Raw genomic sequence first — 52,992 nt, forward strand, 5'->3', positions numbered from 1 at the left:
TACGAACGCTTCCCAATGCTTATGTTCGTCAAAAAATATCCGATGTAAGATGTCCTGTTTCATATCACTAATTTATCAATATTTTGAATGTGGGGGAACTCCAAAAATTTATACTTTCTATTATCTTAAGAAAAGCTTCTATTCGAAGCCCTTTCGATGAAGATACATTCGTGTTTAATTTGTAGCTTTTCTTGCAATATCAGATTTCTTCAGCTCCGCTGAAAACTTATTAAATCTGATTTTATACGCAAAAAAGCCCAGTCAGCCAGCCGTAAACCGACCGATGACTAAGCTTCCTTACGCTTACGCTATATAGCCTTTCTTCAATTCCTTATTGCCTGGATAAATCCTTCCACTTGTTCTGTAATCTGCCTAGCCCTATATCTGCTGCAATAGCAAGAAGCGCCGCAGGAATCGCTCCAGCATAAATCCGAACCGGATTTCGCAGGTTAATTCCTGAGTAAATCTCCCTCCCCAGCCCATCGCCTCCAATTAAAGGAGCCATAGTAGCGACACCAATAGCTATAACTGCCGCCACACGTAATCCTGCTAGAAGAAATGGAACAGACAACGGTAATTGAACCTTCCACAAAAGCTGAACCGGGTTCATTCCCATTCCTTTACCGGCATCCGTAATACTTCGGTCAACCTGCGTCAAGCCGACATATGTGTTCCGTATAATAGGAAGTAAAGAATATAGAAACAGTCCGACGACTACCGTATAAAAGCCTAACCCGAACACTATCATCAAAATAGCCAATAAAGCTATGCTTGGAAACACCTGTATCACGTTGGCGGCCGGCAAAATGATGGAACTCCATCTCTTATTTCTGGCGCTTATAATTCCAAGAGGTACGCCGATGATGAGAGCCAGACCAATTCCGCAAAGCACCATAAGTATATGCTGCAACGTTAGCTCCAGCAATTGTCCGCTATGATCGGATACATAGGTGATCAGCTGCATCAAAAGGTTGGGATTTGTCGTTTCCATCTTACACCCCCTCTAATTTTACTTTAGTAGACCCGTTTTCTTCAAAAATTCAACCGCTACATCCTTTTCGTTCCGCTTCTTCACATCGACCTCGTAGTTTAAGCCTACCATGGTTTCCGCATTTATCTTGCCGACCAGCAGTTGAATTACATCATTGAGCTCTGGATGCTTCTGCAGCGTTTCTTTTCTTACAACCGCTGAAGCGTCATAAGGAGGGAAAAACTGCTTGTCATCCTTCAACGTCTTTAACTCAAACTGCTTTATTCTAGCGTCAGTGGAGTAAGCGAGCACTATGTCCACCTTTTTATTCGATACCGCTTCATATACTAATCCGATTTCCATCGGAAGGGTTTGCCCAAAGGAAAGACCGCCGTAATGCTTCATAAAAGCTTTGTAGCCGTCATTATCACGTTCCAGCCAAGTTGTGTCCACACCGATTTTCATATCCTTGGCTTTATCTGTCAGATCGGATATGTTCTCTAATTTATACTGATCAGCGAGCTCCTTGCGTACCGTAAATGCATAGGTGTTCTCAAAGCCGTAAGGATCAAACCATTTGAAATCCATACTCTTATCAAAACCTGCTTGCGCTTGCTGCAGTACTTTAGCACGGTCCTTCGTTTGTTCAATCTCGAAGTACCCATTAAAAATTTCACCTGAATATAAGGTTGCTATATCAAGCTCTTTGCTCTTCATTGCTTGAATGATGACAGGACTTGCTGCCAAATCAGGGACTACTTGTACTTTCAACTCAGTCCGTTCTTCCACCAACGCTTTGTACATTTCCGCTATAATTTTAGGCTCTGTATAGGTTTGAGCACCAATTTTGATCGTATCGCCTTTACCTTTACTGCATCCTGCTAATAACACCGACATCGACAACACCAGTATTCCAATCGTTCCTGTGATTCCTCTAATCATGAACTCCTCCTATAAGATCCGTATATTTTAAACTGTTGAAGGTAAAGCTGAATTCAGGCGCTTCCTTTTCTGACCGATTCTCTCCATGAAGCCAAGTAGATAGTCTGCCAATAAAGCGAGCACTATTGCGGCAATCGCTCCTGTAAAAATCAATTCCTGCTTGTTAACGCCAATTCCCGAAAAAATCAGTACTCCGAGTCCACCGCCGCCAATAAGTGAAGCTAGAGTCGTCCAGCTGATGATATAGACCGTTGTCATTCGGATACCCGATAAAATAAAGGGCAGTGCTATCGGCAGCTGAATGAATGCTATCCTTTGAAAAGATCCATAGCCCATACCTTTAGCAGCCTCCAGAATGCTCTGATCAGCAGATTCAAATCCGGCATAAGTATTTCTTAATAAAGGCAGCAGGGCATACAGAAACAGCGCAAAGATTGCGGGCTTCATGCCTACCCCCATAATCGGGATCAACAAAGCTAGCAGAGCCAGGCTTGGAATCGTTTGAAACAAATTGGCCAGGCCGAATACGCAAGATTTAACAAACCGATTTTGGGTATTGGCCAAAGCAACTCCTAATGGAATCGCAACCAAGCCACCCAGAATGACAGCAATAGCCGAAATCCACAAATGCTCTAAAGCTGCCGCCCCAATATCCGGATACCGATCCTTCAAAAACTCAGCGTAGCTTGCCCACCAAGATTTACCCGACATCTGCGGCACCCCCCGTATTAATGGACATGGATGTATACAAATCAGCCATATGCCTGACAACGGTACCTCTCGTAATCAGACCAATAAAGCGATTTCCTTCACCTAATACAGGAATATTCGACAGCTGATGCTTATTCATCAATTGAAGCGCCAATATTAACGGAGTCCCTGTTGATACCGAATGCTCCACAGGCCTCATCACATCTGCAACCGTCTGTCCTTCCCCGTCATATTGATCGAGAACCCGGTACACCGAGACGACACCTTTCAAAATGCTCTGAGCATCTACGATAAACAGTGAATCGACCCTGCGTTTTTCCATGATTTGAATAGCTTCAGCGAGTCCCCTTGTTGGCAGCGCCGTAGCCGGACTTTCCACCATAACATCATCCACCCTCGGCATTTCTTCTGGAAGCATGCCTTGCTGCAGCCGTTTTTGACCGATAAAGCTTTTGACAAAATCATCTGCTGGATGTCTTAATATTTGCTCCGGTTTCCCCTGTTGGACCACATGCCCATCCTTCATAAGGACAATCGTATCCGCGATTCGGATCGCTTCATCCATGTCATGGGTAACAAAAATAATCGTTTTCTTCAACTCCTGCTGCAATCGGACGAGCTCATCCTGCAGCTGCTCACGGCTAATGGGATCTAGTGCGCTAAAAGGCTCATCCATCAGGATGATTTCGGGATCAGCAGCCATAGCACGGATTACGCCGACACGCTGCTGTTGACCTCCGCTAAGCTCGGAAGGATACCTGGATCCGAATACTTCAGGGGGCATATTAACTAAACGAAGAAGTTCATCAACCCTTGCCTCTGTTCGGGACTTATCCCACTTCAATAAGGAGGGAACGACAGCCACATTTTTCGCTATCGTCATATGGGGGAATAAACCGATGTTTTGTATGACATAACCAATCTTCCTTCGCAGTTCTACCGGGTTCATTTCCATAATGCTTTGGCCTTCGATGAGGATAGTCCCGTCTGTAGGTTCAATCAATCGGTTGACCAGCTTCATGGTTGTCGTTTTTCCGCAGCCGCTGGGTCCAATAAGTACAGTGATCTCTCCTTTCTTAAAATGTAAGTTCACATTGTTCAAAGCCTTAAAACCATCGTCATAGACTTTGTTAACTCCCGTCATTTGAATCATGAGGAGCACTCACCTTTCTTTCTGTTGGGATGTTTCAATCATTTGTACGAACGGTTTCCTTATCACATCCTTAATTAGAATTTACTGCAGCTCTGCGTAGTACTGGTAAGAGGTAAGGAATGATTTATGTCCTGCCCAACGCTTAAGAAGCAGAATTGGCGTGCCTTGGACAGCCAGTCTGCGGCAGTACGTATTCCGTAAATCATGACAGCTTACTTCAAAGCCGAGCCTCTCTGAATAACCTTCTATGACAAATTGAACGGCGCGCGGCTGCATAGAGCCTGAACGCTCCGTGACAAACAGCAATGTGCTATTGTTATAAGTTTCTTTGTTAGCCAGTCTTCGCTGCTCTATCCATTCCATCAAGCGAACCCGTGTCTGCTCCTGGATAGGGACCCGTCTTATTTCCTCGCCTTTTTGATAAACAACCAATTCATCCTCTAACACGGATTGAATCTGCAGTTCCGATACTTCTTCCAACCGGAGTCCTGCAAACAGAAGTACATGAATTAACGCGAGATTGCGGCTTCGTTTGAATGGATTTCTCTCCTGCTCAGCTAATTCCAGTAAACGTGCCTCTTCTACATCGGATAACCATTTGGGAAGCTCACTCTTTTTCGGAGTGAAATAGCGGGCGCTCGCCGCTGGATTCTCCTTTACCAAGCCCTGTTCTCCAGCCCATTTAAAAAAGGAAGCCAGAATCGAAACGTATTTGTTAATGGTAGATAGCCGTTTTCCTTGAATATAGAGCTCATCCCGGCTCGCGAATATATCCTCTTGAACGACTGAGGTTATTGATTTATTCGTTCGCTGCAGCCAATTAATAAAATGGCTGATTTCAATAGAATACAGCTTTACCGTGCTTTCCTCCTTGCCTTTTTCACGAAGATATTGCGTAAATGGCTTAATCCACTGCTCCGAATGTTGCTTTTTCTCGCCTTCCATGGTTGTTCTTATCTCCGTTAATCAGTATGGTTGTTATTATTTTATGATGTATATAATTTTATGATGTATTAAATTCTATGATGAATAGTTTAGCATATACCTGTTTATGTATCCAATGCGGTATACTTCCATATTCCGAGATTAATCAGACCCTAATTGGCTCAAGACTGAGAAATACTTGCTTATTCTCCCCTTTCCAGACAATTACTATCAGTGTTTAGGCAAAAATGACTCCAGTCATGATGACTAGAGCCTTGTCTTTTTGCACCTATTCACAATTGAGTTTGTCGCAGTAATAGCCATTTCCTGCTCGTTAATGTGAAGTCTGTATATTCCCTAATGCTATCCCAGGGTGTTATGATCTTGTTATCGCATTTAAGCAAGAGGAGAATTCAGCATGAAGAATAAAGGAATTATTATGGTTTTAAGTGCTGCCACCTGTTGGGGTTTATCGGGTATCGCGGCGCAGCTATTTTTCCACCATTTCATATCAACGCCAGGCATGCTAGTCGCTATTCGTTTATTATCGGCTGGCATTATAATGATCCTGCTGCAGTGCCTACTTAAAGGAACCTCGAACGCTTTTTCTATATGGTCTGATAAAAAGGACAGGTTCACTTTGCTAATATTCGGAATAATCGGGATGCTGGGCGTTCAATATACCTTTTTCGCAGCCATTCACTATGGAAATGCGGCTACTGCCACCTTGCTGCAATATCTTGGGCCTGTATTTATCATTGTCTTTGTATCGTTGCGCTTGAAGAAGATGCCTGGCGTTAAAGAGCTTGCGGCTTTCCTATTAGCGCTGGCAGGTATATTCTTCATGACTACAAGCGGCTCTCTCCATTCACTATCCATTACGATTGAAGCGTTAGTATGGGGAATTCTATCCGCATTAGCCGCGGCATTTTATACGCTGTACCCTAGAAAGTTGCTCGCCACGTGGGGAGCGGTTCCTGTTGTTGGCTGGAGCATGATTATTGGAGGCATTGGATTAAGCCTGTTTAATCCTCCCTGGACTTTTGATTGGAATCAGGGTTCCTTATTCTTATATTCTCTGCTCCTGTTTATTGTAATAATCGGGACTATCATCCCATTCTATTTGTTCTTGGATAGCCTGCGATTTGTTACTGCTGCCCGGGCGAGTATCCTAAGCAGTGCAGAGCCGTTAACCGCCGTGCTTGTGGGCACCCTATTCTTGCATACACCTATGGATACCGTCCAGCTCCTGGGCAGTCTAGGCATCATTATCGCAGTCATCCTGTTAACGTTTCAGCCGGTACCTAAGGGAAGTGATAACAAGAAGCGAGCTGTTTCCAGGTAAAATATAACGAATACGCTGTTATTTAGCTATGGACTCCTGTTTGTTAACCGTATGCCGGCTTTTTTGAAAAAGCGGGACCAGAAGCAGCACACCCACCAACAACAATAATCCACTGAGGACATAAACCGTAAGCAAGGAAAAAGCATCCTTTAAATAGCCTGAGAAAGACATTCCGATTACCATCAGTCCCATAAATATCGGTGTAATGACCCCTCCAACCCTGCCAACAAACGCAGCTTCTGTATTTCTCATAATAAGAGTTTGAATGCCAATATGAACGCAAGGATTAAATAATCCATTCAGCACCTGCAAAATAAACGTTAGCGTAATACTCGTTGACCAGCCAACCCCAACCGTGCAAAAGGCACTGACAAGTAAGCCCGTCGCAAGCAAGGCTTGCGGCTTCACCTTCTTGGCAATCCCCATAACGATGCCCCCACCGATGAACATAGCCGCGCCATTAGCCATCAGAAGCCATTGCAGAAACTGCTTATCCTGTCCCAGATTTTCAATAACAATAAACAACGCTAAGGGTTGGATTAAACCAACTCCAAGCCCCGCAGCGGCAAAGATAATCCCCAATGTTCGGAGTACACGGTTGGCCCATAGATACCGAATCCCATCTATCAACTCTTGTTTAAAACTGTGAGCCGGTGCGATGTTTGACGCTTTAGCGTCTTGAGGAAGCAGCATTAGTACCATTGCAGATCCAAAGAACATCACTCCCGTTATGACTAATGAGATTTCAATCCCATACTGTTGATATACAACAGTACCCAGCATCGGTCCGATGACCATAAATACAGCGATCAAGGATTGAAACATAGCCATGACTCCTTGCAGTTTCTCATCGGGCACATGCTGCTTGAACAGCTTCATAGCCGATGGCTGCGAGAACTGTGACAGAATAGCGGAAATCAGCGTGCCCATTAGTAAGGAATACCAGGATCCATACATAAGAGAAATCAATACTATAAAGACCGATAAGGCCGATAGCAGATCACACCAAACCATCGTACGTTTCGGCCTCCATCGATCAGCGAATGTCCCCCCGATAAGGCCAAAAATAAAGATCGGTGCAAATTCCGCGACTGAAATGAGCGACACATATTGCGGGTCGTTGTTCGTCAAATCAGTCACGTACAAAAGGATTGCAAAGTTTCTTACCCAAATCCCCAGCTGTAAAAGCACACGGGATAGGATGATGATTCTAACATAGCGATTATTCAACAAAATAATAACTTCCTTTCATGGTATTAGAGTAAACCGCCTCATACAGCGGATTACCTCATTTCATTTTTTTGATATCCTCGGTCTCCACTTCATTTAGCTTTTTGTCTATTTACGTCACCCACTCTATATTTTATAGATATAGTTACATTATGTTTATCAATATATAGATATTTTATTTATTTGTCTACATTAAATCAAGTTCATTTATTTTCCACATCACATTATGTAACGTTAGAACACAAAAAAGAAGGCAAGAAACTCCGAGAGATTCCCCAGAAGTTTCTTGCCCTTATTCCATTTAATTCTTTGGATTCATATTTAAAATTCTATAGAGGAGCACGGCTGCCTCCGCTCTTGATGCGCTGTTATGCGGGTTCAGATGGGGACCCTCTCCTTCCACGATGCCTGCATGGACCATGAAAGCAATACTTTCAGCAGCATATGGAGCAATATCCGCTTTATCTGCAAATGAGTCCAAAGCTTTATTATTGGCATCCGTATTCTCTTTGCCAACTAGCTTCAACGCCCTTGCGCAAATAACCATAAAGTCTTGTCTAGAGATTTCTTCCTTAGGGTTAAAGTTCTGCACTCCCGTTCCTTCCACGACCCCCAGCTGTTTTGCGATCCCAATCGCGTTGTAATAATAATCGGATTTGGATACATCGCCAAAATTGGAATCGAAAGAAGCTTTTAAACCCAAAGCTCTGACGATCAGCAGTAAAGCATCCGCCCGAGTAACTTGCGCCTCTGGTGAAAACTTCTGAGCCGCGGTTCCCTCGATTATTCCTTTGGAGGCCAGCGATTCAATCGCTTCACGAGCCCAAGAATAAGTTCGAATATCCTCAAATGTTACAGCTGACGGACGATTTGTTTCTGGTTTCGTTTCTTGCCGTACATCCGGGCTATTCACCGTTGGTACTGGCGCTGGGTTTCCGGTGTCGATTGCTGCTTGATTTGATGATGATTTCGATGAAGAGCCGGAAGCATGATCCCTTGTCACTACCAATTTATATAAGGTCACACTATTCCCATCCTCCGCCGTTACTGCAATCGTAAATAAATTATCCCCAATGGCTAAATTGAGCGTATTCGAGCTCCCTGATGATATAACCTGATCGTTCAAGGTCATTTTTTTATAATTTAATGACGCTGCTGTTGGTAGTAAAGTGATGCTGCTTACATTAAACCTGACCCTTGCCGTATAGTTCGTCACATCCGATGCAAACCCCGGAGAAAGATCGGCTGAACCTATCATGAGCTTGCCTAACCTGGAATCATTAGAAGTCTCAGGTGGTGTAACCGGTTTAGGAGCTCTAGTAATGATCACTGTATAAACAGTTTCTGCCAAGCCATCCTCTGCGGTAATAGAGATTTTGAATACATTCTCCCCGACAATCAAAGGTTTGACAACTGGGATACCGGATGGCATCTCCTGCTCGTTCACCTTAATTATCCGATATAACGGTGAATTAGCTGTCGGTGTAAGCTGGATGCTTTCAAATCCATGGTCCACGGAAACATTATACTCTTTCACATCTGGACTAAAGCTGAGTGGCAGCGAGCCTGAATTCAGAGTTAAATTGTTTAATGTCGAATCCGTGCTTGCTGGAGTTACAACGACGGTCACCGTATAGTTGGCCTCAGAGCCATCTGCTGCAATAACGGTATAAATCACAGGATTGGTAAAATTATTAACCGTTACTCCACTTGCTTGTAATTGACCATTCGCTTTCAATCCGCTTCCGGTAATCTGGAAAGATGCGGTTAACTGTGTTACATCTGTGCCGTAAGGAACCGTGAGATTAACGGTTTTGGCAGCTTCATTGATGGTTCCAGTGCTGTTCGGTTTCGTAAAAGCAAACTGCGACAACACTTTCTCGTTACTAAGAGCAACACGAGTATTTAATGTGTACGTCTCATAGTAACCGTTGCTCGCGTAGACGGAAACCGAAACCGGCTGCATCTGCGTAGGACTTAACGAGCTGAAGGTGTAAGTATTTCCACTGCTGAGCGGCACTCCGTTAAACTTAACGGTTTGGCCGTTTGTTACATAAGTGATTGCCTGGGTCAGGCTCGACCCGTAAGGCAAGCTAACCGTTGCCGAGTAAGCAGCATCGCTCACGGTTGCGGCTCTGCCTCCTATGCTCAAGGACGGAAGGGCGCTCAGCACCGATGTCTTGAGCGTATATTTCTGGATGCGTCCGCTCTCCGCATATACAGCTACCGTAACCGGCTGCCATTGGCTCCGTGAGATGGGGGTAAACATCAACGAATCGCCGCTGTTCAACGCATTTCCGTTTATTTTTACAGAGGCGCCTGTTGTAGTAAACGCAATCGGCTGATTGAGCGGCGCACCATAAGGCAAGGTTACATTGGCTGACAAGGTCGGGAGCGTTATAACAGAAGATGCGCCTCCAACTTGCAAGGTCGATAAGCCAGCCTGGTCATTAATTAAAGAAATAATAGTCACATTGTCCATGTACATTTTTCCACCTGAGCCTGCAGCAACAGATACGGATTGAATTGAGCTTGATGCACTTAAAAAAGCGATCTCTGCGGCTCCCAAAACATCATCTATATAGAAATCACTAGTTCCTTTGTTAGTATCGGACACAACCGTAATCGCATACCACTGGTTAGCGTTATAATTGGTCACAAGTGGAGCATAAGTTCCATCCAGCTTCTGATAGCTGATATTCCCGGAATTCGTATAAATGCGAGCAACTGCGCCTGCCGGGCCGTTCAATGCTACTCCGGCATTATCCGATTTGGCTGGAAGCATCATTTTAAACTTCTCGATCACAATATTCGATTGCGGAGTAAATGTCTTAACAGCTGTCATTCCGCCAGCAGCGCTCGCGGCATCCACCAGCATGCTTGGGTCAGCAGCTGAAGGAATAGCTTGCACCTTAATGCTTCCTCCACTACCGGCCACGTTCCATCCAGTTGGAGAACTTCCCGCAGTTTGCGTTGTAAAAGTCTCGTCCAGCTTCAAAGGCCCTTCCACATCGTCAATATACATCGTACCTGCTCCTGAGGCCCCGGTGCTTGCCGTAAAGGCGCCGACATATGCGGAGCTTGTTCGAAACGGAATCCCTCCTGGCGTAGTTAACAAGACATCATTGACGTAAATTTGAGCCAAGCCTGTAGTTGTATCTGCAACCAGCTTGACTGTATACCAGGTTTTGGGGCTGTATGAAGTAGTGCTTGCTACATTAGCCGCCCCGTTCTTGTACCCCAGCTTACCTGTCATAGTCATGAAGGTCACAATAGGGTTGCCTGCCGTATCCGCCAGCCCTAAATTGGCATATTCAATGTTCGCATCCTGCATGAATTTGGCTTTGACGATGATGATACCGCTTTGTGGAGTTATGCTTTTCGAAATGGTGACAGAGTTTGGAGTTACCGATGATGTATTAATCGTATCAACCATTTTGATAACCTTGCTGGTGCCCACAGAAGGCATCTGCACGGATGAGGATAGAGCCCCATTACTTCCCGAATAATCTGCGCTAAAAACCCAATCTACAGGCTTCGAGCCAATTGCGGCAGTATTAAAATTATCATTTAACAAAGAGGTCTGAGGGAAATCCACCTGCAGCATATAATTCGTCTCTCGGCCATCCGCCCCTGTAACGATAATAGGTACTGGAATTGCGGCATTAGTGCCTGGAGGGAGCGTAAAGCTGTAGCTGTCTCCGTTAAGAAGCGGAGTCCCATTGATCTTGAAATTGGCTACATTCGATATAAATCCTATGGACTGCGTCAGCGAAGAACCAGGAGGCATACTGACGGAGAGCGTTGTCCGATCGCTGCTGAAATTGGCAAATGTGCCGCCAATGGTAACCGTACTTAGGATCGGCGTACCATCGTCGGTTAGAGCAAGCTTGGTTTTAAACGTCTTGCCTTTGGAGCCTGACACATTCACGGCCAGCTTGATGGTAGGACTTGTTTGCATTACCGTTACCCCATTGTCTGCGGATATGGTACGGAAAGCGGACCGGTTAATCTCTACATTAATCGTTCCTGTGTTCAACTGCGTAGGATCACTTACCGCCACTTCCAGCTGGTTATTGGATTCAAGCACCATAACTGACGCCTTCTTGTTGCTGGAAATAAAATCAACCCCATCGAGCTTTACTGCATAAGACTTATCGTTCCAGAAATTGGCACCGGCTGCGCCGGTTTTTATTTCCTGCACCGCTTGTGCATCCGGAGAGTTTTCCAGTACCTTGATGTCCGGATTTTGCGCATATCTCGTTACTTCATCACTTGTTTTATTAGGCAAAATAACATATTGATAGCTTGCATCTATCGGATTGCTTCCGTGATTCATCGTTAACGTCACAAAGTTCTTGGTAACATCCTCGGTATCAATAAATTTGGCATAGCTGTTGGATTGAACCCATTGGTCCGTTCTTGCTTCACGAAGGCCGCTAACGGCAGTTGGCATTGGAAAATAATACCCCACATCTGAACCCGGAACGTTTCCTTCCAAAGATATCGTACTTACGCTGGACATCGTTTCGTTCCAGCCCAAATCGCCAGGCTTGACGGTTCCGTTCACAGTCAGCTTATTGTCGGCGCTATCTTTAATCTTCCGGTTGTCGATGGTAGTCTCGATCGTCCGATTGTCCGTGCTGTTGATTGCGGAGCCCAGCGCCACGATTTCATCATCGAACATAAACCATGATTTCTTGGCCTTCAGTGTACTGCTCCATGCAGCAAGCTGCATACCGGACAGGCCGTACAAATCAGCAGCTTCTGCACCACCGAACGTACTTCCGACGCTTGTTCCGCCAACCCAGGACTGTCCGGTTGACGTGCTCTGCCCGGATGCATCGGTCCTTGTCCTTACATCTGTTGTTGTGCCTGGAAGCCGCTTTTTATCCACAGTACCCCAATACTCATCACTGTACTGTCCCAAATCATCGGTGTACAGATGTGTCATGCCGTCTCCGGTATACCAGCCCTTCAGGTTTTCGCCATTGATTGATTCATACCTGTAGATACGGCTCGAAGACATCGCGATTCCGAACCCAAAGCCCGGCCGCAGGTGAACCGTCCGGTCCATATTAGGGAACTGCATGTTAGCCGTGTATTCTCCTCGCGGTGCCACCTGAGGATCGTTCGCGATCTGCTTGCCCAGCACGAGGAAATAAGTCGGTGTCCCCTCATAATAGCTGCTGAATGTGTCGGCCTGTATCCAGTATTTAATCATACTTTTTAATCGGGATGCGTGCGGCTCGGGGGCAAACTGCGCCAGTTGAATCATCGGATTCATCATCACGTGGCCTGCCTTATGGTCCTGCTTGTTACGTCTGGACATTTCTCTGCCGCGGATCATATTCATTAATGCCCCTTTGTAAATAAACGGTTCAAAGGAATCGTACATCCATTTATACAAATTGGATACTTTAGGGGACTTTACTTCCCAAGTGGAGCCGCTCAGCTCATACAGGAATGGGACCAGTGTGTCTACAAGCGACGTCCCATAACCTCCATTATATGGATGAGCCGTGTGTTGGATGAAGGAGCCGTCCGTGTAGAAGCCATCCCCTGTAGTGACGTAATCAAACAAGGGATTAATCGCATCACGAGAAGCAGCGATTTTGGCGCTGTCTTTAACGGCAATACCACGAATTGCCACAACCATCGACTTCCACATGAGATTGGCTCCCGTTGCTGTACTCCCTCCGTAAAATTGTGTAGGATCAGGAGCACGCTTCTCGATCGCTCTCGCATAATTAGTGAGCTGCGTCGCCGACAGCTCTGAGTACATTAAGACGATCGAATTGTTTAATGTTAACGGTGTGCCTATCTCCCAGTCATACCAGTTCCCTGTTTGTGCGATGGTTTCCTTGTATTTATTGGCGTACAGCCAATCGAGTCCATCCAGAATTGCAGAACGCAGGGTCGAATCCTGATAAAGCGGTACTCCCAGAGATGAATAAGCTAAGGCCATGCTTTCCAGCCTTCCGTAGCTTAAAGTCATTGGACTGGATACATTTTGACCTGTAAGTCCCGCATCGTCTAAATCTACCCAAAGATACTTCCGTGTCGGTGACGCAGGAATCATAGTCTCCAAGGCTTCCTTCGCGGCAGCGTTAATTTTCTCCAGGTTTTTAATCACATCGGGATCCTGTGCCGAATAATTGCCTCCTAAGAGGTACGATTTCCACTTCAATCTTAATTGATCGAATTCATCGGGAGCCCCCCCATCAGCATAAACAGCAGGAGCCGGAAGAAAGGGAACGAACAGGCTGAACAGCAGTGTCATGCTTAGAGCTAAACAAATCAATGAATAATGCTTACGATGCATGTGATATCTCCTCATCATTTTTTATTAGATGCTCTTTATGTAATTAAATGTCTGTTGATAGAACATATGTCCCTCCTTTCAAGAAAACCAAGCCCCAGATTACAGATGCACGTTACAATGTTACATGGCAGTCGGTTGAACCCCCTGAGGGACTCGCCTTCATCGCCATATTTACATCCGTACATTCTCGTATCCGGCATGGATGTCATCTTTCCTGCTCATGCACACGGTAACCGTTTCAAATTGTGAAACATCGTACTAATCCTTTTCTTTGAATAAACTGTAAACGTTTTCCAAGTTCCCGTTCACAATGGTATCCGAGGCTCTAGTTGCGTTCAATAATCAGCAGCGCTCCACTTGCTTTTTTCCAGTGAATCTTGAAGCCGGCAAGCTTAATAATCACTAGCGGCTCCATACCTAATCTTTGAAAGCAGGTTACATCAAACGAAAAACTATAGATGGAAAGCGTGGTTTATTAACTATTAATTCCTTGCCCTCCATTTCGCAATATCCAATGTAAGCGTTTTAAATTATTAACAAAGCTAATTGTAAGTAGTTTTTGAGCGAAACGTAACATGATTAGTTTTAGAACTATTTGTAGATTTTTTAGGACTTTGATGAGCATTTTACTTTTTATAAGAGGATTATCTGGTTCACCGTTCTTTGTGGAGGAGCATGATGCATGTTCATTGAGCATATCGAGGTTATTTGAGGTAATTAGGGTTTATAGAGAAAACAATCTGCATAGCTTACATACAAAAAAAACACCTCGCGGCGTCCTTGGTGTTAGGGTGGAGGCTTACATCACGTCTGAAATTGAACGCCTATGCGCTGATATTAACGAAACCTGCAACTCCTAACAACGATTATTTAAGTGAGCATATCATTAGCGGACGTAATCGTTCCTCTATAGTATGGAAAGCACAAAAAACAGAGAGATAGAGGAAGAACTAATTCCGTTATCTCTCGTTTTTGTGCATAATATTCAAGATTCGCCCCACATGACGGAATTCCGACTTCCGCTATGGCCATAAATTGGAGGTGGTAGACTAAATAACGGAATTTTCTGTTCCGTTCAGGACCTTTTTTAGACACACATAGCCTAACACGAATCCAACGTATGCACTCCGGACCCCTGCCGAAATTCCGAAGGAGTAACGCCGTACTTCTTGCGGAACACCTGGGTAAAGTGGCGCATATCCTTATAGCCGATTCGCTCGGCTATATCGGCAAGCTTTAGCTTCGGATTGGCTAACAGCAGCTTAGCTTGATCCAATCGCAGCTGAATAACATATTCTTTGAAGCCTTGACCGGTCTTCTGCTTGAATAGCTGGCTGAAGTAGACCGGATTCAGATAAACGATAGCCGCCACCTTCTCAAGCGACAGCTCCTCCTGATAGTGGCTGCGGATATACTGCTGTGCAACCTCCACCGCGCGATCCCCTCCACTCACATAATGCTCGTAGATTTGTATCGTTGATGCTTGGCGCATGCGCTGCACTTCCTCCGGCACGGCCTCGAAATGCTGAATCCTCTCGGTATGCATAATCTGGAATGGCACCCGCAAATACTTGATAAGATGCGTGCGCAGCTCGGACAACAGCTCAGGCAAACTCGCCTCGTTCTGGAGCGTGATCAGGCCAAGCAAGCTCTGGCTGTCATGGACAGTGACAAAGCCTCTGCCATAGCGCTCGATCAGCTCTGCCATTACATTCTCAATGATGAAGTTCTCCAGGCGAACAGGCTTGTCGGATTCCATCTTGACCATGATCAAGCGGAAGTGCGGATGCTGGTCTATGATCGGTCCCATGTCAATACGTCCCGTATCAAGTCCAGCCGCAAACCGTTGAAAAACGGCTTCCTGCAAGTACTTGCGATTCCTCTTCAACACCTCTGCTTCTTCAGTCAGTTCGGTTTCCTTGACAATTTCCATGCTTAGCTTATCAATCATCTCAGTGAGCATTTCCTTGCCGATAGGCTTAAGCAGATAATCCTTAGCCCCGAGACGTACAGCTTCCTGAGCATAAGCGAATTCGGAATAAGCCGAAATGACAACCCATTTGAGATGCGGATGCCGATGACGGGAGACGTTCATCAGCTCCAGTCCCGTCATACCGGGCATCAGAATATCTGTCAGCACGATATGGATACGATGCTCATGCAGAAGCGAAATCGCTTGCTCGGCATTAGCCGCGTGGTGAATTCGGTATTGGGGAAACCGATTGTGCAGCGTCCGCTGAATACCTTCACGAATAACCGTTTCATCATCAACGATAAGGATCTGAATCATCCGGCTTTGGCTCCTTTCCAGGAAGCGGCATCGAAATAATTACCGTCGTTCCTTTCCCTACTGTACTGTGGATGCGAAGTCCGTAGGATTCTCCGAACATTAAAGCAATCCGTCGGTGAACATTGGTCAATCCTATGCCTCTGCGCACTTTACCTGCCCTGTGATCGGCAGCTTCGCCTTGGGCTGAACTGTTTCCGGAGATTTCGCCATTGCGAAAGGCCCGATTTGTTGGGGATTCGGCTGTGGTGGAGCCCGTTAATGTGCGATACCCTGATGACGTCAGCGCCGTATCGTTCGCAAGCGATACCCTGATCAGGGCCAGAACCTCCTCATGGATACCAACTCCGTTATCTTCCATAACGATACGAAGCTCCACATCCGTTGCCTCCGTGTAGACGCGCAGCAATCCTGAATGATCATGAAGCGGTTCAAGCCCGTATTTAATAGCGTTCTCAATGATCGGCTGGATGGTCATCTTCGGCAGCGGAACATCCAGCCACTCGGAGCCCACCTGGATCTCCGTCCGCACCCTTCCTTCCAAACGGTTTTCGATAATGGTCATGTAATGCTGCATTTGCTCCAGCTCCTGCCGCAGCGTCGTCTTCGATGCTTCCTTCCAATCACTGCTGTAGCGGAACATATGCGATAAGGCCAGGATCACCCGCCCTAACCTGTCATTTTCCCGTTCATCCAGCATCCAGTAAATCATGTCGAGCGTGTTGTATAGAAAATGCGGGTTGACTTGAGACTGCAGCGCTTGCAGCTCTGCGTTTTTTTCACTGATGGATGCCATAGTGATCCGTTCTATTAATTCATCCATTCGATGCACCATTCGATTGAAAGAAGCTACGAGATAATTGATCTCATCAAATGACCTTACATTGACCAAGCCTTTGAAATTCCCCATTTCTACCTGCCTCATCTCGCGAATGAGCAGCTTGAGGGGCGAGGACATACTGCGGGAAACTATAGTAGCCAGCACGGTTGAGCCAATTACAAGCACTATGATCACGAAAAAAAGATATTCCCTTGTTTTGATAACTTCCGCATTGATGTCCTCTTTCGGAGTAAGACCGAATACGGTCCAGTCCGACATCTTCGCTTTGGCCGCAACAATCAACTGATCCGTCCGGTTGTCGATGATGATATGCTCAGCCTGCGGGCGGGGAAGGCCACTGAAGGAGGGCAGCTTGATCTGATCCTTCTCTGTGGAGGCGATCATCCGGTCGGCGCTGTCGACGATATACACCCGGCTGTTCGGGCTGATCGTCACATTGGAAAGTGCAGCCAATATCGGTCCGGGGTTCGTCTCGATCAGCATGACGCCAATCATGCGGTGATCGGTCAGATCGTACAGCTTGCGCCCGAATACGAACACCGGGTCCTCACCTAACCGGTTGATAACTGAGCCGGGAAAGAGGCCGAGCCAGACCATCTCACCTGAAGAATCAACAAGCTTCTGATACCAGGGGGAGGTGGAATAATTGGCATCCAAAACCCCTGCAAAGCGCCGCTCATAGCTGTAATTTTTTCCACCATTGGTAATGATGTGAATGCCGACGATATCATCCCGCGAATAGTAGATGGCGCCAATTATATTGGTAATCGTTCTTTCGTTAATGAAGCTGATGTCCGGGTCCTTGTTCGCATCGCGGCTCTCAATCAGCCGCAGCATTTCGTAGTTGCTGTTAAGCGCTTTGGTGACGCTGTCATAGCCTTGCAGCAGGAGATCGAACAATCCAACTGTTTGGGAGATGTTTTTTTCGGCCAAATCGTTGATTTTTCCACGGATGATCTCCGTCGTTTTCTGATAATACAAGAAGCTTACAATGAACAGCAAGACCAGCATGCAAGCCAGGAATAGTAGAAATAAGCGATTATGAATGGAATTCAGGCCCCGTGTCACATTGTAATCCCCTTTCCTCATGCCCTAAACCATATTTTATCATAGGGAACAAAAAAAGGGAGGGCGGAGAATTAACCCTTCACCGCTCCCGCTACCATCCCTTTTGTAATTTTATCAGCTAACAGAAAATAGATGATGATGACTGGCAGCGCCCCCAGTACAAGGAAAGCCCCGATCGCTCCGTAATTGACCGAATATTGGCTGACAAAGCTGTTGACGCCAAACGGCAGCGTCTTTAGCCTCTCTGATGAAATGAACGTAGCAGCCAAAATATATTCATTCCAAATGTTAATGAATGTCAGAATGCTTACCGTCATCATCGGTGGTACGGAGATTGGCAGCAGAATGCTTGTAAAGATGCGCAGCACGCCCGCGCCATCCATGATGGCCGATTCTTCAATCTCATTGGGAATCGACTTCATAAACCCGCTCAGAATGAAGATAGCAATCGGGGTCTGGAAAGCGATATACGGCAAAATGAGCGACAAATGGGTGTTGAGAATATTCATGTTCTTGAAGATGATCATCAGCGGCAGCAGAGTCGCTTGCAGCGGAATCATCAGCCCGATGAGAAATATGACCATAACCGCCTGGCCATATTTCCAGCGGAACCGGCTGATTGCGAATGATGCCAGCGAGCTGAGCAGCAGTACGCCTGCCAGCGTAACCGTGGTCACGAGCAGGCTGTTTTTCAAATAGAGAAAATAATGTCCTGATTCAATGGCATCGCTAAAATTTTTCCACTGCGGAGAAGCCGGGAGAGCGAAGAAGGCGCCTGACAAAATCTCCTCATTGCTTTTCATCGAGTACAAAAAAAGCCAGAGCAGGGGATACACCTGCGTAACTACGAGGATAGACAAGAAGCACACAACGATAATCTTCGCGAAAGAGAGCGGCTTGCGGCTGACTCTGGTGGCCGGTTGTACAGAAGCAGTGCCTGGCGCTGCCTGCATATGAATACACTCCTCTCTTACGAGAATTTGTTTTCCAATCGGGTGAATACGGTATTGATCAGAACGGTAGAAATCAGGCACAGCACGACCAGAAAGACCGCGACGGCACTGCCGTAGCCATATTTCATCGACAGGAACGACATGTTATACATATGTGTTGAGATGACGTCCGTTGCATGAGCCGGTCCGCCGCCAGTCATGACCATCACCATATCAAATGCTTGCAGGGAGCCGATGAAAGCAAGAACGATCGAAATTTTGAAGATCGGAATATTCATCGGGAATGTGATATGCCAATCCGCCTTCAGTCCCTCGGCCCCATCAATACGGGCCGCTTCATAAATATCGGCAGGAATATTCTGAATACCGGTGAATTGAATCAGCGTATGATAGCCCAAATACTGCCATAGGGCAACGAAGTAGAGGGCGTTCATAGCGATAGCAGGATCGGTGAGCCACGATCTTGTCCAGCTATGCAGATTCATCATATCCAGCACCTGGTTCAGCATTCCTCCCAAAGCCGCGGGATTGTAGATCGTCTTCCACAGCTGGCCGATGATGACTACCGACAAAATCACCGGCAAGAAGTAGCTGGACACCCAAAAGTTCGGCTTCTTGATGAATCGGCTGAGCAGAATGGCTACAAATAACGCAACGGGTATCTCCGCCATGGAAAACACGGCGAACATCAGCGTTCGGCGTACGGAAGGCCAGAATACCGGATCTGCGGACAATAAGGTGCGGAAATTTTCCAAGCCTATGAATTTTGACTCGCCAATCCCGTTCCAATCCAGCAAGCCGCTGTACAAGGATACGAGGATCGGAACGAACACGAGGCTTATATAGATTAGCAGGCAAGGCAGCACGAATGCGGCTATCGTCCATTTGGAGACTCGCAGTACCTTCACTTTGTTTAGCCTCCTTCCTTATGAATTGCAATCGGAACTTACCTCCTCGCCTCATGGTGGGCTGAAGATAAATTCCGATTCGGCTGCTTATTTTTTATTGGTTTCGTAAGCTGTTTGATGCTCCTTGGCAACATCCGCAGGCACTTTCTTCTGCACGAACAGGTTCTGGATGCTGCTCAGATGGCCTTGCGCCGTTCCCGGGTTCATCGTGTTATCGAAGGCAAGGTCACCGCCCTTCACTTGCTTGAAGAGAGCTAACACCTCCATGGCCATCTCGGAATAACCGGCTGCCTTGAAGTCTCCATCGACCTTCTGTGCCAAGCCAACTGCGCCCTTCACGGCGAATGCTTCCTTCGGGAAGTTCAGCATGAAGTAGTTGAGAAAATCCTTTGTTTCCTTTAGATGCTTGCTGTTCGCAGATATTGCAAACCCGCTGCCTGGGGCAAGCATGAATTCATCCGGGTTCCCTTTGCCATTAACCGTTGGGAACTTGAACACGCCTACTTTGCCGTTAACCGAGGAGGTTTCGATCCCGCCGGTCGCCCAGCTGCCCATAAAGTACATGGCTGCTTTACCGGTCTTGAATAAGTTCTCGCCTGCGTTATAGTCGAAGGAAGTAGCACCCTCCTGGAAAGCTCCCGCTTGGATCAAGTTCTGGAAGCTGGTTACGGCATCAACAAAAGCAGGGTCCTGGAATGTCTTCTTGCCGTCCACGACATCCTTCAGGAAGCCAGGACCGCCATTGGTGCGAAGCAGTACGTTCATGAACAGGAAGGAACCGGTCCAAGAATCCTTTTCCCCTATCGCCATCGGCTGAATACCCTTATCCTTCAGCTTCTTAACGGTGTCAACCATCTCTTCGAAGGTTTTCGGTATCTCGACCCCTGCTTGCTTGAACAGCTCCTTGTTATAGTACACAACGGCGATGTTGTTGCCGTCAGGCAGCGCATAGAGGTTGTTGTTGAACGTATACCAATCCAGAATGCCACTCTGGAAGGTGTCCTTCAGGCCGTTCTGTGCTACCATGTCGTTCAGCGGCGCAAATAGGCCCGCATCGACAAACGGCTTCATCTGAGCTGATGGGTTGACGATAGTAATGTCAGGCACTTCCTTGGAAGCGGCTTGCGTTTTGAGCTTCAGCTTTTGCTGGTCCGTGTTCAGCGAGTCCAGTTCGATCTTGATGTTCGGATTTTTCGCCTGGTAATCGTTCACAATTTTCTTCAACATACTATTCTTCGGATCCGTCGGATCAGGATAGATGTTCTGGAACGTGATGGTGATGTTGTCAACCTTCTTCTCTTGCGGCCCGCCCCCGCTGGCCGGAGTTGCGGGAGGTGTACTGCTGCTCGTTTTTCCATCACCCGCTCCCGCTCCACATGCGGTCAGACTGACGGCGAGAGTACTTGCCAGAACTGCTTGAAGTGCCATACTCTTCTTTTTCATTGTTTATCCCCCTCGGTTGTTGACTGGAATGCTTTCATTATGACTTTTTATGGGAGCCCTTACAATGTATGAAATTTAGAAATAAGGTTTGCTTTTTATAGATTATCAATATTACCAATTTTTACCACTATAATTAAAAAGTTAATTTTCTCGCTTCCGTCCCACTTCAATGTTCACGTGTGCAAGGTTTGATTTTAAAACAAAAAAAGCAATCGGAATCCCGACTGCCCTGCGCTTCAATGATCATTATTCTTATAATCCGTTGGTGAGAACCCGGTGTACTTCTTAAAACATTGACTGAAATATTGCGGATTGCTGTACCCCACTTTCTCAGCTACTTCATAGGATTTCAATCCGCTCATTCGAAGCAATTCGGTCGCTGCTTTCATGCGAATTTGCAGCAGAAAGTCACTGAACGTAATATTTTTCTCCTTCTTGAACAGAATGCTTAAGTAAGTCGGGCTGATATGTACGAAACGGGCGACCTCCTGTAGAGATAACCCCTCTGTTGCATAGTTGCTCTCGATGTAGTCGATAGCTTTATGAACCATACTTTTCGTTTGGATTTCCCGCTGACGATTCGTAATGTCTATGAAGCGACCCATCAATTGACGAATAGAGTCGAAGATTTCCTGAACCGTTTGGAACCGTTCTAACTCATTATAGTAAGTATGGAAGGACTCAAGACTATCCTTAAATTTCACATTTCGTTTCACGATTTCTTCCAGCTCTTTGAACATAAGAAGACTGATCTCAATCCCGATCAACCGGACTTGCACCAATGAAACGAATTTGATTTCAAGCACTCTTTGCTCGATGTTGTCCAGTATTGCATGAGCTTCCTTTTCCAGCCCCAGCTTTACCTTCATAACAAGCTCGTTCTCTATTCCATTTAATATAATTTCGGTTGAACAGGTGGGAGGAAGTCCCGTGTCTCCAACGGTTAACACCCTATTCGTGCCAATCATATGCCGGAATTCAATAGCTGCTTTCGCGTCACGATAAGATCGGGATACATCACCAGGATTGTCATAAATAAAACCGATACCAACCGTCACCGTCGTTTTTAAATATTTTTCTACGTTATCTCGAATCGTCTCCGCTATTTTCAGTGTCTGCTCAATGAGATCCTGTTCCCCATTCCCGTAATAAATGATGACAATCTCACCATCCTCCGAATCGAAAACAATTCCCTCATAGTTGTTTTGCACCGTCTCCTCAGCTACGTTCAATATACAATATTTCAACATTTCTTTGCCGAACCGGTTCTGATAATCAGGGTAACTGTAATCATCTGCTGTTAATAGGATAACTACATATTTGGCTCTTGGCAGCCTGAAGTTAAGAAGCTCGCTATGGGAACGAATTTCGTCCTCGGATAAGTTCTCTTTAATTAGTTTCCCAAAAAACCTTTGTCGCAGCAGCGGCATTCCTTCTATGACTTTCCGCTTCATTTCGCTCTCATATTCAAGCTCGGCCATCGCCCTTTTTGCCGTATCCAGAAGAAGCTGTGTATCGACAGGCTTTAATAAATAATCGAAAACCTTTAATTTCAACGCACGATGTGCAAGCTCAAACTCATCAAAGCTGGTCAGCATAATGATTTTCATATCCGGGAATTTTTCTTTAACAGCCTCCGTCAATTGAAAACCATCCATAAAAGGCATTCGTATATCCGTTAACAGGAGATTAGGCCGCATTTCAGCTATGAGGCTCAACGCTTCTTCCCCATCTCTAGCCGAACCGACGAGTGCAAACCCATTCTGCTCCCAAGGGACTGTACGCGATAATCCTTTTCGAATAATGCTGTCATCATCCACAATTACAACCTTCATCATCATAGCTCCCCCTCGGTGGTTATCCATAATACGGGATTTTTATCATCACGATGATACCGCCACTAAGCCTATTCTCATATAAAAGCCCATAGGATGCTCCATAGTTAAGCTGAAGCCGCTTATTTACATTACTGATGCCAAAGCCTAATACACTCCCGTTATCCTCTTCATCCCTTAAACTTCGATTAATCGCCTGCACTTCTTCTTCCGACATCCCGTTGCCATTATCCTCTACATACAACCGCACCTCTTGATTGGCTAATTCCCCCCAGATGCGTATCAAGCCTTGTCCGCGTTTTTGCTTCATTCCATGATAGATCGCGTTTTCAACTAATGGCTGTAAAGTCAGCTTAACAATATTGCAATTCATAATATCCCGTTCAATGTCGATTTCATAAGTAAAATCTTCTCCATACCGCATCTGCTGGATGTACAGATAATTTCGGATATGCTCGATTTCTTGGGAGATCGGGATAATTTCATTCCCTTTATTAATGCTCATGCGATAAAAGTTAGATAAAGCGGTTACCATTTCACCGGCATCCTTATTTTCTTCCATTTCACAAAGCTGTTTAATCGAAAATAACGTATTATACAGAAAATGCGGTTTGATCTGCGACTGCAGAACAGCCAGCTCCGCTGATCTCTTCTTCTCCTGCTCTTCCTTTACTTCTTTTAACAGATTATTAATTCTTAGCATCATCTCCTGAATCCCTCTGCTCAGTACGCCGATTTCATTAGAAGGGAATGTTTTGTAGCGGATGGACAAATTCCCCTCTTCAATGCGATTCACGGTATAGGTTAATTTAATCAAAGGCTTTGTGATGATATGAGCAACGATATTGGAAAGGACGGCGGCAAATACAATCACCAACAGCATCACAGTAATGATCACCAGTCCGATAGAATTCACTTTGTTAAACAGTTCACTTTCCGGCACGATGGCCGCGATTTTCCATTTATTAAGGCTTAAAGTATCGTACACGATCAGCATTTTTTCGCCAAATTTATTCGTAATATTGATTTGCCCTGAAGGCTCTTTGGCTATCATCAGTTCCTTTTGCAGAACCGTTTTATCGATATCGTAGCGCTCCTCTACATTTTTAAAGCTCATAACCCCGTCATCGCTTACGATACATAAATAACCGTTTGTACTGATCTTGGCATTGTTTAATAAATCGCTGAAAAAGCGGCTTTTCAAACTCATCATGAAAATTCCCTTTGTACGCGACTTATCTTTGCCGAACATGCGATATACACTGATCACCTGAGGTGCAGCCAACTTGATCTCATCATGTATATTAAGCCATTTAATTACCGAGAGGCGTTCGCTTTCTAATTTTTGGCTATAATCTTCCAAAGAAATATCTACGGTTGAAATTAGCGAATTATTTTGTTTGTATTGAGATACTCTTCCTTCATTGTAATAAAACAAAACCGAGTCCAGCATGGAATAACGTTCAAAATAAGAGTCCAATGCTTTGTTCATAAAAATGTAGTCTTCGGGTTCCAGAGCCACTCCCGGGTCATCTGTCTTATTCATAATGGAAATCCATTCGGATTTATTTTCCAGACCTATAAGCTCCGCGATAAAAGCGGTTAATTTATCACTTAGCAAGCTTTTAGTTTGGGCAATCGTGTCATTCAAATTAGTGAAAGCGTTATCTTCAAGCTGCTGTGAAGCCAGCATAAAAGATATCGTACCCGTTACTAGTACAAACACAATAATGATGGGGATAAATAACCAAAGGATCGTTGATTTTAATGAACGAAATACCGGCACAGTGATCCTCCCCCTCTAAATAACAACATTCAGGGAGAGCGAATGACCGCTCACCCCAAATGTGATGAATCCATTCTATTTATTTCTTCATGGCAGCATCGTAATCGGCTTTCGCTTTTTCCATCGAAGTAGCCCAGCCTTTAACGAACTCGTCAACCGTCATTTTGCCTGTAAGCACTCTTTGGAAGTCAGGCTCCAGCTGTTGAGTTGTAATCTTCGTGTAATCCGGCAGATGGGAAGGAAGACTTAATGCAATCGTTTCTTTATCAGCCAACACTTCTGCGCCTTGTTGAATATGCTGCGTGTTTTTCACGTAGTCGCTTTTCAGTGAATCGGTGTTGGTAGGCATTTGACCGATATTTTGATTCCAATACGTTTGGCTTTCTGCATTCATTAAGAAGCTTAAAAATTTCCATGCCTCCTGAGGATGCTTCGAGTTTTTAAACATCACTAATCCATTGGCAACCGGAACTACTACTCTTTTGCCGTTAGCCGCTTTGGGTGGAATGACACCTGCAAACTTGCCATTGCCCAGATTCGTTACGTGATCATTATAAGACCCAAAGTTATGTTGAATGATAGCCGAAGTACCGGTGTCAAACGTTGCATTCATTTCTTTATTGCTGTTAGTAACGTCACTTACAGGAGTATTCTTTTTATATAGAGCTACATACTTATTCAAAAACTCAGTAATTTTCGGATCTCTAACCGTAGCTTTACCATCAGGCGTGAAATATTCACCGATGCCGGAATAGGCATAAATCATAGAGGTCAGCTGATTGATGCTTCCGGCCCCTCCACGAATGCTGAATCCGTAACGGTTATTTTTAATATCGGTCAACTTGTCGACATCCGTGAAGAAATCGTCCCAGGTTGTTGGCGCTTTCAATCCTGCATCCTTCACCCAATCCGTTCGATACCAGAGGATGTCGAGAAACATCGTATGCGGCAAATAATACAGCTTCTTATCCGCAGTTAAGCCTCGATCGAAATCAACTATATTCGAAGCAATTTTGTCTTTATCGCTCCAATCCTTGAAATAAGGATCGAGTTCCTGTACGGCCCCTTTGGCCACAAAATCGGATAACCACACCATATTGATACCTGCTACATCGGGCGTGTCATTGGCTGCAATGGAAACATCATACTTTTGTTTAGCGCCACTTGCCGGGATACCCACATATTCAACTTGGATGTTCGGATTTTTTGCTTGGAACCGCTTAATTAGCTCTTCATAAAAAGGAGTTCGGTTCGGGCCAGGATTCTCATCCCAAAAAGTGATTTTCACATTTTCTGCAGGCTTGGAGGTTTGGGCAGCTGGTGCTGGTGCCGGGGTCCCCGTACTAGTTGCGTCTCCGCCAGTGCCGCACCCCGATAAGGTCAACGAAAAGGCCGAACCCATTACCATTAACATTTTTAGACCCTTTTTGTACATGCTAACATCTCCTTAATAATATTAATATATGCTAAATCCCTTTTCGAATAAAGACCCGAGGAGAGAATTAGTTCCAACATATTAGCCTTTTACAGCTCCTGCGCTTATCCCTTGCACCAAAAACTTTTGAACATAGGCGAACAAGATTGCCGCCGGCAGCAGAGCAATTACGCTTCCCGCAGCCAATGCCCCGTATTGAATGTCATATTCACCCTGCATATAACGAAGTCCAACCGGCAATGTGAAGAGCGCCTTTTTGCTAATCAGCATGAGTGCAAATAAGAATTCATTCCACGATCCGATGAAGGTGTAGACCATTGTCGCCACAATACCTGGCATCAGGATGGGGAAAATAACCAAGAAAACCGATTTCAAACGACTGCATCCATCTACCATTGCCGCCTCTTCAAGCTGCTCAGGAATGTTGGAAATAAAACCGCTCATTAATATAGCATTGAAGGGAAGCTGGAACGTGCTGTTAATAATGACTAATGCCATTAAATTACTGGTTAAATGCAAGGCTCTGAAGATCTCGAACATCGGAATAAGAAGCATGGCTCCTGGGATAAACTGCGTGCATAACAGCAATAGCATGAAAAGCTTCTTGCCTTTGAATTTAAATCGACTGATGGCATAGCCTACCAGGATGGAGCACACAAGCACGATCATTACAGTCAAAGCCGCTACTATTAAGCTGTTGACGAAATACTTGGAGAACCCTACGTTATTCCAGGCGATCAGGAAGTTATTAAAAGTAGCGGGCAACGGCAAGTACTGGATGGGAAGCTTGGTGATGTCGCTCTCTCTCTTAAATGCGGTGACCAGCGCCCAGAATAAGGGGAATAAAGTGAATATCATAGCCAGAAGCATCGGTATATACAATAGCCATGTTCTTTCCATTAACTTAGGAAGAATTGGGGGGGATTTCATGGTTTGCGAGTTTCTCATGCTTACTCTTCCTTTCCATATCCGCTTAATTTCAGGTAAAACACTGCAAACAGCAGCAGTATAATGAAACCAATCACGGTTAGAGCCGAGCCGTAACCAAAGTCCTGTGCGACAATCGCTTGCTTAACAATGTACATCGGGAGTGTTGTCGTTAAATCAATAGGTCCGCCTGTCCCGTTGGTCATTACAAATATTAAATCGACGTTATTGAACTCCCAGACCGCTCGCAGCAATGTCGTTAATATAATGGTCGTTTTCAAAAACGGAAGCGTAATATGGATGAACGATTTCCATCTCCCCGCTCCATCCACTACCGCTGACTCATACAAATCACCAGGGATGGTTTGCAGGCCGGCGAGAAGCGCTATTGTGAAGAACGGTATTCCTCTCCATAACTCTGCGGTTACAATTGCGGGAAATGCCGTATGTACTTCAGAGAGCCACGCAATTTTATGATCGATAAGACCAATCTTCATAAAAATATCGTTGATCGGCCCTATTTGCTCGTTGAATAGTATTTGCCACAAGGTGGAGGTTACAACCCCTGAAATGGCCCAAGGCAATATCGCTGCCGACCTGAATAATCCGCGGAATTTAAACGCTTGATTCAGCATGAGGGCGATTCCCAGCCCGAATATGAGCTGAAGAGCAACCTCGACGAACACCCATTTAGCTGAAACCCACAATGTTGAAATAAACAATTTGTCAGTCGTGAAAATGGCTTTGAAATTGTCGAGTCCTACAAATCCATTCTCATAAGCTTTCGCAGGATTAAACTTCTGCAAGCTGAAATAAAACACATTTCCTACCGGGTAGAACAAAAAGACAATAATCAGGACAATCGCCGGCGCGATCAGGATGTAAGGCAGCCACTGAATGCGCTGCTTCGGTTTTCTAACTATCGCTCGGTTTACAACGGTTGATTGATTTGCACTCACTGGGTTTCCTCCACTTCAAGACTTTTCGGATTTCACTTAATCCGCTTCTATACTTTAATTTTAAGGCAGTTAGGCTTTATAGAGAATCAAATATCATTATCAGAGTGTTTAAGTTCATTAACAGTTGTATGTCCTAAAATGCTTGTTTCTATATGAGAAGCATCCTTCAAATGTCGGGAAGTCACTTTCAAAAAAATAAAGGAGCAGGGACAATTCCCGCTCCTCTATTTATGATTTGGGTCAATCGATGTTCCCTATCCTATATATCATGTTGAAGGTAAATCCTTGTGCCAACAAACCAACTTAGTTCGTCTTGGTAAGGCCAATAAAGTCGAAGGATTGACCACTTGCAGGACCTCCAATTGTGAACCTGAACGTGCGGTTGCCAGAGGTCAAGTTGACGCTTCCGACATTTGTCAAGTACATCCCTTGGAGTGCCGTTGTCCCCACAATCTCATTTACCGAACCTACATTGGCTCCATCGACAGTTAGTTGCATAGCAGCTCTACCCGAATTACTTTTCTTGGAACCAAAAATCACATCATAGGTACCGTTTGCAGGAACATTAATCGTAAACTCGACGTATTGATTGGCTGCAGAAAAGTTCACCTGCAGATGTGTATTACTTACTGCACTGTTGCGGTCATGATTACCAGCTGTATCATCGGCTCCAGTAGACTTAGTATTACTGTTAGACGTAGTGTAGGTACCTGCAGGATCTATATCGAAAAGTACGTCCACTACGTAAACGGTATAATACACGTTTGCCGTTGCATCCTGAGATGTTACCTTCAACAGATCCCCAGTATGAAGAAGGGTATTTCCGGTCTTACTAGCGTAGACTGCATCCGTTACGGAGTAGGCTTGCGTCAACGCGTCTGAAGATTCAATCTCAGCCAAGAGATTAGCTGCGGTAATGCCTGTTTTAGTAATAATGGTCCGATCTGAATTATACACTGTTGTGACATGAGGATGCCCTGCTGCTTTTACCTGGGCATAGGTGCCTGCAGGTGATGCATTAATTGCAATGATATAAGTGGCTGTAGTCGTCCCGTCTGCAGCAGTTACAACTAACTTATCCCCGTTCACAGCGTTAGTTTTAGGTGCACCTCCGGCTGCATTTGTAACCGTATACGTTTGAGTTGTTCCGTCTGTAGATTTCAACTGGCCAGCTATTGTTGTAACTGCAGTAGCGACCCCTGATGTTGCAATTCTTCGGTCTGTGTTATTTACAGCAATGACTGTCGTATTGCCGGCATTCAGCTGTAAATTCGTGGTAGGCAAAGCTATGGAATACTCCTTGCTCGCTACCCCATCGGCTGCCGTAACCTTCAGAATATCACCGGCTGCAAGCACATCCGTCGATAACTTAGGTGTATTCCCCGAATTCGTAACAACGTAATTCTGAATCGACCCATCAGCAGAAGTAATTTGTGCCAACAGATCAGCAACGGTTGTATTTGCTGCGATAACAATGGATACTGCATTCACTACTTTTAAATTAGGATGCGTTGCGTTCAGAACAACATTCGTATTGTTGCTAACGGCCAGTGCCACATGGATCGTATAAGTAACTTGAGCAGCTCCATCCGCAGCCGTTATAACTAATTTATCACCTGTGACAAGCGAACCCGAATTTTTGGCGGCATTACCTGCATCCGTGACAGAGTAGGCTTGTGTCGAGCCGTCGGATGATACGATTTGAGATTTGACATCCGCTACTGTTGAATTGGAAGTTACGTTTACGGTTTTTGCCGCATTATCGACCGCCGTCACGTTGGGATGACTTGATGACAATTGAATATTGGTATTGGTACTCACTGCAACAGTGATGGTATAAGTTGCTTTCGTCGTTGCGTCAGATGCCGTGACAACCAACTTATCCCCGCTAACAAGCACTCCAGTGCTTTTTGCAGCGTTTCCTGAATCTGTTACTGTATAAGCCTGTGTTGAACTGTCTGTAGAACTTACCTGTGCAAGGATTTGCGCTACGGTAGTTCCGCTTACGGTAGTAATTGTATGATTCGTTGTATCGACCGCCGTCACATTCGGATGGCTCGTAGCCAGCTGAATATTCGTGTTCGTTGATGGAGCGGTCACCGTTACCTTAGTAAACTTGATGTAGTCGATAACGATCGAGCCGGCGCTAGTTGCAACAAATCTCACCGGGTAGCTGCCTGCAGCCGGCAAGGTCACCTGACCCAGATCTACCGGAATAAATAAATTGGCTGTCGTATTATTAAAGTTGACAGGTATGCCCCTGGACTCTCCGTTAACATAGGCCTGAACGGTAGCCCTTCCAGTCGCACTGGTCTTATATTGATAAGACACATTATAGGTGCCTGCCGAAGGAACCGGAATACTGAATTCAATCCACTCCCCAATTGGCACAGCATTCGTTTGTAGATAATAAATCCCATTGGTTGAAGAGGATGAAGTTGTAATGCTAGGGATACTTTTTATGACTGAAGTTAGCTGTGATTCGCCTTCCACCAAAATTTCGAGCGGAACAACAATACTATAATTTTTCTTGGTTATCCCATCTTGAGCGGTTACGACAAGAATATCTCCCGTCTCCAGCATTCCCGAATTCTTCACTGCGTTAGACGAATCGGTTACCGAGTAAGTCTGTACCGTCTCATCCGTTGATTCTAGTTGGGTAATGATATCGGCTACTGTAGTTCCCAAAGTTGCCGTAATTGCATTAGTGGCTTTATCCAAATTCGTTAGATTCGGGTGACCAGCTACTTTTAATTGAATCCAAGTATTGTGCGGGTCCTGCACCTTCATATTCGGATAGGTTTGTTTACTTGCCACCGTTACATTATTCAGATCTGCAAGAGAAGTAAGCTCATTGCCCCACGTATTCTTGAAATAAGAAGAATTCTTAAGCGTTATATTACTTGCATTCTTTAGCTGTATAACATTGGGGTTACCTGTCCCGCTGACCATTTTCATATTATCAATGGTAGCGTTCTTTACATCATCCAGAACGATGGCATATCGATCATCGTTTACCTCAAATTTTGTGTTCACATTTGTAAAAGTAAGACCGTCCACATGTCTTGCCCAGAAGCCATAGGATGGCTGCTCCCCAATGTCTCCAATGTTGTATTTACCAACACCTAGCTCCGGAGGACTAATTTCTGAGTCCGCAAAGCTATTTCCGCCCTTTACTAACACGTCAACATTTTCAAAGTGGAGGTTCTCAATATAGCCAATATTCCGTCCATCCGGCAGTGTGGGTCCGCCCTCACCAACCTTGTAGCCTGCAATGATTGGCGTTGCCTTAGTCGTAGGATTGCCGCCGTATGCTTTCCATCTCTTGGACGGGTCGCCATACTGACTTCCTTGATAAACCTCTTCAATATTAACATCCTTAATGAATACATTTCTTACATGTCCGATATTTACATTCGTGCTTAACAGTTCGTCTCTCACCAAGCCATTCTCTGTAAACTTCATTCTTGTAGCTTGGCCGCCGATCACACGTCCCCTGTTTGAAATAGAAATAAAGAAAGGTGCCCGCGTACGTTTCATTTGAGCTTTATGGTGTATTGGACCTGTCTGCCCATAATTCAAATAAATATTTTCGATGTGACCGCCATCATTCGTTGAAATAGAGAATCCTGCTTTATTTCCTGCTAGTACGTAAATATTATCTACATAAGCATTTTTAATATCGTCTACAGTTTCGCTGCCAATTTGGAATAGATTGCAATTCGTGTCTCCGATAATATTACGAACGTAGAAATCGGTCGCAGGTCTTGTAAAGCCTAGTGAGGAGTCACTGCCTGGTTTTACAATATCATCGGATGTACCTTTGGCATAAATATTTTTAGCTGTAACATAGCTGCTTTGCATATAGTCAAAAACATCTCTGGCGCCGCCGCCACTACCTTTATCATAATAAAAGTCATGCGTGTTGATATAATCCGTACCGGTTGCAAGCATTGCAAAATGCCCTGCTCTATCCACTCTTAGCATATTGCTGATGTCTGTTTGCTTAACTTCATTCGTACCGTCCGGGTTAATGCTTTTGATATAATAAGGCTCGTCAGTCGTAGGTGAATTTGTCTCTTCGTACCACAGGTCTAGCCCATTGTCCAAACCGCCAAATTCAAAATTTGTACACAGCTTTACCGTAACCATCTTGTCTGTACGACTGTCCGGATTATTATCCATGACTCCATCGCTGGTCTGCAGATTCCCGTTTCCTGTGATTTTACCATTTCCAATAATCTTGATATTATCTAATCTTTCCCCAAAAAACATACTGTTTCTAAAGTAATGATGACCTACGTCTTGCTTCGTCAAGTAGTTTTCAGGATCCTTGTATGGACCTGTTGACGTTGCGGATGTGCCAGAGCGGTATCCTTTATCTGAGAAATACGTTGTCTCCGGAGCATCACCGCCTTTTAAAGCGGATATTGTAGCATCCTTGTTAACATAAAGGTATACATTGCTTTGAAGATGAACGGTTCTCACATTGAAAGTACCGCCTTCAAATAGCAGCGTACCACCGCCTAATGAATTCAGGTATATAATGGCGTCATTAATGGCTTGTGTTTCATCAGCTTTACCATCACCCTTGGCACCCATCAGCTTGGCATTGAATTTGCCTGTATAAAATTTTGCAAGGTTAGAGTCTCCATTATTCTCGCCGCCAGCAACAGCAAGCTTAAAGTAATACTCTGTATTCGGAGTAAGGTTTGCAACCTCCACGACTTCACTTTGAGCACTAACTGCAGCATTGCTTTCTGTCCATGTTACTCCCTTATCCGTTGACTGCATCAGCTTAATGGAAGCCGCATTTTTAGCTGCACTCCAGTTGAACTTTGCCTTTGTGTAAGTGTCGCTGCTTTCCTTATAGGTGAGGCTCTTATCCAATATTCTATTGAAATTGCTGACTGTATTTACTGCGCTTAAATTTACTCCGCCCCACGGACTTGTTAACACTTCCGGCTCAGCTGTCTTGTAAGAAGCTTCAAATCCATAGCTGCCAGCAGCTACTTTCACACCTTCGAAAGTAATTTGAAGATCTGCTCCATTGGCCGGTCTTAGATCAAGTCCCTTAAATGTAATGAGCTGGCTTCCATCAGCATTGTTATCAATACTAACTGTACCAACCTGCTGGAATCGGTATCCTGCCCCCACTCTGCCAATAGATTGTGTGGCAAGTCCTGAAAGCTTCACCTTACCTCTGCCAATTACGTTTACCGTTGTGTTGTCCATAGTAGCATTGATACCCTTTGGAACCTTAAGTGCAACCTCTACTGCCGGACTTCTCATTCCTGCAAAGAAATTCAAAACAACGTCAGATTGCGTATTTGCAGTTATAACGCTATTGATTAGCTGCATCTGCCCCCTTAACGCGCCTTGTATGACATTTACCGTATAATCTCGAGAAGCTTGCCCTGCACTTACAGTTAAAATGTCACCCTGTGCTATGGGATCAGACATTTTTTTAGCCCCACCTGCACCCTTGACTACATAGGTCTGAGGATTAGAAGTCTTAGAAGTGATTTGATTAAGCAATTCCTCCACTGATTTTACAGTCATTGTGGTAAGGCCTGCACCCTCAGCTGTATCAACTGTATAAATATAGGTGCTCCCTGATGTAATGTTAATTACATCTCCTGAAATATCACTAACATAGTTATATCCTAATTCTTTCAATTGGATATCCGTATCACCTGTGACCACGCTGCTCTTTGCTGGCACTACTACCGCAATGCTTGCTGTGCTCGCTTTGGAACTATCGGAGGTTCTCGTTACCTCCAATACGAGATTCACTGTTGTTGCTGCAGTTGGAGGAACAATCGTTCCATTAAGTGCAATAACGCCTGTGTTGCTTGAAGTCTTGATCGCTACAGTAAAACCTGGTGGTACGACTGGCAGCGTTAATGCAGTTGCGTCCTTCGCTGGTGCTACGATCGTCGTAATTGCCCCGGCAACCTCTGCTGCTGTTTGTTGTACTACGCTTTTCGCTGGCACTACTACCGCAATGCTTGCCGTGCTCGCTTTGGAACTATCGGAGGTTCTCGTTACCTCCAATACGAGATTCACTGTTGTTGCTGCTGTTGGAGGAACAATCGTTCCATTAAGTGCAATTACGCCTGTGTTGCTTGAAGTCTTGATCGCTACAGTAAAACCTGCCGGTACTGTCGGCAGCGTTAACGCAGCAGTGTCCTTTGCAGGTGCTGCAATCGTAGTAATTGCCCCGGCAACCTCATCTGCTGTTTGTTGTACTACGCTTTTCGCTGGCACTACTACCGCAATGCTTGTAGTGTTCGCTTTGGAATTATGGGAGATTCTCGTTACTTCTAATACGAGATTCACGGTTATATCTGCAGCTTGAGGAGCAACGGTCCCATCAAGAGCAATTACGCTTGTATCACTTGAAGTCTTGATCGCTACGGCAAAGCCTGGCGGCACGTTTGGCAGCTTTAACGCAGCAGCATCCTTCGCGGGTGCTGCAATCGTAGTAATTGCCTTCGCGACTTCTTCTGCCGTTTGTTGAACTACGCTTTTTGCAGGCACTACTACCGCAATGCTTGCCGTGCTCGCTTTAGTACTATCGGATACTCTTGTTACTTCCAATACAAGATTTACTGTTGTATCTGCAGCTTGAGGAGCAACGGTCCCATCAAGAGCAATTACGCTTGCATCACTTGAAGTCTTAATCGCTACGGCAAAGCCTCCCGGTACCGTAGGCAGTGTTAACGCAATAACATCCTTCGCAGGTGCCGCAATCGCCGTAATTGTTCCTGCAACTTCTTCTGCCGTCTTGCTTATGGCAGTTGGATTGCTCGAGCTCCTTCTGGAAGAGCCTCCTGTCGGCGTTGGTGCTGCGGCAACACTCGATTTAACCCCATCTGCTACGGCAACTTTTGCCGGATTTGTTTCTATCTTGACACCATCCACATTTATTGTAGCGGTTTCAATTTTGCCTGTTCCTTTGACTTCGATTGGGGCATCTATTTTGAAGTTCGTAACAGCCGAGTCTGAAGCCATTTGCACGGATGTGCCCTCAGCCGATTTTTGTATATCGACATTGCCCACTGTACCACCCGAAAGATCAATCGTCGCCTTCGATTGGACATTGAGCTGGCTCACATTCCCGTTCAATACTTTCACATTTGAGCCAACCGCGTTCTCCTTCACATCAATTTTACCAACGGAGCCATCTATAACTTGGACCGTAACGCCGGGAACTTCAACTGAAACATCGGCAAAATTACCATCCAGCTTAATTTCTTGATTCGCGGAAATAGTCCCAATAACTTGGACATCCCCGAAGCCTTTGCCGGTTTTATTTTCTGTCTCCAATTTGGCACCGGAGTTCAGCTGTACATGGGGTATATCAGATGATCCTTGCATAACGATACGAACTTTACCATCATTTTTAATAACGAGCAGCGTTCCTGCCAACGAAGAATTATTAATAACAATACTATGCTCGCCTCCGCCTCGAACAACGGTACGGCCTTTTACTGTGACATTATCCATGGAAACGTTGCCATCTCCAACGCCAGGAGTAATAAACAAATCACCTGAAATCGTCATGTTTTTCAGGTTAACGTCTTTTGTATTGATCACCAGATTGGAGTTCACATTTCCAGTGTAGGTACTTGCTGTATGTTTCAATTCACCAACAACGCTGTCAATCATTTTCACAAATTCGGCTCTCGTGATATTGGCCAATGGATCAAAAGAGCCATCCTCGCGACCTGAAACATATCCGCCTTCAAGCAATGCATTGACATTGTCCTTGCTCCAGCTTGCGATTTTGCTTGTATCGGTAAACCGGTCTGACGCTTTTTTGTCCTGAGCTTTTAAATCGAATGCCCTGGAGAGGATCACCGCAGCTTCCTGCCGACTGATTTGTGCTTCCGGCTTGAAATTCCCCTTATCATCTCCAAATACGATACCTGCAGCTACTGCTCTGGATATGTCCTTGGCATACCAGGCATTGGAGGATACATCGGGAAAGCTCTGGGTCCCCTCGGTTGGATAAGCCAGAACTCTGTTCACCAGGGAGACAAATTCCGATCTGGAAATGGGTACGTTAGGCTTGAAGGTACCGTCTTCATAGCCATTGATAATTCCTTTTTGAGACCAATTGCCGATCTCCTTGGACGCCCAATGATTGGATATGTCTGAGAATGTTACCTTTACTGTTGAGTCAGTTAAGGCCGCTATTGTCTTTGTTGTCTCGGCATTTGCCGCTAATCCTGTCGTTGCCATCGAGAATACCATCGATAACACTAGGAACGAAGCAACCGTTTTCCTCGTCTTGCGTAGCATGTCTAATCCCCCTTTTATCAGTAATAGTTCTATTATAAGGATTTGCAGGTTCATTTGGCGTATAATATTTTAATATGATTGTTTAATTTCATATTTATTTATATAGATAATGGCAGCGTTTATGCGATCGGAAGGCTAATTTTAAAAGAAGGCGCCCCTTAGGGAGGCACCTTCTCACAATGGACTTAGTTCAGTTTTATAAAAAAGTATGCCTGACTCATTAAAAAAATAATTTGATTACCCTATACGCTTATTTCAAAATTCTTTTCAGAATTGCCGCGGCTTCCGCACGGGATGAAACGCCTTTGGGAACGAATTGACCCGGTACACGCCCATTGACGAATTGAAGCGACGCAGCTGCTCTCACAGCGGATTTGGCCCAATCGGCAATTTCCGAATCATCGTCAAACGAAGTGACAGGGGCTCCTGCCAGCTGTTGGCCCTTGATTGATTCGTAAGCACGCATAATCATCGCTACCATTTCCTCACGTGTAATTTGAGCATTGGGCGCGAAGGTATTCTCGCTCTTACCTGCAACAATGCCTGATTTAACCGCAATAGCAATGGGTTCTGCATACCATTCGCTAGAAGCTACATCTGTAAACTTTAGCTCTCCGCGTGTGGTCAGTTTCAACGCTCTCACTAACATCGCCGTAAATTCAGCGCGAGTGACCGTACGCTCCGGCTCGAAGCTTGCCACTGAGCTGTCGAGAATATGCTTCGACGTTAACTCTTGTATAATGCTAAATGCCCAGTGGTTGGAAGGTACATCAGCAAAGCTCTTTTTAAATTCAAGAACGGCATATTTACTGAAATGATGAATTTCGGCGACCAGTTCTCCGTTCACAACTTCTCCGCCGACATATTCAATCTTGCCGTTGTCCGCAATATAGTAGATCCCCGCCAAATTCGTGTTGAGTAAAGGGTCGACTTTTAAACGAATCGTCATGGGCTGATTAAATTGGGTTAAGTTCGTTGCTATACCATCTTTGGTCACATAGGATATGCCCAAATTGTATACTTCCCCGGAAAGTTTGAGCTCCGCTGGGCTGACATTCAGTGCTTGACCCATGATGGTTCGTGCATCGGCTTCTGATAACGGACTAACCTTCAATACGATGCTGCCATCGGTTCGATTGGCTTCAGATACTAGACTTGTAAGCTGTTGGATCAGCTCAGTCGGTATGTTCAAGCTTACCTTATCCTTTAGAACCACCAAGGGATTGGTTCCCATCCAATCAGCTATCTTGGCTGGAAGCACGATTTCTTTGGCAGCAAAAGGAACCGTTATGGATACTTTACCATCCGAAATCGATTGCTTCAGCTCTTCGTCCTTGATTACTCGCTGTTCATCATTATTAGCGGCAGGAGTGGTAATAGTGCCTGGCAAACTAGCACTGCTGCCCTTACTGCTACGATGCTGCACATTAGGTTGACTTTCCACGGTCTTAGCAGTGACAGTCACAGCAATGCTTGCAGTGCTCGCTTTGGAACTATCGGATATTCTCGTTACTTCCAATACCAGATTCACTGTTGCATCTGCAGCTGGATGAACAATCGTTCCATCAAGTGCAATAATGCCCGTATCGCTGGATGTCTTGATAGCTACAGCAAAGCCTTCGGGCACCGTCGGCAGTGTTAACACAGTAACATCTTTAGCGGGTGCTGCAATCTCGGTAATTGTCGCTGCAACTCCTGCTGCTGTCTGTTGGACAACGCTTTTAGCAGGTACTACTACCGCAATCCCTGCAGTGCTCGCTTTGGAACCATCGGACGTTCTTGTTACTTCCAACACCAGATTCACTGTTGTTTGTACGGTTGGAGGAACAATCGTCCCATTCGGTGCAATAACGCTTGTGTTGCTTGAAGTTTTGATTGCTATCGTAAAGCCTGCCGGTACGCTTGGCAGCATTAACACACCAGCATCCTTCACCGGTGCTGTAATCGAAGTAATTCCAGCTGCAATCGATGCTGCCGTCTGCTCGACTACGCTTTTCGCCGGTACTATCACTTCGATGATGTCGGTAGCTGCCGACTCTCCGTCGGAAGTTCGAGTTACCTCAAACACCAGCGATACGGCAGTATCCGCAGCAGGCGGGTAAATCGTACCATTGGCATCTATGACGGATGGGTCATACGTTTGTTGAATTGCGATCGTATATCCTTTTGGTACTACTGGCATAACCAAATGTGTGGCATCTTTTGCAGGTGCAGGAATCGATGTAATTGCATCGGCTATTATCTGTGGGTCCGCTTCCATTACCGTGACGTTGGCTACTGCCGGAATCATTGTGCTATAGACGGCTCCCTGTACGGTAAAGCTTCCTACTGATGCATACTGGCTTGGGGCGATACTATCCCATTTTACATGAACCTCTTTAGTAGTGCTGTCGTTGTATACCGCGGTTACGACTGAAGGCAATTTGGGAGCAACTGTGGGTATTGTGGTTACATTGACCGGTTGAATTTCCGTAATGGTTTGTTCAGCAATTAATTTAATGTAGTCAATAACAAATTCATTGGTTTTCGTCATTGCCGGGTTTTTGCCTACGATCTCAAATTTAAAAGTATGATTTCCGGAAGTAAAGGTATGTTTGCCAAGACTAGTGGAAAGATAGCCTGCATTAGCGGTAGCCACATATTGATCGACTGGAGCGCCAAGTGCCACTCCATCCACATAGGTCTGGAAGATTCCTCTGGCATCATTTCTCTTATATCCAAAAACGACCTCGTACGTACCGGCTGCTGGAACATTTCCAGTAAATTCAACATATTGATCCTTGAGCGCCGTAAAAGTGATCTGTAAATTCTCGCCCCCGCTTGCAGCGGTTTCCTTATTGGTCTTCTTTGCTAAATTGGAAGGATTTAATAATGTAAAATCTTTCTCCTCAAACAGGATAAATGAACCTGAATCTTGACTTGTGCCCGGTACGATTACCGAAATGGTGCCGGTATCCTTGGTAACGCCGTCAGCTGTCCGCGTTACCTCCAGCACCAAATTCACTGTAGTATTGGCAGAAGGAGGGGTGATCGTTCCGGCTGTAGAAATGACATTCGTATGATCCGAGCTCTTGATTCTTATCGTGTATCCGGATGGCACTGACGGCAGCGTTATACTCGTTGCGCCTTTGGCAGGAGCCGTCAAGCTTGTAATGCCCGATGCGATGCTCTGAATTGGATCCGAATTAGAAGCCATAAATCTCGCTTGCGCTTCATAGCCTTGCCCGTTTCCACTAATAATTTTTGCTCGCAATGTCGTGGATTGGTTGAGTGATAAGCTCCCCGTATATAAGGAAGAGCTGGCATTCGGCTCGCTTCCATCTGTCGTATAACGTATTTCCGCCTGCGGATCAACAGCGTTCAAAGTAACTTGCTGTGAACCAAAAAATACCGAACTATACGGTGTCATCGACAGTTTCGATATTTTAAGGAGTCTGACCCCATGGGGTTCAATGCTTTCACTGTATGAAGTCCTGGTTCCGATGATGGAATGAGACCACATATCACTAACCAGATAATTGCCGCTAAGCCCCAAATCGTTGGCGAAATCGACGGATCTCGTTTGTGCGGTATCCTCCCTGTTAAATAAAGCGACGACCCACGTACCGTCTGGTAGTTGACCTTTCCATATTTGGCTTAATGGACTCTTCACATCTCTGGATAACGGTTTGCCTACAAAACCCCGTTTATTCATATCAATAATTTCTAAATTTTTGTAATAGGCATCATTACTAGCCATATTTTGATAGTTATCACCTATAAAAATGCTACTTCCAGCCATTGCTAACAAACTTATTCTTGTTTTCTTTTCTGCATCCGTACCACCAGAGCTCATTACGCTAAAGTCGCCATCCAGAACAACCTTGCCCGGGCCCGATAAATCGGATAAATAAACGAGACCGTCGAATAGATTATAAGCCGGCGGCCATGTATCAGCTCTAGTCGTGCCTCTATTACGAAGGCTTGTGTGATACCACACCCCTGGCTGGGTAGTATCTGTCCTCCAGTCTTCACTGGCTCTCAATAAATCGGCTGTTACTACTTCATCAGCTGCATGATTTACGTTATTAGTGTTGGCATAATATAAAATAATATCGTTGCCCGCGGCTTCCCTCATCCAATCATATAATTGTTTCACAGCCGCATGTCCGTATGCATTTTCGTAATACCTTAAGAAGTCGATTTTAAGCAAATCTACCCCTATGCTAATGTAAAATTTGATCATTCCCTGTACGTATTCCTTCGAGCCTGGTGTGTCGGGATCGATCATATATCTCGTTTGATGCATATATTTCGGATCATCCCGGATAATGCTTTTAAGAGGAATATTGGTGCCTACAACCTTCAAATTAGCGGGGTCATTGGCAATGTCCTGATGAAGCCATGAAGGATTATAATAGATCCCAAGCTTCAAGCCTTTGGAATGCACATAATCAGCCCAATATTTCCAATCATTCATCCAATCATTCTTATAATGAGTAATATACCCGTTTGCGTTATGCTTCGTAGCATCGCCAACCCAACCATCGACATTTATATATTCATATCCGTAATCCAGGAAATTGGCTGCAAGCCAATCAGCATTTGATTTCATGCGCGCTTCGGTAAAGCTTGAACCGTACGGTGTGGCATGCCACCCCAATATGCCAGAACCTTTTTGAGTAAACACCGTATCCGTTGCATACACATATGCAGGGGAAATTGCGCCGCTTAAGACCATAGTTATAGAAATGATTGATAGACATAACATTCTAAAATATTCATTTAGCACTTTAACTCTCATATACTGGCTCCTTTTCTAGTAAAGTGAATTCTTCCGTCGGTCATAATCTCACTGTCTGCCTGCTCATCACTTCCTATCCGCTTTAAACTCCTGTAAACCCTTTCATTATAAGTAGAAACGGGACGGTATAGAGTTTAATATCTTTATAAGATTGTTAAAAATTATTACCTATGGCGCGTTTTTCAAGGCTACGTTCGCCTTCCCTTCGATTTTTCTGCCATTGACCGAATCCGCTTCAATTCCCTCATTATCCCGATGTCTCCACGGCCGAACCATTCATGCAAACGGTTATACTCACGATACAATTGATCATATACCGCAGTATGCTCCGGAATCGGTCTGTACGATTCTTTATTTGAGCAGGCCATGCGCATGGCTGCCTCCCTGATACTCCCGCAGCCTCCCCGCTCGACAGCCGCCGCCGCGCCTAACATCGCTGAGCCAAGAGCCGACGTTTGTGCTGATCCGGCTATTTGAATCTCACGGCCGGTTACATCTGCATAAATCTGCATCAACAGACGGTTGCGCTGCGGCAATCCCCCGCAAGCGATCAATTCTCGGACCTCTATACCGGCAGCTTCGTAAGTTTCAATAATTTTACGGGTACCGAATGCCGTTGCTTCCAGTAAACACCGGTATATATCCTCCGGTTTTGTCCCCAATGTCATCCCGACAATGGTTCCGCTCAGGTCGGCATCCACGAGTACGGATCGGTTGCCGTTCCACCAATCCAACGCCAGTAAACCATGCTCCCCCGGTCTTAATCGGGCTGCCCCCTTTTCTAACCATGCATGTAGACTCACCCCTTCAGCAGCCGCTGCTCTTTCCACATAGCCAGGCACTCCGCTCGCTATAAACCAGCCGAATAGATCCCCAACCGCTGGCTGCCCTGCTTCATATGCATATAAGCCCGGAACGACACCATCCTCTACAACACCACAGATTCCTTCTACAGGAATTTCCTTATCACTAAGCAGGATATGGCATAGCGATGTGCCCATAGACATCACCATTTGTCCTGCATGAATAGCTCCTGCACCCAAAGCCCCCGCGTGGGCATCAATCATTCCGACGGCCACTGCCGTTCCGGGGCATAATCCGGTCAGGGCTGCCGCTTCTTCTGTCAATCCGCCTGCCTTAATTCCGGGAGCAGCGATCTTGCCCTGCAGCTTGGTTTCAACCATTTGTTCAAGCCTCGGGTCCAACGCTCGATAGAAGGTTGAGGACGGGTAACCGTCTTCTTTATGCCAAAAGGATTTATAACCGGCCGCGCAGCTGCTTCGTACCAGATTGCCTGTCAGTTGATGGACAATCCAATCCGATGCTTCCACGAGCCGGTGCATCTGATCATAAATCGACGGCGCTTCATTCAAGATCTGCCAACCTTTGGCAACCATCCACCCGGAGGAGGCCTTGCCCCCATACCGGCTTAAGAAAGCTTCTCCAAGACGTACCGCCGTCTCATTAATCCGGTTCGCTTCATCCTGTGCCGAATGATGCTTCCACAGCTTGACATAGGCATGCGGCTCATCCCGTAATGATTCTTTATAGCATAAAGGAATGCATCTCTCGTCAACCGGCAGAACAGTGCAGGATGTAAAATCTATGCCGATACCTACGACTTGCTCAGGCTCAATACCTGAGCCGCGCAGCACCTCGGGCACCGACTTTCTCAAAACCTCTATATAATCGTCAGGATGCTGCAGAGCCCAACCCGGTTCCAACTGCTTATTTGAATTCGGCAATCGTTTGTCGATAACGCCGTTAGGGTATCGGGTCACATGCACAGCCAGTTCTTCCCCGTTGTCCATATCAACAAGGAGTACTCTTCCCGACTCTGTTCCGTAATCGACTCCTAGTGTATATTGCTTCCTCATTCGGTTCCCCCTACCTCCCAAGAAATTGAAAAGAAAAGCCTGCAAACATCCGTTCCTTCGTCGGGAACTTTGTTTACAGGCCTCCATCAGTACTAACCTGATTAACTTACATCACTCTGATTGCTACAACTTCAGCAAACCGCGTTCCATTCGTGTTCTCAATAACGAGTCTCAGCCTAGCTGTCTCCATGCCTTCGCCAAGATGATGAATTCTTTTTCTGCTGCGGTTATCGGTTTCCTGTACAGCCACTTTCCATTCCCCGTCCACATACGTCTCAATCCGGTAGTTTCTAACCAGCTCCGGAATAACATCGAAAGGAGTACGTTTATAATGCAGATTAACGAGATCTTCATTTACATCATCGTTGAATATGATTTGAACCTCAGAAATTTTCTCCGGCGCGGTCCATTGCAGCTCCACCCATTCCTCGAGGTCATCCTTCATGGGGGCGGACAACCACATGTTCGGTCCGCCGTAAGGCCGCAGATAGCCATCAATAATATGGCTTGGCTCGAAGGCATTCGTATCATCGGCCACTCTGAAGCAAAACGGCTTCCGCACCAACCGCTTCATGCTCCACTTGACTACAAGCTGATCATTATTTAGCGCTGTTAATAAACTCGAAATATTCGCTTTGTCTTCCTTAATGAAAGCAAGTGTTCCTGTCCGTGGTTCATCCGAATGGTAAAGTGCAATCTGTTGATTTTCCCTCACAATAACGAATGCATTTTGCGGCTTTTCCGGAGACCATGGGAGGTGGAATCTCACCCATTGCTTGTTTCCTTTGGCTACAGCGACGGTATCCTTAATCTGTAATGAATGTGGGATGTAATTTTCCGCTTTTCCTGTTGTCCATACTTCGACTTCCACCTGTGTATCCTGGTTCACATCAAGCAAGATCTCAATATGCTCCAGCTTAGGATCAACCGGAACCAAGAAGGCGGCATCATTGTTTAATTCAAACCGTTCTGCAGGAGATTCTATCTCCAGCTTGGATAAATAACTCGATGCTGTGACCGTCGCCCGGGAAGCCAAATCGGCAGGATCGTCGTGCTTTAATCCGATAATGGCAGCATCCTTCCATAGCAGCGTTTGCTGCAATTCTTTGATATGACTGCGATACAGCTCTCGTGGGGTTATGCCTTTCTCAACACATAGAGCTGCTCCCGCTCCCGCAGCCTCCCCCATCACAGAGCAGGTTGCCATAACCCGCGTTGCGCCAAAAGCAACATGCGTCGCACTAATATTGCGCCCAGCGAACAGCAGGTTATTAACATTAGCCGAGTAAAGGCTTCGAAATGGAATTTGAAAAGTGCCATCCACGCAGAATAGCTTCGAGACATATTCGCTGGCATACATTCCTTCCGGAGGATGAAGGTCAATCGACCAGCCGCCGAAGGCAATGCTATCCTCAAATTGCGTTTGGTTTTCCAAATCGTTCTGGGTTAATATATAATCGCCTATAAAACGTCTATATTCCCGTTTTCCCGGAACGCTTCCGACCCATTCCAGCGTCATATTGTCTGCGTCGAATTTACCCGAGTTTTTAATATAGTCCCATATCCCATAAATAACGGACCACAGCTCGTCCCGAATACGCTCATTATCATACAGGGTATCAATCTCTGCTTCTCCACCCCATTCAATCCACCAGTAATGGCAGCCGGAATCACCGCTTTTAAACACACGCTTCATCGGAATTGCGGTTTGTGTAATATCCTTCGCAAAGCTTGGAGCGATATATTTAACCGGATGTCCCGCATCCTTGGTGTAAAAGAACATCGTACTCCCTAATGTAATTAGGTCAGCCGCTTCCGGAGCCCATTTTTCGTTAAACTCATGCTGCGCTTCTCTGCCTATTCTATATTTGGCTCCCCCTAAAAATCCGACCAGCCCATCGCCCGAGCAGTCAAGGAATATAGGGCTTTCGAAGCGGATTTTCCGTTCCGATCCCATCATCCACCCGGTAACCGATTGAATAGTTCGATTCGTTTCATCCCCTGTTGCTTCAACTTCATGGATGTTGGTATTGAGAAAAAGTTGAATATTAGGCTCCTTAAGTACTGTTTCCAGCACGACCAAATCCCAGTAATACGGATTTCCATCCTGATTTAAATATTGATTCTCGACCAGCATTTCACCAATAATTCCCGTTTCCCTGGCATAACGGTTTACACCAAGGCCGGTTGCCCCCAGCACCCATACGCGGATTTCACTGCTGGAATTGCCCCCCAAGACGGAGCGATTCTGTACCAGGGCTACCTTCTTCCCCAATCTCGCCGCAGATACAGCCGCAGACACCCCGGCCAAACCGCCTCCGATTACCGTGATATCCGATTGAACCGTTTCATGTCTCATTTGCACTCTCTCCTTTGAATTATCTTTTTTTATCCCTTTACCGCTGAACCTGCAATGCCTTGAATAATAAATTTCTGACCAATAAGAAACAGGATGACCATAGGTATAATTCCGGCTGAGCATGCAGCCATCATTCCCGTATAATCAATGTGATCCGCATCAACAAAATTTTGAAGCCCGAGAGGAATTGTAAACAAACTTTTATCAATCAAAAATACTAAAGCGCGTTCATAATCATTCCAATGCCATGAAAAATCGAGTACTGCGAAAGTGGCTAAAGCCGGCTTGGCAAGAGGGAGCATCATTTGAAAAAAAATACGAAAATGCCCGGCGCCGTCAATCATCGCTGAATCCGATATTTCATTAGGGATGGATAGAAAAAACTGCCTGAGCATAAATACACCAAATATCGTAAACAATCCCGGTAAAATGAGCGACCAGTGTGTATTATAAATGCCCATCCAATTAAACATGATAAATTGCGGAACAAATAAGATCTGAGGCGGTATCATCATCATCGATAGTGAAAAAAGAAACAGTATGCCTCTGCCCGGAAACTCGATTTTAGCAAACGCGTAAGCAGCCAATGCTGCCAAGAACACAGCTCCGCCTGCGCTGATCACAGACACTTTGATCGAATTGAAATAATAGGGCATGAAGCTGGCCTTTCCCGACCAAATTTGTTCATGATGATCAAAAACAATACGGGACGGAATCCATTGATTGGGATAACGAAACACATCCTGAGAGGGGCTGAATGAAGTGCTGACCATCCACAAAAACGGGGCTATCATAACTCCTCCCAGAGCCAAGAACAAAATAGTCATAAAAACCTTTGTAAATTCTAATTGATTGATAGGTTTCTGTTCCATCCTATCCCCTCTCTTAATAATGAACCCATTTTTTCTGCCCATACCATTGGAGCAGGGAAATCAACAAGATGAAAGCCAGCAGCACTAAGGAAATCGTCGAAGCATAACCCATCTCATAGTAGCGGAACGCTGTTTTGTATACGAATAAAGACAAGATGTGCGTGCTTGTGCCGGGTCCGCCATGTGTAATCGATTCCACTATGCCAAATGATTTTATTGTTACGACAAAGCCGGTAATTAGAAGAAAAAATGTAGTCGGACTAACCAACGGAAATATAATATGGATGATCGATTGCCAGCGTTTGGCGCCGTCCATCTTGGCTGCCTCCAGCAGCTCCTTGGGAATTTCTTGAAGTGCAGCCATATAAATGATCATATTGTAGCCTACCATGAGCCAAATCCATATCAAGTCAAAAGCGTACATAGGCGAGGTTGTGGTTGAAAACCATCCAGGCGGATTTGCAATACCTGCCGAACGCAAAATATGATTAATAGGGCCGTTTTTGGCATCAAACAATAGCATCCATACAAAAGCAACCGCAACTCCGTTTGTTATATAAGGAAGAAAATACATCGCCCGAAGCCAATTTTTAAAATAAACTTGATTATTCAGCACTAGCGCAACTGCAAATGCCAGAAGCACAGAAACGGGAACGGATAACAAAAAGATAACTGTATTTTTCAGCGCTATATAAAAAACGTCGTCTTGAAACAAGCGGCTAAAGTTGCTGAACCCGACAAAGTCAGCCGTCTTCTGGGTAAATTTCCAATTCGTAAAAGAAATGATCAACGAAAACAAAGCAGGAATAAAGAAAAATACGAAAATGCCGATTATATTGGGGGCTACAAACAGATAGCCTGTAAGCTGTTGCTTTCTTACCCAACCCATAGTCACTGTCCTCCGGTTTTTGAAAAGAGTTACCCGCTTATTACTTTTTAGTTTGCTTAAGAAAATCATTATGACGTTTGACCAAATTAACAAACATCTGATCCAAGCTCTGATTGTTAGTAAAATATAGCTGGTATTGCTCTTTACGAGCATCGATCATTTGCTGTGCAAGCTTGCTTTGGAAGGTTTTGAAGTCTTTGCTGAACAGCACCTTTTTCATCGATTCGACATCATACTTATCCTCTACACCCTGTAACAGCACTTTGAAGGCTTCATCGCTATTGACTGCTTTGGATGAGGGAATCCGTCCTCCTTGCGTAAGGGGCAGCATGCCTCCATCTGCATACCATTTCAAAAACTTCCATGCCGCATCAATATTTTTCGATTGGGGGTTAATAGCAATAGCATCGCCCAAGCCTCCAAATACCCGATAATTTTCTTGATCCTTTGTTACTTTAGGAATAGGGGCAATCGCGATTTTGAAATCTCTGGGATAATCCTTTAAATTGTTGGCGAATCGAAAAATCCATTCTCCGGCGTAATACATTCCGGCATTGCCCTTGAGGAACTCTGTTTCAACCGGCATTTTTTTCGAAAGTTGCTCTGCGTACAAAGGTATACTTTTGTCGTCGTACATCATCGCATGCATATTTTCTAATATTTTCTTGGTCAGACGATTATCCATGTTGGAGCTGCCGTCAGGCTTTACCACACCCTCGACTGCCATTGGTGAATCTAGAACAAAATCCCATGTCACCATGTCTTGAAGCATTCCCCATTGCTTCTGCTCTGAGAGCTTTTTGGCATACATTCTCATATCGTCCCATGTCCAGTTATAAGGCACCGCAAGTCCCGCTTTATCCAGCGCATCTTTATTTAACCAGATAAAATGAAGATCCCGTTTCGTCGGCATCGCATAATACTTATTATCAACTTTCCAGTCCGATGCTTCCGGTCCCATCATTTCGTCAATATTGTAATCCTTGAATTGCCCGAGATCCAAAGCAACCTGCGCCTTTACCCTAGTCTCAAATCTGGGGAAATTATGAGTAGCGTAGATATCCACGCCCTGTCCGGTTAAGAGCGCTGTATCCAATTTAATATTCCCGGAGTCATCATTCACATATCTTACATACTCCACTTGGATATTAGGATTTTGCTTGTTCCAATTATCAACAGCTAGCTGCGGCCCCGCTTCCGCAGGAACCCCACTCCAGAAAGTAAGCTTTATCGGTTTGGCATCTGCTCCAGTCTGAGGCTCTTTAGAGGCCGTACCTTTGGAACATGCTATTAAGCTGCTTGACAACAATAGTAAGCATAGAGTAAAAGGAACTATCTTTTTCCCCTTCATAATCAGGTATCCTCTCATTTTATATTTCTGGTCGAACTAATTTGCTTGCAATCATTTACCAATTAAATTCCAGAAGAATCTTTTTCCAATCGCGGTGGGCTGCCGCCTGTTTCATCGATGTTGTGAAGTCTTCTGAGCAATTTATTGGAACCGCTTGTTCCGGCAGCAATTTTCTAAGCGTATCCTGACAAGTTGGGTTACTCATAACCCGCAATACGTGCTGGAAGTCAGCCGAAGAGCTTCTGCTGCTTCCGATGATGGTAATCCCCTTTTCTAATAGATCTCTCGTATTAATCGGAACTCTCTCTTCGGTCACTCCCATCAGAATCAAATGCCCCTTCGGACTAAGAATGCCTATGGCTTGATTAATTGCACTTTCAGAGAACCGGCCTCCCGTACATTCAACAACAATGTCGAACAGCTCTAAGGAAGTGAATTCGCACTCTTGAACCAAAGCCCTGCTTGCAAAGTCGAACTGAGCGAGCTTCTCGGGAACAGCTCCGAATACTTGAAGCCGGTCTTGACTGACTCCGAAGCAGTGATGAAGCATGGCAGCTGTAAGATACCCGACGGGTCCGTCTCCAAATACAGCAATACGGGCGGGTGTATGCTCTATCTGAGCTGCAACATTGCTTAACGCTTGATATGAGACAGAGCATAGCTCCGCTAATACAGCGATTTCGTCAGGAACTTCATCGGGAACCGGTATAGCGCAGGCTGCCGGTACAATTACCCGGCTTTGGGCAATTCCATCCACACCGCTCCCTAGAAATCGTCCGTGGTAACAATAGCTTTCTCCTTTGCCCTCTTGGCAAACAGGACAACAGCTCTCCGGAGCAACGCCATTGAGCAGGTACCCGGGAATATTGGGAACAATAACTACACGCTGCCCGACCTTCAACGCAGGAGACTTGCTTTCCACAATCTTGCCGATCCCCTCATGGATTAATGCCATCGGCAATTTAAGGGCCAATGCTTCTGGCCTTCTTTGTCCAGTGAAGTAACGTAAATCAGCATGGCAGATACTTCCCACTGACGGCTCCACCACTACTTGCCCGTTTCCAAGGTCATTTTCAAGCACTACCTCCCGCACCTCTCCCGGATGCAATAAACGGTAAGCACGTGACTGAACCGGTGACTTAACTTCTGTTGGTTGCAAAAACCTACACCTCCATCGATATTGTGAGCAAAGCTGCTTGCCGCAAATCAATAATAGCAAGCCAGCCGATGGCGGCGTAATGAACAAATCTGACAACCTTATGGAACAGAATGATGTAAATTTCAGTGGAACATTTATATGAAGTTTCGTTGGATTTCTTCCTTTTGTTCTACTTTCTCTGCTGCCTGTATTGACTTGGAGTAGACCCGGTTAATCTTTTAAAAATTTTAATGAAATAATTATCATTTACGAACCCTACTCTTAATCCTATCTCCTGAATTTTCAAATCGGTCTCGATTAGATAATGGATTGCCTGATTCACCCTTACTTCGTGTAGATAATGAATCAAAGTTTGGCCTGTCTTTTTCTTAAATAAAGAGCTGACATAGTTTTCACACATCATTACATATTGGGACAGCGATTTGACCGTAATATCCTTATCCAGATTTTCTTTAATATACTGCATAATTTTGTTCACCTCGGGATGCGATATTTCTTGAGACAGAACTGCTGTGTCTGCCTGTCCCGTGTGAAGCAATTTGGCGGTATGCGTTAACTCATCATTTATTTTGTACAGCGTTTCCCTAAGATCGTTAACACTCATGGAAAGCTTCAATATATAGTTCGATGCTCCGTAAACCATGGCTTGACGAACATATTCAAAATCCCCCATGCAGGTTAGCATGACAAATTTGGAAGTTATACCTGCATGACGCGTTTGCCTCAGCAGCTCTATACCGTCCATCCTTGGCATTATGATATCGGCTATGACCAGATCCGGGGGATCCCGCTTAATGTATTCAAGCGCCTCTATTCCATCGCCGGCCTCAGCGGCCAGTGTAAACCCCATCTCATCCCAACGGATAAGCTCCTTCACCGATTCTCTGACAAATACTTCGTCTTCTACAAGCAGCACCTTCCACATATCGGCCCCTCCCTTTTGATGATTACGCTTCCAATTCTTTTTTATATGGTGTTGCTAACAAATAAGGCAGGGTCATTCGGACTAACGTTCCTTCAGTTCCTTCTGCCAATGGTACAATTTCTACCGCTCCCTCATCTTTAAAAAGCAGTCGCAGCCTTTGTCTAACGTTATCCAGTCCGATTCCCGGACGCTTCCGGTTCGTCTGCAGCCGCTTGGCTTGCTCAAAGCCCGCTCCATTATCCTGAACCTCAACCACTAAGCTTTCCTGCTGATTGCATCGGATGCCGATGCGAATAGTTCCGCCTTCCGGACGGTGAGCAATTCCATGCTGAATAGCGTTTTCTACCAAGGGCTGTAGACTGAGCTTTGGCACCAGTACATATTCATCCCGGTTGTCATAATCGTAATGAATCTGAAAGCGGTTTTTATATCGGGTTTGTTGTATATATACGAAAGCGCGGATCAGCTCTATCTCATCCTTCAAATAAATTAAATCCACATCCGAGTTTAAACTCGTTTCCAGCAGCTTGCCTAATGACATCGTAATCTCAGCAATATCCGTCTGATCATTGCGCAGAGCAATCCATTTCATCGTATTCAGAGTATTTAATAAGAAATGAGGATTCATTTGAGCCAGCAGCATTTGAAAATGAACCGCATCCTTTTGCCTTTCCTCCGCCTTCAGACGCTGAATCAGATCGTTCATATCCTCCAGTATCGTATTAAAGGAACGGGTAAGCTCCAAAATCTCCCCCTTGTACCGTTTTTCCGGCAAACGCACCTTTAAATCTTTACGGACAGCCTCCCTCATCTTCTTTTGCATGTGAGATAAAGGGCGGGTAAAAGTAAACGCTATCATAAAAGCAATGATAATAAACGCTAAGGTAAACAATCCAAAGGTTAAAAAATAATTTTGTTTAAGGTCGTGAATTTCTTTGTACAAAATGTTCAATGGAACCCGGTTAACCATATACCAATCAAGCGAGTCAATATAGCTGAAATTAATTAAAGCATCAGACGCTTGGTCGATTACATAACCGTTCGTGGACGGATTTGATTTGATTTTTTCAACAGCTGACTGTGAAAGCGTACTATTGGCAACCGATTGCCCTACCTGCTGCCCTTCTTTTGTAAAGATGAAATATTCCTGATTGGCAGAGGCTGGAGAAAGTATGGATTGAAACCAATAGGAGTAATCAATACTCGTCCTTGCCAGTCCGTATGGCTGCTGATTATGATCTCTCATAACAGCGTACAACGACAATAGGGAGGAGCTTATTGAAATATCCCGGAATAAATAATTATCATCATGCGGGACCCATCGATAGGTTGCTCCCTCTCTTAGCGACTCCTGAAATCGGGGATTGGAGCGAAGCTCATCATAATTCAACGATTCCTTCGGTTTATAGGACGTGTACACATTCCCATGCAGATCCAGTACTGTGAAATAAACGGGCGGATTATACAGAAAAAAACTGTTATTCAGGCCTTTGAATTTCTTTTCTATTTGCTCTATATTATCCAATAAACCGTTCTGCTCCGGGACCTCCAATATGGATCGAACCGATGAATCTTGTTCCAGGAAAATGAGTGTTTTAAAGGCCGTACTCATCTGATCCTGCAAAGTGCGCTGCAAGCTCTCCAATTGTGCATGGCTTTGCTCGCTTATTTTGGCTTGGATAAGTGTTTCGATTTTCTCGTAATTATATATATTCAGCACGGAAAACGGCAGCAAAATTAACAGTACAAACGCCGTGAACAACCGGTACTTCAGTTTTTGAGGCAGAATAGCCCCCAGTAAGCTTTTCATAGCGACAGCCCCCCTTCACTCTAGTTTTAACGACAGCCAGTATCTAAGACGGACAAATTATAACATATAGCAAATATTGAAACGACTGCTCAACTGAAAGTGCAAAGATATGTAGGAAAACCTGCGCGAAAATGTTCTACTAACAAAGATATGTTATACCGTCAGCACTATCAGAGTCCGTTTAACTGAGGTACTTGGCGAGGTATCTGGTAACTGGCAAAGTTAAATGCCTTGATTATATGAGGCTAAGTTGAACGTCTGGATACGAAAAAAGAGGCTGTCCCGAAGGACACCCCTTTTTGGGATGCTGCTTAAGTGATGGTGCAACAACAGATGTACGAGGGTTGCTTTTACTCTAGAGGAGACTAGGATATCCCGTGGGTGCCGGGCGATAGATGGAAATCCTCCCGTTAATCCAGCCTGGATATCGTTCGAAAGCAATCTAACTGGAAAAACTCCTGCTAATATAGATGCTTTGAATGATATCAGGTAGCGTCAAGAAGTTTGTGTAAGGTAGGTTTATCCATCGGGACGATGGATAAGAAAAGTTAGTTGTTTGAATATTCAGACGTTATAAAGGGTGAGGGTGCAGCCCAAGCGAAGGCGCGGGAGCTG

28 protein-coding genes are annotated in these 52,992 nt (G+C 45.1%); 1 reads left to right on the plus strand and 27 read right to left on the minus strand.

All coding sequences use genetic code 11. The features are described from left to right. Positions 1-331 precede the first annotated feature (331 nt). From NV381_RS35415 to NV381_RS35435, 5 genes are all read right to left on the minus strand, one after another. Positions 332-991, minus strand: coding sequence for an ABC transporter permease (locus NV381_RS35415; RefSeq protein ID WP_258217982.1), 660 nt, complete (start codon positions 989-991; stop codon positions 332-334). Positions 992-1,009: 18 nt separating this feature from the next. After that, positions 1,010-1,912, minus strand: a complete 903-nt coding sequence (locus NV381_RS35420; RefSeq protein ID WP_258217983.1) for a glycine betaine ABC transporter substrate-binding protein — start codon at positions 1,910-1,912, stop codon at positions 1,010-1,012. A 27-nt stretch (positions 1,913-1,939) separates the two neighbouring features. Then, positions 1,940-2,623, minus strand: a complete 684-nt coding sequence (locus NV381_RS35425) for an ABC transporter permease (protein WP_258217984.1) — start codon at positions 2,621-2,623, stop codon at positions 1,940-1,942. Further along, positions 2,613-3,776, minus strand: coding sequence for a betaine/proline/choline family ABC transporter ATP-binding protein (locus NV381_RS35430; protein ID WP_258217985.1), 1,164 nt, complete (start codon positions 3,774-3,776; stop codon positions 2,613-2,615). The genes NV381_RS35425 and NV381_RS35430 overlap by 11 nt, the downstream gene beginning before the upstream one ends. Positions 3,777-3,857: 81 nt before the next feature. Beyond that, positions 3,858-4,721 (minus strand): tyrosine-type recombinase/integrase, encoded by an 864-nt coding sequence (locus tag NV381_RS35435; RefSeq protein WP_258217986.1) that lies wholly within the window; start codon positions 4,719-4,721, stop codon positions 3,858-3,860. Positions 4,722-5,118: 397 nt separating this feature from the next. Between NV381_RS35435 and NV381_RS35440 the strand changes: the two genes are divergently transcribed. Continuing rightward, a complete protein-coding gene (locus tag NV381_RS35440) occupies positions 5,119-6,045 on the plus strand; it encodes a DMT family transporter (RefSeq protein WP_258217987.1) in 927 nt (308 codons plus the stop codon). Positions 6,046-6,063: 18 nt separating this feature from the next. On the opposite strand, the gene NV381_RS35445 is transcribed toward NV381_RS35440, so the two are convergent. The 22 genes from NV381_RS35445 to NV381_RS35555 form a co-directional block, all read right to left on the minus strand. Continuing rightward, the gene (locus NV381_RS35445; protein WP_258217988.1) at positions 6,064-7,278 is read right to left on the minus strand and encodes an MFS transporter; all 1,215 of its coding nucleotides are present in this window, start codon (positions 7,276-7,278) and stop codon (positions 6,064-6,066) included. 298 nt (positions 7,279-7,576) lie between these two features. Further along, positions 7,577-13,600 (minus strand): polysaccharide lyase family 8 super-sandwich domain-containing protein, encoded by a 6,024-nt coding sequence (locus tag NV381_RS35450; RefSeq protein ID WP_258217989.1) that lies wholly within the window; start codon positions 13,598-13,600, stop codon positions 7,577-7,579. 1,102 nt (positions 13,601-14,702) lie between these two features. Continuing rightward, entirely contained in the window at positions 14,703-15,887 is a 1,185-nt protein-coding gene (locus NV381_RS35455) for a response regulator (protein WP_258218008.1), read from the minus strand. Beyond that, on the minus strand, positions 15,868-17,796 hold the full coding sequence (locus NV381_RS35460; protein ID WP_258217990.1) for a sensor histidine kinase: 1,929 nt from the start codon (positions 17,794-17,796) through the stop codon (positions 15,868-15,870). The genes NV381_RS35455 and NV381_RS35460 overlap by 20 nt, the downstream gene beginning before the upstream one ends. A gap of 71 nt (positions 17,797-17,867) precedes the next feature. Next, the gene (locus NV381_RS35465) at positions 17,868-18,749 is read right to left on the minus strand and encodes a carbohydrate ABC transporter permease (RefSeq protein ID WP_258217991.1); all 882 of its coding nucleotides are present in this window, start codon (positions 18,747-18,749) and stop codon (positions 17,868-17,870) included. Positions 18,750-18,766: 17 nt separating this feature from the next. Then, positions 18,767-19,657: a carbohydrate ABC transporter permease gene (locus tag NV381_RS35470; protein ID WP_258217992.1), complete on the minus strand. Its 891-nt coding sequence runs from the start codon at positions 19,655-19,657 to the stop codon at positions 18,767-18,769. Positions 19,658-19,744: 87 nt separating this feature from the next. Continuing rightward, on the minus strand, positions 19,745-21,100 hold the full coding sequence (locus tag NV381_RS35475; RefSeq protein ID WP_258217993.1) for an extracellular solute-binding protein: 1,356 nt from the start codon (positions 21,098-21,100) through the stop codon (positions 19,745-19,747). 236 nt (positions 21,101-21,336) lie between these two features. Further along, positions 21,337-22,938, minus strand: coding sequence for a response regulator (locus NV381_RS35480; protein WP_258217994.1), 1,602 nt, complete (start codon positions 22,936-22,938; stop codon positions 21,337-21,339). A gap of 19 nt (positions 22,939-22,957) precedes the next feature. After that, positions 22,958-24,721, minus strand: coding sequence for a sensor histidine kinase (locus NV381_RS35485; protein WP_258217995.1), 1,764 nt, complete (start codon positions 24,719-24,721; stop codon positions 22,958-22,960). Positions 24,722-24,800: 79 nt separating this feature from the next. Next, positions 24,801-26,156 carry an ABC transporter substrate-binding protein gene (locus tag NV381_RS35490; protein WP_258217996.1) on the minus strand — a complete coding sequence of 452 codons (1,356 nt, stop codon included), beginning with the start codon at positions 26,154-26,156 and terminating at the stop codon, positions 24,801-24,803. Positions 26,157-26,237: 81 nt separating this feature from the next. Then, complete coding sequence (locus NV381_RS35495) at positions 26,238-27,104, minus strand: carbohydrate ABC transporter permease (RefSeq protein ID WP_258217997.1); 867 nt, start codon at positions 27,102-27,104, stop codon at positions 26,238-26,240. 2 nt (positions 27,105-27,106) lie between these two features. Then, positions 27,107-28,042 carry a carbohydrate ABC transporter permease gene (locus NV381_RS35500; RefSeq protein WP_258217998.1) on the minus strand — a complete coding sequence of 312 codons (936 nt, stop codon included), beginning with the start codon at positions 28,040-28,042 and terminating at the stop codon, positions 27,107-27,109. A 303-nt stretch (positions 28,043-28,345) separates the two neighbouring features. Continuing rightward, positions 28,346-36,352: an S-layer homology domain-containing protein gene (locus NV381_RS35505; RefSeq protein WP_308862423.1), complete on the minus strand. Its 8,007-nt coding sequence runs from the start codon at positions 36,350-36,352 to the stop codon at positions 28,346-28,348. 250 nt (positions 36,353-36,602) lie between these two features. Beyond that, the gene (locus tag NV381_RS35515; RefSeq protein ID WP_258217999.1) at positions 36,603-41,135 is read right to left on the minus strand and encodes an S-layer homology domain-containing protein; all 4,533 of its coding nucleotides are present in this window, start codon (positions 41,133-41,135) and stop codon (positions 36,603-36,605) included. A 188-nt stretch (positions 41,136-41,323) separates the two neighbouring features. Next, entirely contained in the window at positions 41,324-43,012 is a 1,689-nt protein-coding gene (locus tag NV381_RS35520) for a ribulokinase (protein WP_258218000.1), read from the minus strand. 106 nt (positions 43,013-43,118) lie between these two features. Then, entirely contained in the window at positions 43,119-45,494 is a 2,376-nt protein-coding gene (locus tag NV381_RS35525) for an FAD-dependent oxidoreductase (protein WP_258218001.1), read from the minus strand. Continuing rightward, on the minus strand, positions 45,401-46,243 hold the full coding sequence (locus tag NV381_RS35530) for a carbohydrate ABC transporter permease (RefSeq protein ID WP_258218002.1): 843 nt from the start codon (positions 46,241-46,243) through the stop codon (positions 45,401-45,403). The genes NV381_RS35525 and NV381_RS35530 overlap by 94 nt, the downstream gene beginning before the upstream one ends. Positions 46,244-46,256: 13 nt before the next feature. Continuing rightward, entirely contained in the window at positions 46,257-47,132 is an 876-nt protein-coding gene (locus tag NV381_RS35535) for a sugar ABC transporter permease (RefSeq protein WP_308862424.1), read from the minus strand. Positions 47,133-47,172: 40 nt separating this feature from the next. Beyond that, positions 47,173-48,483, minus strand: a complete 1,311-nt coding sequence (locus NV381_RS35540; protein ID WP_258218004.1) for an ABC transporter substrate-binding protein — start codon at positions 48,481-48,483, stop codon at positions 47,173-47,175. A gap of 55 nt (positions 48,484-48,538) precedes the next feature. Continuing rightward, positions 48,539-49,642, minus strand: coding sequence for an alcohol dehydrogenase catalytic domain-containing protein (locus tag NV381_RS35545; RefSeq protein WP_258218005.1), 1,104 nt, complete (start codon positions 49,640-49,642; stop codon positions 48,539-48,541). Positions 49,643-49,811: 169 nt separating this feature from the next. After that, positions 49,812-50,567, minus strand: coding sequence for a response regulator transcription factor (locus NV381_RS35550; RefSeq protein WP_258218006.1), 756 nt, complete (start codon positions 50,565-50,567; stop codon positions 49,812-49,814). Between the two features lie 22 nt (positions 50,568-50,589). Then, positions 50,590-52,377: a cache domain-containing sensor histidine kinase gene (locus NV381_RS35555; RefSeq protein ID WP_258218007.1), complete on the minus strand. Its 1,788-nt coding sequence runs from the start codon at positions 52,375-52,377 to the stop codon at positions 50,590-50,592. Between the last annotated feature and the right edge of the window lie 615 nt (positions 52,378-52,992).

The organism is Paenibacillus radicis (ex Xue et al. 2023) (assembly GCF_024722015.1).
In the GTDB taxonomy this organism is placed as follows: Bacteria; Bacillota; Bacilli; order Paenibacillales; family NBRC-103111; genus Paenibacillus_S.

Excerpts from the sequence above, each read along its gene's own strand:
- NV381_RS35475 (WP_258217993.1), bottom strand. The coding sequence starts at position 21,100 with ATGAAAAAGAAGAGTATGGCACTTCAAGCAGTTCTGGCAAGTACTCTC.
- NV381_RS35525 (WP_258218001.1), bottom strand. The coding sequence starts at position 45,494 with ATGCTCAGCCGGAATTATACCTATGGTCATCCTGTTTCTTATTGGTCA.
- NV381_RS35480 (WP_258217994.1), bottom strand. The coding sequence starts at position 22,938 with ATGATGAAGGTTGTAATTGTGGATGATGACAGCATTATTCGAAAAGGA.
- NV381_RS35540 (WP_258218004.1), bottom strand. The coding sequence starts at position 48,483 with ATGAAGGGGAAAAAGATAGTTCCTTTTACTCTATGCTTACTATTGTTG.
- NV381_RS35495 (WP_258217997.1), bottom strand. The coding sequence starts at position 27,104 with ATGAGAAACTCGCAAACCATGAAATCCCCCCCAATTCTTCCTAAGTTA.
- NV381_RS35435 (WP_258217986.1), bottom strand. The coding sequence starts at position 4,721 with ATGGAAGGCGAGAAAAAGCAACATTCGGAGCAGTGGATTAAGCCATTT.
- NV381_RS35440 (WP_258217987.1), top strand. The coding sequence starts at position 5,119 with ATGAAGAATAAAGGAATTATTATGGTTTTAAGTGCTGCCACCTGTTGG.
- NV381_RS35450 (WP_258217989.1), bottom strand. The coding sequence starts at position 13,600 with ATGCATCGTAAGCATTATTCATTGATTTGTTTAGCTCTAAGCATGACA.
- NV381_RS35420 (WP_258217983.1), bottom strand. The coding sequence starts at position 1,912 with ATGATTAGAGGAATCACAGGAACGATTGGAATACTGGTGTTGTCGATG.
- NV381_RS35520 (WP_258218000.1), bottom strand. The coding sequence starts at position 43,012 with ATGAGGAAGCAATATACACTAGGAGTCGATTACGGAACAGAGTCGGGA.
- NV381_RS35425 (WP_258217984.1), bottom strand. The coding sequence starts at position 2,623 with ATGTCGGGTAAATCTTGGTGGGCAAGCTACGCTGAGTTTTTGAAGGAT.
- NV381_RS35530 (WP_258218002.1), bottom strand. The coding sequence starts at position 46,243 with ATGGAACAGAAACCTATCAATCAATTAGAATTTACAAAGGTTTTTATG.
- NV381_RS35490 (WP_258217996.1), bottom strand. The coding sequence starts at position 26,156 with ATGTACAAAAAGGGTCTAAAAATGTTAATGGTAATGGGTTCGGCCTTT.
- NV381_RS35465 (WP_258217991.1), bottom strand. The coding sequence starts at position 18,749 with ATGCAGGCAGCGCCAGGCACTGCTTCTGTACAACCGGCCACCAGAGTC.
- NV381_RS35505 (WP_308862423.1), bottom strand. The coding sequence starts at position 36,352 with ATGCTACGCAAGACGAGGAAAACGGTTGCTTCGTTCCTAGTGTTATCG.
- NV381_RS35415 (WP_258217982.1), bottom strand. The coding sequence starts at position 991 with ATGGAAACGACAAATCCCAACCTTTTGATGCAGCTGATCACCTATGTA.
- NV381_RS35430 (WP_258217985.1), bottom strand. The coding sequence starts at position 3,776 with ATGATTCAAATGACGGGAGTTAACAAAGTCTATGACGATGGTTTTAAG.
- NV381_RS35515 (WP_258217999.1), bottom strand. The coding sequence starts at position 41,135 with ATGAGAGTTAAAGTGCTAAATGAATATTTTAGAATGTTATGTCTATCA.
- NV381_RS35535 (WP_308862424.1), bottom strand. The coding sequence starts at position 47,132 with ATGGGTTGGGTAAGAAAGCAACAGCTTACAGGCTATCTGTTTGTAGCC.
- NV381_RS35555 (WP_258218007.1), bottom strand. The coding sequence starts at position 52,377 with ATGAAAAGCTTACTGGGGGCTATTCTGCCTCAAAAACTGAAGTACCGG.
- NV381_RS35550 (WP_258218006.1), bottom strand. The coding sequence starts at position 50,567 with ATGTGGAAGGTGCTGCTTGTAGAAGACGAAGTATTTGTCAGAGAATCG.